Genomic DNA, 55933 nt, shown 5'->3' with positions numbered 1-55933 from the left:
ACTCCAAGGAAGTGCTTCTCAATCTCGGCCCGCAGCACCCCAGCACCCATGGGGTTCTTCGGCTCGTGCTCGAACTCGACGGCGAGTATGTCGAGCGCGTGGACCCACATATCGGCTATCTCCACCGCGGCACCGAGAAGCTTGCGGAGAGCTTCACCTACACCCAAATCTTCCCGCTGACGGACCGCCTCGACTATCTCTGCCCGCCCTCGAACAACCTGGCCTTCGCGATCGCGGTGGAGAAGCTCCTCGGCATAGAAGCGCCGATCCGGGCGCAATACATTCGCGTGATGATGGCGGAGCTCGCGCGGATCTCCGGCCATCTCCTGATCACCGGCGCGCTGCCGATGGATCTGGGCGCCATGACTGCGCTGCTTTACGCGATGCGCGAGCGCGAAATGATCATGGACCTCTTGGAAATGATCACCGGCGCGCGCATGCACACCTCCTACTGCCGGGTCGGCGGGGTGCGCGAGGACCTGCCCGAGGGTTTCCTGCCGAAGATCAGGGAATTCTGCGACATCTTCCCGAACCGCATCCGCGACTATGAACGCCTGATCGACAACAATCGGGTGTTTCTCAGCCGTACGCGGGGGGTTGGCGTGATCTCCGGCAAGGACGCCATCGATTGGGGCCTGAGCGGCCCCAACCTGCGCGCCTCCGGCGTTGACTGGGACATCCGGCGCGACGAACCCTACGAGATCTACGACCGAGTGGATTTCAGGGTCATCACCCGGGACGAGGGCGATTGCTTTGCGCGCTGGCAGTGCCGGGTCGACGAGATGCGCGAGAGCATCCGCATCATCGAACAATGCATTGATGAAATCCCCGAAGGACCCTTCCAGATCGACATGCCGACGATCGCCTTCCCGGTGGACAAGGAGCGCGTACATTGCTCGATGGAGGCTTTGATCCAGCATTTCGACCTGTCGGCCTATGGCTTCGACGTGCCAGCGGGCGAGGTTTACTCGGCGATCGAGGCGCCGAAGGGGGAACTGGGCTTCTACATCATCAGCGACGGATCGCCGAAGCCGTTTCGCATGAAGGTGCGTGCCCCCTCCTTCGTCAATCTCCAGGCGTTGTTCGGGGTGAGCAATGCGCGCTATCTAGCCGACATGATCGCCGTCCTCGGCAGTCTCGACCCGGTGATGGCCGAGGTGGACAAGTAGCGGGGAGGATTGGACGCGATGACGATGCGCGAAATGATCGAGGCGGCGGCGGCCCGGTATCCAAACCGGCGCTCGGCGATCATGCCCGCGCTCCTGATCGCGCAGAAGGAGCACGGCCATCTGCCCGGCCCGGTGCTGGAAGAGGTCGCCGACATTCTCGGGGTAGAGCGGATCTGGGTCTATGAGCTAGCGACGTTCTACACGCTCTTCCACACGGAGCCGGTGGGCAGGTTCCATCTTCAACTTTGCGATAATGTCTCCTGCATGTTGTGCGGGGCCGAGGACCTGCTGAGGCATCTGGAAGGGGTGCTTGGAATCAAGAAGGACGAGACCACTTCGGACGGGCTGTTCACACTTTCGACCGTCGAGTGCCTTGGCGCCTGCGAAATGGCTCCGGTGATGCAGGTCGGCGACGATTATCACGGCAATCTCGACGTGGCGCGGCTGGAGGAACTGCTTGAAAGCCTTCGGGCTTCGCTCGGGAAGGCAGCAAGCGCTGAGCACGCGTCACATCCGGCACCGGGAGAGTAGCGTGATGTTCGAGCCGGTCTTGCTCAGGAATGTCGATTTGCTGGACGGTCACTTGCTGTCGAGCTATGAGGCCGGCGGCGGCTATCAGGCGCTCGTAAAGGCGCTTCGGGACTTTACGCCGGACGAGGTCGTCGACCTCGTCAAACAGTCCAACCTGCGTGGCCGCGGTGGGGCCGGGTTCCCGACGGGCATGAAATGGGGTTTCGTCCCGAAGCGCGCCGACAAGCTGAAATATCTCTGCTGCAATGCCGATGAGGGCGAGCCCGGCACCTTCAAGGACCGGATCATCATGGAGCGCGACCCGCACCAGCTCATCGAGGGGCTGGCGGTCAGCGCCTACGCGATCGGGGCCGAGACCGCCTATGTCTACGTCCGCGGCGAATATGTGACGGCGATCCGTCGCCTGGAGCAGGCGATCGCCGAGGCCACCGACAAGGGCTATCTGGGCAGACACGTCCTCGGCTCGGAGTTCAATTTTGCGGTCCATATCCACTGCGGCGCCGGCGCCTATATCTGCGGCGAGGAAACGGCGATGCTCGAGTCGCTCGAGGGCAGGCGGGCGCAGCCGCGGTTGAAGCCGCCTTTCCCGGCCGTGGCCGGGCTCTATGCCAGCCCAACGGTGATCAACAATGTCGAAACGCTCGCCTGCGTGCCGCATATCGTGATGCGGGGGGCCGACTGGTTTCGGGGCATCGGCCCGGACAAGAGCCCCGGCCCGAAGCTCTATTGCGTCAGCGGCCAGGTGCGCAAACCCGGTCTTTATGAACTGCCGATGGGCATACCTCTTAGGGAACTGGTCGAGGAGCATGCCGGCGGACCGCTGCCCGGGCGAAGGATAAAGGCGGTGATCCCGGGCGGGGTGTCGGCGCCGGTCATCCCGGAGACCGGGCTGGAGGTGGGGATGGATTTCGACTCGCTTGCCGCCGCCGGCTCCATGCTCGGTTCGGCCGGCGTCATCGTGGTCGACGACACGGCCTGCATGGTCAAGGTCGCCACCCGGATCGTCGAATTCTTCCACCACGAGTCCTGTGGCAAGTGCACGCCCTGCCGGGAAGGGTTGAACTGGGCGGTGAAGGTGCTGCGCCGGATCGAGGCCGGCGACGGCGCAGCCGATGATCTGGAGCAATTGGAGATGCTTTGCAAGGGCATCTTCGGCAACACCTTTTGCGCCCTGGGCGATGGCGCAGCGATGGGGTTGCGGGCGGCGCTCAAGCATTTCCGCGATGAATTCGTCGCCCATATCGAGCAGCGGAGGTGCCCGTTTCACTGAACGGACGCAGTAGTGAGGAACCATGGCCAGCATCACGATCGACGGACATAAGCTTGAAGTCGAACCCGGTTCCACCGTGCTCGCCGCCGCCGAGCGTTTGGGCATCGAAATTCCGACTTTCTGCTATTGGAAACGCTTGCCGCCGCTCGCCTCCTGCCGCATGTGCCTCGTCGAGATCGAGGGGCAGCGGCGGCTGCAGCCGGCCTGCGCCACGGCAATCATGGACGGCATGGTGGTGCGCACGAATACGCCGCTGATCGAGGAGACGCGCTCGTCCATGCTCGACATGCTGCTTGCCAATCATCCGCTCGATTGCCCGATCTGCGACAAGGGGGGCGAGTGCGAGCTGCAGGACATGGTGATGGCCTACGGTCCGCGTGAAAGCAGTTTCCGCGACGCCAAACGGGTGTTCCATTCGAAGGACATCCGCCTGAGTCCGGTCGTCATCATGAATGTCAACCGGTGCATCCAGTGTCAGCGTTGCGTGCGGATGTGCGAGGAGGTCGTCGGCGCGGTCGCCTTGGGAACTGTCGAGAAGGGGATGGATACCGCCGTCACCGGTTTCGAAGGCAGCCTTGCAAGCTGCGACCAGTGCGGCAACTGCATCGAGGTCTGCCCCGTCGGGGCGCTGATGAGCTTTCCCTATCGTTACAAGGCGCGGCCCTGGGATCTCGATGAGACGGACACGATCTGCCCCCATTGCGGTACTGGCTGCCAATTGACGGTCGGAGCCCGAAAGGGCGAGTTCATGCGGGTGCGCTCGGACTGGGAACACGGAGTCAACCGCGAAACGCTCTGCGTGCGCGGCCGCTTCGGTCTCGACTTCATCGAGGGTAGGGGCCGGATCAAGCGGCCGATGATCCGTCGGGAGGGTGAGCTGACGCCGGTATCCTGGGAGGAGGCGGGCGACTATCTGCGCCGGCGCTTGACGGAGGTGAAGGCCAAGGCAGCGGGCGGGCTGATATCGCCGCGCCTCCCGAACGAGGTGATTTACCAGTTTCAGAAGCTGATGCGGACGGTGTTCCGCACGAACAATATCGACTGCTCGTCGCGTTGGTCGACGCCGGTCAACATCCTGGCGCCGCTTGTCGAGGCCTTCTACAGCCGTGCACCGCTCCAGCACGTGATCGGCAGCGACCGTGTGCTCGTCATCGGCGGTAACGTGACCGAGGAAAATCCGGTCACCGAGTACCTGCTTCGCGACGCCGCGCGGCGACGGCACGCTGGTTTGCTGATGCTCTCGGCAAGGCCGTCCCGGTTGGACGCCGATGCCTTGGTGGCGGTCCGCGTGCCGCCCGGGGCTGAGCCTCAGAGCCTGGCCACGATGGTAGCCAGTCTCGCGGTGGCGGCCTCTGATGCCTTGCCGGGTGATGCGCTGGCGGTGTTGACATCCGGCAGGCCGGCGGCCGAGGCCGGCGACAGCGCGCAGCGCCTTGCTTCCGCGCTCATGGAAGGGCGGAGTGTCACCGTGCTCCTCAGCGTCGACTGCCTGAGATCACCCGAAGCGCGCGCGATCCTCGAGCAGCTTAGCAACCTCCTGCAGGTTCTCCGCCTTCTCGGCAAGGAGCCTGTGATGCAGCTTCTGTTCGACCGCGCCAATCAGATGGGCGCCTGGGACATGGGCGCTCTCGCAACGGCGCTGCCCGGGCTTGTCCCAGTGACCGATGATCGGGCACGCGCAGCGCTCGAACGTGCCTGGGGCGCCGAGATACCGGCGGAGCCGGGCGCCGATTTCGCTGACATGCTGGACCTCTGTGCTGATGGGCGGATGGGCGCGCTCTATATCGTCGGAACCGACCCCGTCATGTCCTATCCCGACCGGGATTTCATTGAGCGGTCGCTCGGCGCCGCCGGTCTCGTGATCGTCCAGGACGCTTTCCTCACGGAAACGGCAGGGTTTGCCGACGTGGTGCTGCCCGCGACGGGTTACGGCGAGGAACCGGGCACCTTCACCAACAACGAAGGCCGGGTGCAAGAGGTGCGGAAATTCCGCGAGCCCGGCTTCGAGGTACGGAGCAACCTGGAGGTCTTCGATCTCGTCGCGACGCTTCAGAATCGGGCCCTGCAGCCCTCCGGTGCAGACGATATCTTCGAAGAGATTACCCGGCTGGTTCCAGCTTACGAAGGGTTGGCGCAGGGCGCGCTCGGCGCCGACGGCGCGTTCACCAGGGGAGGCGCGATGCCACCGGCTGCCCCGTTCTTCGCGCCGCCGTCGGATCATGTTGCAGGCGACCCGTTCGTGCTGGTCACCGGCAACTGCCTGTTTCACAATGGGTATGTGTCAGAACGATCCGAGGTATTGAATTCGGTTGCCGACGACCCCTATGTCGAGATGAGTGAACAGGACGCGGTGGAACTCGGCCTTTCAGATGGCGATCAGGTGGTCGTGCGATCCGCGCGGGGGGAACTCACCGCGAAGCTCAGGGCCAACAGGCGCTTTCCGCGCGGCCTCGTCTTCGTCCCCGAGAACTACAGAGCGCTGCGGCTCAACAGCCTGATGCGGCGGGGTGAATATCCATGTCCGGTGGAGGTTCAACCAGCCACTGCATCTCTCCTTCAATCGATCTCGATTTAAGAATACAGCGGCCTTTGCACGTCTGACCACCCGCAGCGCTGTAGTGTCGGCTTGCCCCCCCAGTGGCGAACCAGTTATCCGCCCGCGTGTCTTGTCAGTGATAGTGGGTCCCGCAAATGTAGTCGTGCAGGTCCTGCTCAGTGCGCTGGGCCTCTTCGAGCCTGTGTTTGACGACGTCGCCGACACTGACCACCCCGACCACGTCCTCGCCATCCATCACCAGAACATGTCGTGTGCGTCTCTCCGTCATGATCCCCATCGCAACTTGCAGCAGGTCCTTCGTCGAGCAGGTCGCAAAACCGCGGTTCATGATGTCGACAGCCCGCATCATCACGGCCTCGGCCCCATATTCGGACACAGCGTTGCAGCAGTCCCGCTCCGACAGCGTACCCAGATATTTTCCGTCCGAGCTGCCCACGACCACGAAGCCGATATTATTCGCGCGAAACATCCTGAGGATCTCCACCATCGTCTGATCAGGCGTGACCGCAATGACTCCGACACCCTTGTTCTTCACGATTTCGCCGACAAACATCTGAGGCTCCTCTCCTGTCGTAGGGCTCGGTTTGACAGCTGGGGCGTTCACGTTCGCCGGATATTCCGCCACCAGTTGTATCCCCGTGGCTCCTTCGTCTCTACCAGAACAATCTTTTCCGTATTCAACTGCGCGGCGACGACGCTGCCTCCGGTTGCCGCCTTGCCCGGTTTGGCGAGCAAATCGTCGCGCCCGATCACCAGATCGCGAGAGGAAAAACTCGAGAATTCGTACTGCTGGCCAAGTGCGATCGCGTCTGCCGGACAGGCGTCCTCGCAGAGCCCGCAGAACAGGCATCGGGCGGTGTCGATCTCGAATTTTGACGGGTGACGCTTGCCGTTCTCGTCCTCATAGGGGACGACTTCGATGCAATCGCAGGGACAGATCCTCGCGCAGAGTTCGCAGGCGACGCATTTGATCTCGCCCGCTTCATCGCGCTTCAGGAAGTGATGCCCGCGATAACGCGAATAGGGCACCCACTTTTCCTTATCCGGATATTGCATGGTCACGGGTCTGGAAAACATGTAGCCGAAGGTCAGGGCCAAGGCGCTCCCGAGATCGGCGAAGAACGCCCAGCCGACCCATGTTCCAGCTCTTTCAAGTGCGCGCGACATCGTCGCCTCGCTGCGGCCTCAAGATAACACAATGCCTGTTATGATTATGTTCGCCAGTGACAAAGGAAGCAAGACTTTCCAGCCGATCGCCATCAGTTGGTCATAGCGGTAGCGCGGGAAAGTGAAGCGGAACCACATGAACACATAGACGAAGAAGGCGACCTTGAGCGCGAACCAAAGGAGCGGCGGCAAGGGGAGGAGTATGCCGTTCCAGCCGCCGAAGAACAGGATCACCACCAGCACCGACACCAGCACCATGATGACGTATTCGCTGACCATGAAGAAGGCGAAGCGGATACCGCTATATTCGGTGTGGAATCCCGCTCCGAGATCGCCCTCCGCTTCCGCGAGGTCGAAGGGAATGCGTTGCGCCTCGGCCAGCCCCGCGACGAAGAACACGAAGAAGCCGACCGGCTGGTACACGACGTTCCAGACATCGGCCTGCGCCCGCACGATGTCGATCAGGCTCATGGACTGCGCCAGCATCACGACGCCGATGACCGCAAAGCCCATGGGGATCTCGTAGCTGATCATCTGCGCGCAGGTCCTGAGGCTACCGAGCACCGCATATTTACTGTTGGCGGCCCAGCCGCCGAAAATGACGCCATAGACCTCGATCCCGATCACCGCGAAAATGAAGAGGAGCGCCACGTTCATGTTGGAGACGTAGAGCGTGATCTCGTTGCCGAGAACCGAAACGGACTCGCCGAACGGGATGGCGACGAACACCACGAAAGGGGGGGCGAGGGCCAGGATCGGCGCCAGCTTGAAGAGGAAGCGATCCGCCTCTGCTGGAATGTGATCTTCCTTCGTGAGCAGCTTTATGCCGTCCGCCACCGGCTGGAGGAGCCCGTGCCAGCCAACGCGCATCGGCCCCATCCGCTGCTGCATGTGTCCGGCGATCTTTCGCTCCAGCCAGGTCAGCGGCAAAGGCAGTAGCAGCAGGATCGCAATAAGGAGTGCGACCTTGAGAACGATCAGTCCGAGGGCGACAATGAGTTCCATGTTCCGTGCCACTTGTGGGTACGGTGAACGCGCGACCTGATCTTGGCTCCGGCTGTCGACCAACTACGTGAGCGTGTCAGGCTCGGACAACGGTACAGCGGCGTGCCGCCGCTGGCAATGCCGGTCGCGCAGCAGTGGCGCGTTATGAGCCCGTCGAAGCCGACGCAGCATGCGATAGCGACGCGGAACATCTCCCGTTCCGCTTTAGTTTCAGACTGACCGGCCGGGCGAAAGTTTCGAAAGTCGCAGGCCCATCCCATGCGCGTGAGGATCGAAAATGAGGGTTCTTGTAATCGGCGCTTCCGGCCTGATCGGCTCCGCCATCTGCGCAAAGCTGATTGAACGCGGCGACGAGGTGGTGCGCGTGGTCCGGCCGGGCTCGGCGCCGGCGGTGATAGCGAGCGGCAAGATTGCCGAACTCGATCTTGCGCAGGCTGCCCCTGACGATTGGCTGCCGCATCTCTCGGGCGTGGATGCCGTCGTAAACTGTGCGGGCACGCTTCAGGACGGACCGGGCGAAGATACCTCCGCAGTCCACTTCCACGGCCCTTCTGCCCTGTTCAAGGCCTGCGAACGGGCAGGCGTTCGCCGGGTCATTCATTTCTCGGCAATGGGCGTCGAAAAAGAGCAGCCCTCGGCATTTTCCCGCACCAAGCTAGAGGGCGACAAGGCACTGATGGCCAGCGACCTCGACTGGATAATTCTGCGTCCCTCGGTCGTCCTCGGCCCTGGCGCCTTCGGGGCCAGTGCGCTTTTCCGCGGACTTGCGGCGCTCCCATGGCTCCCGCTCATGCCCGGTACCGGACGACTGCAGGTCGTGCGTCTCGAGGACGTCGTGCGCACTGTCGAGGTCTTCCTCGACCCGGCCTCTGCATCGCGGCTCGTGATCGAGGTCGCGGGCCCGGACGCGCTGTCCTTTGAGGAGGTTGTAAACTCCTATCGACATTGGTTTGGCTGGCCGGCGGCCCGCGCCGTGAACATGCCTGCGGCGCTCGCTGGAGCCGTCTACCGGCTTAGCGATTTTGCGGGTGCGTTGGGATGGCGCCCGCCGACGCGCAGCACGGCACAAAAGGAAATCGTTCGCGGTGCCGTCGGCGACAATCGGCCCTGGATCGTTGAGACTGGCATCAAACCAGCTGCGCTCGGCGAAGCCCTCGCCAGGACGCCGGTTTCCGTCCAGGAAAGATGGTTTGCGAAGCTCTATCTCCTGAAGCCCGTCATCTTCATCGTTCTGTCGCTGTTCTGGGTCTTGACCGGGATCATTTCGCTGACGATCGGCTATGAGCTCGGCATCGATCTGATGCAGCGCACGGGCGCGGGAGCCCTCTCCGGCCCAAGTGTCGTTGCCGGTGCGCTGGCGGACATGGTCATCGGCGTGGCGATCGCCTTTCGTCGGACGAGTCGCATCGGACTTTATGGCGCCGCAGGCCTTTCCCTGTTCTACGCGGTGGCTGGAACGATCCTCCTTCCCGAACTCTGGAGAGAGCCTCTCGGGCCGCTCATGAAAATCTGGCCCATTCTGGTGCTGCACCTCGTCGCGCTGGCGATCCTGAAGGATCGATGATGCTCTATTTCAGCCTCAAGTTTCTCCACATCATCGGCGCTTCCGTCCTGCTCGGCACTGGCGCCGGCATCGCCTTCTTCATGCTTCTGGCGCATCGGACCGGTCGCGCGGACGTGATTGCAGCGGTCGCCCGGATCGTCGTCGTCGCGGATTTCCTGTTTACGGCGACTGCGGTGGTGCTGCAGCCGATCACCGGCGTCGCTCTCGCCTGGCATGTCGGCTATTCGCTGAGCGAAGGATGGATCGTGGTTTCGCTACTTCTCTACGCCGTCACGGGGGCGTTCTGGCTTCCGGTCGTCTGGATGCAGATGCGGATGCACAAGCTTGCCGAGGCGGCGAGCAAGAGCCAACAGCCGCTGCCTAAGGCCTACCACCGGCTCTTTCACCTGTGGTTCGCTTTCGGCTTTCCGGCTTTCGGTGCGGTCCTGGCGATCTTTTGGCTGATGATCACGCGGCCATCTATCGGGGGGGCAGGCGGCGCCCTCCTGTGAACATCCGCCGAAGCCCCGCCGAGACGCTGATTCAAAAACAGGAGTTGCGAGGCAACATCATGAAGGAGGCGGTACGGACGCCGTTGTCTTCTTGCCTTTTCGAAGGTTGTCGTTCCGGCAGCTCAAGAAAAGTCGGGAACAGCGGTCGGTTATGCTGGTTTTAGATGGCAGACGAGGCAGGCATGAATGTCTGTCTCCGAAGCCAATGGAGGATGCGAGAATGACGGACGACAGATACCGACGCGAAGGGCAACGGAGATACCGCCGCGACTACGATGAAAGCCGAAACCGGTCCTATGGCCGGAACTTCGAGGGCGACGAGGGGCGCTACCAGCGCGGCGGGTGGGAAAGCATCGACGACGACTATCCGTTGGGCGGTCAAGGTTATGGTAACGAACGCTACGGCGGTGGACGTTCTCGCTGGGAATACGGCGGGCGAATGAGTGGACAAGGCGGCTACGGCCGCAGGTCGGGGTCTCGCTGGGGCGCTAGTGAAGACCGCTTCGGTCCCAGTTACGGGGGCGAATACGGCGGCTTTGAAGATCAGGACTATGGCCGTGGCCCAAGTGGATACGGCAGCGATTACGGTTATGGCGGGTGGTCCCAGCGTGAGGGCCGCTGGGGTGGTCCGGGCCGCGGCAGCTACGGCCGGCAGGGCCGCGAGTTCGAAGGGCAGCGTTCCGGCGGAGGCCAGGGCATGTCTCGCGAAGCTTACAGGCAAGGCGCCCAAGGGGGCGGCGGATATGGCGAACAAATGTCGAGCGGCGGCTACGGCCAGTGGTACGGTGAGCGTGCCGGGCAACACCGTGGTCGCGGGCCGAAGGGTTACAGGCGGTCCGACGAGCGCATTCGCGAGGACGTCTGCGACCGCCTGAGTGATGACGCTTCCGTTGATGCTTCCGAGATCGAGGTCCGTGTCAACAGCTGCGAGGTAACGCTGAGCGGCACCGTGGAAAGTCGCGATCAGAAGCGTCGCGCGGAAGACTGCGCCGAAGCGGTCTCCGGAGTGAAGAACGTCCAGAACAATTTGCGAGTGAGTGAAGGGTCCGGCGCGGGCACGGCAACCAGGAGTAGCTGGACCGGCTCGAGCTCGGCAGCGAGTGGGACGGCCGGAACCCAGAGTTCGGGATCGAGCGGCACGTCCGGCACCCAAGGTTCGGGAACGAGCGCCTTCGGCTCGGACGCGAAACGCGAAACCTGAGCCGTCGAATCCGCCGGCACCTCCAGGAAGCGCACCTTGAGTGAGCAGGTGCGCTTCCTTGATTTCGACTGGGCGAACCGGCTGAAGCGCGGCTGCGGCCGCAGCTGTTTAAGACAGCGCCCATCACAGATTTGCATCGCCTCATAAAATGGTTTCATGGCCGGCGGCTGCTCTGCCCTTGACTTCGAGGCTTCCATCTTCTCTAAACTATGTTGTCAGACATCTTACATAGATTGAGATTGATCGCTGACCGGAGGAGGACTGCGTGAAGAAACTGCTTGCACAGCTTGCCATCGGCGTCGCCGCCCTGGCATTCGTGACCGCCGCCCAGGCCGGTGAGACGCTCGACCGGGTTCTGGGCAAGAAGGCGATGGTCATTGCGACGAATAGCGGCTGGCCACCACAGAGCTATCTTGACGACAACAATGAAATGGTGGGCTTTGACATCGATGTATCCAAAGAAATCGCCAAGCGGCTTGGTGTCGAAGTCAGTTTCGAGACACCGGACTGGGCGACGCTAACGGGCGGTCGCTGGCAGGGGCGTTATGATCTCGGAGTTGGCTCCGTCACGCCGACGAAAGCCCGAGCGCAGGTCATCGATTTCGCCGGCATCTATTATTACAGCCCCTATGTGTATGTGCTCCACAAGGACAGCAAGGCGAAGTCCCTCGATGACTTGAACGGTAAGATCATCGGCGTTGAAACTGCCACTACGTCGGAGGATTTCATTCGCCGACAGTTGGAAATCGATGCGCCCGGGCTGCCTCCCATCGAATACAAGCTGGAGCCGGGCGAAGTCCGTACATTCGCCGACTCCATGCTGCCGTTCGACGACCTGCGCCTTGGCGACGGTGTGCGGCTTGACGCAGTGATCGCGCCGGAACAGACGGCGCTGAACGCGATCAAGAACGGCTATCCACTGCGCATACTCGAGGGCGAATATGCTTTCAGGGAGCCGCTGGTCGTAATCGCTGAAAAGGCGGATCCTGACTGGACGAAGAAGGTCGGCGGCATCATCGACGAGATGAAGAAGGACGGAACGCTGTCGGCGCTGACCACGAAGTGGTACGGCAAGGACTACAGCGCGGATTGACAGACACACGGGCGGCAGCCGCCGCCCGTTACCCCACCCCTTCGTCTGCGCGTGAGGAAAATGTCCTATCCCGACACCTACTACACACAAACCATGGCCGAACGGAAGGTCAGACCAGTTCTGTCCGAGACGGTCGAATGTGACACCGTAATCATCGGCGGCGGACTTGCTGGTCTGACAACTGCGCTGCAGTTGGCGCGCGCCGGCCAAGCGGTCGCGGTACTCGAAGCAGAGAGCGTGGGCTTCGGTGCCTCGGGCCGCAATGGCGGCTTCGTCAGCCCCGGCTTTGCCACTGGAGACGACAAGATCGCGCGCATCGCGGGAAGAGAGGCGGCCCGGCAGATGCACCGGCTGTCGATCGAAGGTGTCAATTTTGTTCGCGAAACGATCGAGACCCTGAAGATCGAGGGTGCGAAGCCGCAGCACGGACTGATCAGCGTCCTGCGCTATGACGATGGTGAAAGCCTCAAGGCGCATTCAAGGGCGATGGAGCACGCTTACGGCTACCAGCTCGAATATCTCGATTCACATCAGGTGCGGTCGGTCCTTAAGTCAAACCGCTATTTCCAGGGGCTGCGCGACCCCGATGCCTTTCACATGCATCCGTTGAACTACCTTCGAGGCCTCGCATCCGAGATCGAGCGTCTGGGCGGCCGGATCTACGAGAGGTCGGCCGCGGCCGGGTGCGAGCTCAGCGGCGCAGAAAAGATTGTTTCCACGGCAAAGGGGCGCGTCAGGGCGCGCACGGTCGTCTTCACCACCGGGGGGTACACCGGTTCGCTGAACGGCCGGCTGAAGCGTTCGTTTCTGCCGATTGCCACCTATGTCATGCTCAGCGAAGAGGCGCCGGACCTCATCGGCACTGCGATCGCCACCAGCGACGCGGTGGGCGACAATCGCCGGGCCGGCGACTACTACCGGCTGGTCGAAGGCGGCAAGCGGCTGCTCTGGGGCGGGCGCATCACGACGCGCGCGGCGTCGCCAGCGGCGCTCGCGGCGGAACTCAGGCGCGAGATGATCGGCACCTATCCGCAACTCAGGGAACTCAAGACCGAACTCGCCTGGTCCGGGCTCATGTCCTATGCCCGCCACCTGATGCCGCAAGTCGGAGAGATGCAGCCCGGGGTGTGGCATTGCACGGCCTTTGGCGGGCATGGGCTGAACACGACCGCGATCGGCGGCAAGCTGGTGGCCGAGGGCATACTTGGCCAATCCGATCGCTACAAGCTGTTCAAGCCCTTTGGTCTGGTCTGGGCCGGCGGCTTCGCCGGGCTGGCGGTGGCACAACTCACCTACTGGAAACTACAGGCACAGGACTGGTGGCGCGAGCGCGCGGCCTGATCCGCCGGAGAGAATAGAAATGATCGGTCGACTGATATTGGCTTATCCGGAGACGGCGCGACGCTCCGGAGCGTTACTAATGCTCGCGCTCGTCACGATCGCAATCTACGGGTTGGGGATCAGCCCGGCCTGGATCGGACATGTGCTGCCGACGTCATCGGAATGGCTGGCCGCAAATCCTGCGGCGGGGCAACTGCTGAGCGCAAGCATGATCGCACTGATCGCCGCCTTGAACTGGAAGGCGCTGCGACAGCTGCCGCGCCGTCTTCAGGTTGCCGGCGTCTGGGCCGAACTCTTCGCGCTCCTGATGCTGTTCTTCTATTCTTTCGACCTGTCCTTCGCCTTCATAGGCAAGAAGATCGGCTTCCTGATATCCCAAGGGGTGGTCACGACCCTCTACATCTCGGTGATCTCGATCGCCATCGCCACTCTCATCGCGCTTGCCGGCGCCATTGCCAAGCTTTCCAAGAACGGCGTTATCTACGGGCTTGCGACCTTTTACACCTCGCTGTTCCGCGGTCTGCCGCTGCTGATGCAGATCTACATCATCTATCTTGGGCTGCCGCAGGTAGGCTATGTCATCAGCGCGGTGCCGGCGGGAATCCTGGCGCTTTCGCTTTGCTACGGCGCCTATATGACGGAAATCTTCCGGGCGGGCATCGAGAGCATCCCGCGCGGCCAGACTGAAGGGGCGATCGCGCTCGGGCTTAGTCCGAGCCAGACGATGGGCCTGGTGATCCTGCCGCAGGCGATGCGCGTGATCATCCCGCCGACCGGCAACCAGTTCATCGCCATGCTGAAGGACTCCTCTCTCGTGTCGGTCGTAGGTGTCTGGGAGCTGATGTATCTCGCACGCACTCAGGGGCAGACGGAGTTCCGCCATATCGAGATGCTGATCACCGCCTCGATGATCTACTGGATCCTCTCGATCGGGCTGGAATACCTGCAGTCGCGCGTCGAAGAACGGTTCGGACGCTTCAATGTCCGTTGATGCACATGTTGTCCCCGACGTGGCCGGCGTGCGTCGCAATCTCCGCGCCGCCGGACTCGGTCTGGCGGCATTCGCCGTCTTCTCGGGCGCCGACGCGCTGGTCAAGCTCCTGACCGAGCGGTTGGCCGTTCCGCAAGTCACCTTCCTGGTGACGCTTGCCGCGTTGATGTTGCTCTGCGCCCATGCTGGCCTCACCGGTGCTGGCGGGTCGCTGCTGCCGCGCTATCCCGGACTTGCGGTGCTCAGGGCTTTGCTGATCGCTATCGATACCTTGCTCATCTACTACGCTTTTTCACTGCTGCCTCTGTCGGAGGCCTACCTGCTCGCATTTCTGACCCCGATCCTGGTAGCGGTTCTGGCCTTCGTTCTGCTCCGTGAGCGCCTTTCGCCGCTCGCCTGGGGCGGGGTCGTCCTCGGCTTTGTCGGCGTGGCGATAGCGCTTCGGCCAGGCATCGCGCCTCTCAATCTCGGCCATGCCGCAGCAGCCGCCTCGGCGCTGGTCTTCGCGCTTTCGCTCCTATTGTTGCGGAAAGCCAAGGCGACGGAATCGGACCATGCGCTTGTATTCTCGTTGCTGATCGTGCTTGCCGTCGTCGCGCTAAGCGTCGCAGTCGCCAGCGGCGATCTGGCGCCCGTTGGGTCCACGGAGATTTTCTTCGCCTCTGCGGCAGGCTTATTCCTCCTTGCCGGGCACCTGTTGCTCGTGCGGGCGTTCCGCATGGGAGACGCTTCGGTAGTCGCACCCTTCCAATATAGCCAAATCATCTGGGGCTGCCTCTATGGGGCACTGTTCTTTGCCGCCCCGGTCGAGTTACACACATTGGCGGGCGCCGCAGTGATCGTGATTTCCGGCTGGCTCGTTCTGAAATGAAAGGCCCGAGAGAATATGCCCAGACCGATCGGCTTGGCATCCGCCGAGATCGCCATCAGCGGTGTGCACAAGTGGTACGGCCACTATCAAGCGTGGACTTTTTGATGCCCGTGCGGCCTCAGAATGGATCCTGCGGGAAGCCGCCCACATGCGTGCAAGTGCGCGCTGCGCAATCGCGTCCGGCTTCCAGGCGTTCCCGCAATGGCCGGGCTTCGAGATGTGCGATGATGAATCCGGCGATGAAGCTGTCACCGGCCCCGGTGGTATCGACCACATCCACCGAGCGAATGCCGGCTGACGCGTGCTCGAGGCCATTGCTGGCGCAGGATCCGCGGACCCCCCGTGTGACGACGGCGAGCTCCGCCCCACGCGACAGAAGATCGATGATCAGCCGATCGGCCGCGAACTCGTCCTCACCGGCGGAGCCGAAGGCGATCGACAGACCGTCGACGCCAAGGCTGCCTGCCTCGGCATTGACCGAGACATCCTGAGAGACGCTGACGCCGGCAGCAACGAGGGCCTGGCGCAATGCGCCGCCGTCATCGAGCCATCCGATGTGCACGTGATCCATCGTCTTCAGGACCTTGAGGTCGCCGGCTTCCGCTCGGTAGCCGGCGCAGGCTCCGAAGTCCTCATGGACAAAGACCCTCTCTCCCTCCGCGGTTACGTCGATTTCCGTGTAGGCTGTGTTGATCGGGCGCTCGTTGAGGTAACGCACGTCAACCCGGTATTGCTCAAGGGACTGGCGGACTTTGGTGCCGTCACCGTCGCGGCCAACTGCCCCGAAATAGAAAGATTGGTGTCCCATGAGCGCGAGCTGCACGGCGACGTTAACCGCGTTACCGCCGACATAGGACCGAGCCAGCGGCGGGCGGAAGCGGTCGATGCAATTGTCGCCCACGGTGGCGATCCGAAAGAATGTCATCACGTTCCCGTCAACTTATGTGGCAAAGTCGCGGATGCCTCTACATCCGCGACTTGTCGGAAATTCGAACGAGGCGCTAATAGGCGACGCGCTTGTAATAGCGGCGCGTTGCCAATGGATGATTGCGGATCACTTCCAAATGGGCGCTGATGCGTTCCAAAACGGTTGCAAGGACGATCGGCGATACGAGGCCGCGCACCTCAGGCGAAATTCCGGGCAGCGGAAAATCGGCCGTGTCCAGCACCGCAAGTTTGTCCGTATAGGACGAGGCGAAATTCTGCACGCGGTCCGCAAGCGGGCGCAGCTGATCCTCGCCTTTGAAGAGGATGATGCTGACGTCTTTTTCGATCAGCTCCAGCGTGCCGTGGAAGAAATCGGAGGCATGGACGGGACGGGTGCGAATCCATTGCATTTCTTCCAAGATGCACATGCCGTAGTAAAAAGCCTCGGGCCAGACGTTACCCGCGCCGGTGATGATGTGATAGTGCGAACCGGCGAGAATCCTCGCGAATGCTTCCGCCTTCTGCTCATAGCTGTGCTTGACGGCGAGAAGGAGCTGGGGCAAGCCCTCGAGCTCGCCGATGATCTGCTCGTAGTTGGCGATTTCGCTTCGGTGGCGCATGATCGATAGCGCAATGAAAAGCGACTGGAGATAGAAGGATTCGCAAGAGGTGTCGTCCTCGGCGAAGTTGATGAAAACGTGGTCGCCGCCTTTCCCGAGCGGGGTTTCTTCGTGTCCGACCAGCGTCAGAACGGTGGCGCCGATCTCCTTCACCTTCGCAAGAAGTGCGACGCTCTCCTTGGTGGTGCCGGAGAGCGAGGGGATGACGACGATCGATTTCTTCGTCAGGTTCGCCGAGCCGGTGATGACGATTTCCGCCGGCATGTCGATAAAGGTGGGAAAGCCCGATAGCCGTTGAAGCAGTTGGGCTGCCGGCTGCATGAGGATCGCTGCGCCGCCAGTGCCAAGAAAGAAGATGTTTTCTGCGCCATCGGCGAGGCAAGCCGCGATGACGTCATCCAACCGATGGCGCAGCGCAACGGCACCCGATTGAATGCGGAGGAATCTCTGTTCGTCAAAATTCAGCATGTTTCACTTCCATAGTTGAGCCGCAACCGCCGCCTTGGCAATGTTGTAAGACAACTGACAACAATGCGGCCCCTCCTGTCAAGCCGGCGATCTTTCCGAATCCGCATGAGATAATGCTTACAAGCCGGCAAGTCAGGAGCTATTGTGCCACGGGCTGCCGCCCACTTGACCTGGCGGTATTTGTCAGACAAGAAGCCCGAACGCTTGGTTTATGGAGTGATGGAAAATTGGACGAGCCCCTTCGCGACACGCGCACTCTGGTCATCCAGCTTCGCGACCGCATCGCCGACCTGATTCGTGGCGAGGGGCTCAATCCGGGCGACAAGCTGCCGACTGAGGCGCAACTGACGCAGCGTTTCAGGATTTCCCGCCCCGCCTTGCGCGAAGCGCTGAAGCTGCTCGAGCAGGATGGCGTCATCTATGTGGAGCACGGCCGGGGCCGGTTCGTATCTGCCATGTCGGCGGTTCACGTGGATAGGCCGCTTACAGTGTTCGAGAGCGTGACGGATATGGCCCGACACTACGGCTATTCGACCGTCAACAAGGTCTTGTCGATTGCAGAGGACGCACCGGACACGATTGTGGCCGAGCAACTGAAACTTAAGCCGGGAGAACGCATTGTCCGGCTGGAGCGACTACGGCTGAACAAGGACGAGCCGATCCTCTATTGTGTCGACTACATGCCCCGCAGCGTCATTCCTGCGCGCCTTTATGACATCGACTGGGGCGGCTCGCTGCTGGATCTGCTTGAAGAATTCAAGAATCGGCCCCGAATGTCCGCCGCGACCGTGTCCGCCGTAATGCTGCCGGATGACGTGGTTCAGCGCAATGATCTCAGCGACTTCGGCCCTGCACTGCTCATCCGCGAGACCTGCTTCAATGCGGCAGGCCAGCCGGTAGTCTACGCCCTCGACTATCACCGCGGCAGCCATTTCTCCTTCAGCCTGGTGCGCAAGTAGTCCGCCGCCCGTTGATCCGAGCGACAGCGGGAAGTATTTCTCCTGTCGACAAGGAGATTACGGATGAGCGACAGCGACACCAGCAATTCGATGCCAGAACGCAAGCGCGGTTCCGGCGTGAAGGTGGTTTACGATCTGCTGCGCGACGAAATCCTCGACCTCGTACTGCCGCCCGGCAGCCCGATCGACGAGGTACAACTCGCCGAGCGTTTCAAGATGTCGCGCACGCCGATCCGCGAGGCGCTCGTGCGGCTCGCGGGGGAGGGGCTGATCGATACACTGCCCAACCGCTCGACCATGGTCGCGAACATTAATTTCCTGAACCTGCACACGTTCTTCGATGCACTGGTGCTGATGTATCGCGTTACGACGCGGCTCGCCGCCCAGCACCACCGCCCGGAGGACCTGGAGGTGATCCGGGCGCGCCAGGCCGAGTTCGCCGCCGCAGTCAGGGCACAGGACGCGCTGGCGATGATCGCCACCAATGCTGCTTTCCACTCGGCGATCGCCGAGGCCGGCCGCAACCCCTATTTCACCGGTCTCTTCAATAGGCTTCTCGATGAGGGGCGGCGCATCCTGCGGCTTTACTACCAGTCCTACGACGATCGCCTCCCGCAGCGCTTTGTCGACGAGCATGAGGAGATGATCGCCGTGATTGCGGCCCGGGACGCGGAGGCTGCCGACCGATTGGCCCGTGCCCATGCGGAGCAGATCGTCGCGCAGATCCAGAAGCTTTTTGCCCGCACCGGTCGGCTGGATCTCGCGCTTTAAGGCGATTTTTGTCGACAAATAAAATACAAGTGGTATTTGTTCTCGACGCATAGACCGGCCCGGTCGCCGCATGGTGTCACTGCGAGACCGCGGGCCAATGAGGAGTTGGAGATGAAGGCTACGATTTTCTCAGGTGTAATCCCCGCGCTGATGACCCCGTGCAAGGAGGACCGCAGCCCGGATTTCGATGCACTTGTCCGCAAGGGGAAGGAGTTGATCGCCGAGGGAATGTCGGCCGTCGTCTATTGCGGCTCCATGGGCGATTGGCCGCTTCTGACCGACGCTCAGCGCATGGAAGGCGTGGAGCGTCTGGTGAAGGCGGGCGTGCCGGTGATCGTCGGCACGGGGGCAATCAACAGCGCCTCGGCCGTCGCACACGCCGCGCACGCGCAGAAGGTCGGTGCTCAAGGGCTGATGGTCATTCCGCGGGTGCTCTCGCGCGGTCCCTCGCTCGTTGCCCAGAGGGCGCATTTCAAGGCGATTCTCTCGGCCGCCCCGGAGCTTCCGGCAGTAATCTACAACAGCCCCTATTACGGCTTCGCCACGCGCGCCGACCTGTTCTTCGCACTGCGCGCGGAGCATCCGAACCTGGTGGGGTTCAAGGAATTCGGCGGTCCTGCCGACCTGCGCTATGCCGCTGAGCACATCACTAGCCGTGACGACGACGTTTCGCTGATGATCGGCGTCGATACCGCCGTCTTCCACGGCTTCGTGAACTGCGGGGCGACCGGAGCCATTACCGGCATCGGCAACGTGCTGCCGAAGGAGGTCATTCACCTTTGTAATCTGTGCCGGGCCGCCGCCCGCGGCGATGTGGAAGCGCGGCAGCGTGCCCAGGAACTGGAGCAGGCGCTCGCTGTGCTCTCGTCTTTCGATGAAGGCCCAGACCTTGTTCTCTATTTCAAGCACATGATGGTGCTGAAGGGGGACGAGGAATACAGGCTGCATTTCAACGAAACCGACACACTCACCGAAAGCCAACGCGGCTATGTCGAGGCCCAATTCAAGCTCTTCAACGCCTGGTATGCCGAATGGAGCAGGCTTCCCGGCGCCGTTTAGAGTTATAAGCCCTGATCCGGTCGTGGAGCGGGAGGACCTGCGTTGAAGCAATCGATCCTGTCGGCGACAGCGAGATGCCGTCGGTCTCGCCGGCATCCGGTGGACGAGCGATGACGGCCGAACCCGACGTCATCGTTATCGGCGCAGGGGTCATAGGGCTCTCCGCCGCAATCGCTGCGCAGGCCCGCGGCCTGTCAGTCGTGGTGCTCGATCGCGAGGGGCCTGCCGCCGGGGCCTCTGCTGGCAATGCCGGGGCTTTTGCCTTCACCGACATCCTGCCGCTCGCATCGCCCGGCATCCTCCGGAAGGCGCCGAAATGGCTCATCGACCCGCTCGGGCCGCTGACGGTGGCGCCCGCCTATGCCCTAAAGATAGCGCCGTGGATGTTCCGCTTCTGGCGCGCCTGCGCGCCGAGCCGCGTCGCGCATTCCGTCGCCGCGCAGACGGCCTTGATGGATCTTTCGAAGGCCGAGCTGGAGCCCTTTCTGGAGCGCACCGGCACGAAGCCCATGATGCGCAAGGACGGAAACCTTCAGGTTTATGAGGGTGAGGCGGAATTCAAGACCTCGCTTGCCGGCTGGCGCGCGCGGGAGGAGCACGGGATCGAATTCCGTCACCTCGAAGCTGCCGGCATTGCCGAAATCCAGCCGGGGCTTGCGCCGCGCTTCACTCATGGCACCTTCACGCCCGGCTGGTATTCCATTGCCGACCCGAAGCTCTATACGCTGGCACTGGCGGATCACTTTCGCGCCAAGGGCGGGACGATCGAGCGGGCGGAGGTAACTGCGCTTAAGCCGATCGAGCCTGGGGTTGCGGTCTATTCCGCAGACGGCAGGATGCAGCGGGCGGGGCAGGTTGTGCTTGCCGCAGGCGCCTTCTCGCACCGGATAGCGCGGACCATCGGCGAGCGCATCCCGCTTGAAACCGAGCGCGGCTACAACACGACACTACCCTCCGATGCTTTCAATCTGCGCACTCAGATCACGTTCGGTGGCCATGGCTTTGTCGTCACGCGGCTCTCGACCGGAATTCGCGTGGGCGGGGCCGTGGAGCTCGGAGGTTTAGATCTGCCGCCGAACTTCCGCCGCTCGGAGGCGATGCTCCGGAAGGCACAATCATTCCTGCCCGGGCTGAAACCCGAGGGCGGCGTGCAATGGATGGGCTTCCGTCCCTCGCTGCCCGACAGCCTGCCGGCGATCGGCCGTGCCCGTGCCACGCCGCGGGTGATCTATGCTTTCGGTCATGGCCATCTGGGCCTTACGCAATCGGCCGGCACCGCGCGGCTCGTTGGCGATCTTCTCACCGGCAGCGCGCTTGCTATCGACATCGCATCCTTTTCACCGCAAAGATTCTGATAGAGGTTTCGATCATGGCCACCCATACCTTTTCCTGTATCGACGGGCATACCTGCGGAAACCCCGTTCGCCTCGTCTCCGGCGGAGGGCCGCGGCTCGAAGGCGCGAACATGCTGGAAAAGCGTGCGCATTTCCTTAAGGAATTCGATTGGATCCGCACGGGGTTGATGTTCGAGCCACGTGGCCACGACATGATGTCGGGCTCGATCCTCTATCCGCCGACCCGGCCGGACTGCGACGTGGCCGTGCTTTTCATCGAGACCTCCGGCTGCCTGCCGATGTGCGGGCACGGCACCATCGGCACCATCACCATGGCCATCGAGAACGGCCTCATTACGCCGCGCGAGCCCGGGAAATTGTCGATCGACGCACCGGCGGGAAAGGTCGATATCACCTATCGCCAGGAGGGCCGCTTCGTCGAGGAGGTGCGGCTCACCAATGTCCCAAGCTTCCTTTATGCGGAAGGTCTGACGGCCGAGGTCGAGGGCCTTGGCGAGATCGTCGTTGACGTCGCCTATGGCGGCAATTTCTACGCTATCGTCGAGCCTCAGAAGAACTTCCGCGACATGGCCGACCATACGGCGGGCGAACTCGTCGGCTGGAGCCCGAAACTGCGCGCCGCTCTGAACGCCAAATACGAGTTCGTGCACCCGCTGCATCCCGAAATCCGTGGCCTCAGCCATATTCAGTGGACGGGCAAGCCGTCGCGGGAGGGCGCTGATGCGCGCAACGCCGTGTTCTACGGCGAGAAGGCGATCGACCGCTCGCCTTGCGGCACCGGCACCTCGGCTCGGATGGCGCAACTCTGCGCCAAGGGCAAGCTCAAGGTTGGTGCTGAATTCGTGCACGAGTCGATCATCGGTTCCCTGTTCAAGGGGCGGGTAGAGGCAGCAGCGAAGGTCGCGGATCGCGACGCTATCATTCCCTCCATCGCCGGCTGGGCGCGGATGACCGGCTACAACACCATCTTCATCGACGACCGCGACCCCTTCGCCCACGGCTTCGTCGTAAAATGAGCGGCCTGGGACCGGGGCTAAGCGTTCTCGGGGGCTCGGCCGAGGGGCCTGTCGTTGCCACGTGGGAAGCGCTGAGCTTTTGGGGCGGGGTCGATTCGGCCACCGGCCAGGTGATCGACGTTCACCATCCGCTGCATGGGGTTTCGCTTGCCGGCTCCATCCTCATGCTGCCTTCGAGCAGGGGCTCGTGCTCGGGATCGGGCGTGCTGCTGAACCTCGCGCTCTCGGGATGCGCGCCGGCCGCCCTCGTCTTTTCGGAGCCCGAGGACGTGCTGACGCTCGGTGCGCTGGTCGCGTCCGAGATGTTTGGCAAGCGGCTGCCGGTGCTGCGTTTGAGCCCGCAAGCTTTTGCGGCCTTGGCGGGCGCGAAGACGGCTCGGATTGGCGACGGCGCGGTTGAAGCTGACGGGCTCAGCATCCCCTTGATACCGCAGGCGAGGGCTGCGCTCGACCTAACCGCGGTCGACCGCGCCATGCTCGAGGGAGAGGAAGGCGCCGCCGTTCAGCAGGCGATGCGCATCATCTGCGCCATGGCGGTCGAGCAGGGGGCGCGTGGTCTCGTTGATGTGGTGCAGGCCCATATCGACGGTTGCATCTATGCCAGCCCCGCGAACCTCTCCTTTGCCGAGAAAATCGCCGAACTCGGCGCGCGCGTGCGCGTGCCGACGACAATGAACGCCATTTCGGTCGATTACGCCCATTGGCGACGGCAGGGCGTGCCGGCCTCATTTGGCGCCCCGGCGGCGCGGCTCGCCGATGCCTATGTCCGCATGGGTTGCCAACCGACATTCACTTGCTCTCCCTATTTGCTCGATGGCGCACCGAGGCCGGGCGAGGCGATCGCCTGGGCGGAATCCAATGCCGTTATCTTTGCCAATAGCGTGCTCGGCGCGCGGACGGCGAAGCACCCCGACTTCCTCGATCTTTGCATCGCGCTTACCGGACGGGCGCCGCTCACCGGCGTCTATCTCGACGAGCATCGTAACGCCCGGCGTGTCATCGATGTGGAACTGCCGGATCACGTGGACGACGCCTTCTGGCCTCTGACCGGCTATCTCGCCGGCCGCGCGGCTACCGATCGAGTCCCGCTGCTGCGAGGATTAGCGCCCGCCCGCCCGTCGCGCGATGATCTCAAGGCGCTTTGCGCAGCCTTCGGGACCACGTCGGCCGCGCCGATGCTGCATGTCGAGGGCGTCACGCCCGAGGCGGACGGCACACTGGCAGAACATACCGACTATGTGAAGATCACCCGCGCCGACATGGTTGCCGCCTGGTCGCAGTTGAACGATGGTCCGGAGGAGGTGAACCTCGTTGCCATCGGCAGTCCTCACGCCTCGCTGGCGGAATGTCGCGCGCTGGCCGAGGCGTTCGCCGGTCGCAGGCGGGATGCGGACGTCGCGGTGATCGTCACCACCGGGCATCAGGTCATAGCGGAGGCGAGAACGGAGGGAATCCTTCAGCGGCTGGAAGAAAGCGGCGTTCAGGTTCTGCCGGATATCTGCTGGTGTTCGATCTCGGAACCGGTGTTCCCGCCGGGGACCCGCGCAGTGATGACGAACTCGGGAAAATACGCCCATTACGGTCCCGGCCTCTCCGGGCGCGCGGTACGCTTCGGCGGCCTGGTCGATTGCGTCTCGGCCGCCTTGACCGGCCGCGCCGCCGCACGGCTGCCGGATTGGCTCGCCTGAGGGTCTGTCAAGGAGCATAACGATGCGTAGCGTGAAGGCCATTCATGTGATCTCCGCCCATGCCGAAGGAGAGGTCGGCGACGTGATCATTGGCGGCGTAGCAGCCCCGCCGGGCGAGACGATCTGGGAGCAGAGCCGTTGGATCGCCCGCGACCAGAGCTTGCGCAACTTCGTCCTGAACGAGCCGCGCGGCGGGGTTTTCCGCCATGTCAATCTGCTGGTGCCGCCAAAGCACCCGGAGGCCGACGCCGCCTTCATCATCATGGAGCCGGAAGATACGCCGCCGATGTCCGGCTCGAACTCGATCTGCGTCGCGACCGTGCTGCTCGACAGCGGCATCCTGCCGATGAAGGAGCCGGTGACCGAGATCACGCTCGAAGCACCCGGCGGTCTCGTGCGCGTGCGGGCAGAATGCCGCAATGGCAAGGCCGAGCGCATCTTTGTTGAGAATCTGCCCAGCTTTGCGGAGCGGCTTGACGCAAAAGTCGAGGTCGACGGACTAGGCACGCTCACCGTCGACACCGCCTATGGCGGCGACAGTTTCGTGATCGTCGATGCCGCCGCGATGGGCTTCGGGCTCACGCCGGACGAGGCGCACGATATTGCCCGCTTGGGCGTCAGGATCACCAATGCGGCCAATGCGCAACTCGGCTTCCATCATCCCGAAAATGGAGATTGGCGGCATTTCTCCTTCTGCCTCTTCGCCGGTCCCGTGCAGCGGACAGCAGACGGGCTGCGCGCCGGGGCCGCCGTTGCCATCCAACCCGGCAAGGTCGACCGCTCGCCGACGGGCACGGCCCTATCGGCACGGATGGCTGTGCTCAAGGCGCGCGGGGAGATGGAGGCGGGCGAGCAGCTGACGGCGGTCTCGATGATCGGTTCGACCTTCACCGGCCGCATTCTCGGTGCCACGAAGGTCGGCGGTCGCCCCGCGATCCTGCCGGAGATCTCTGGTCGCGCCTGGATAACCGGAATCCACCAGCACCTGCTCGATCCCTCCGATCCCTGGCCGGAAGGCTATCGTCTGACTGATACTTGGGGCGCGCGCTGAGCCGAGCGAGGAGGCTGCTGCCGCGAACGCCGATTGTGCAGCTATTTGAGAAAAGCGAGATGCCCGGCAGCGCGAGGGGGTGAACAAGCGTACCGAAGGAGCAACGCGCCGGCTGCGGACAATTGAAGGAAATGTGAAGCTCGAAAATTGGTCCGGAACTACCAAATGTGGTTAAATACCGGCAAAGGCACGCAATTGTGCCTGGCGAGGCAGGGAGGAACCAAGATGAGCAAAGAACATGCATCATCCCGGCGAGTTTTTCTGAAAACGAGCGGACTTGTCGCAGGTTCGGCTGCCGCCCTTCTGGCGGCACCATGGGTGCGCAAGGCCGGTGCGGCCGATACCATCATCTGGAAGGTACAGACCTCGTGGCCGGCCGGCGTCGGGTTGGAAACATTCCAGAACTGGTGTGGCAGCATCAAGGAGAAGACTGGCGGGCAGCTCGAATTTCAAGCGTTCAAGGCCAAGGACATCGTCGGTGATTTCGAACTATTCGACGGGGTCAAGAACGGCGTCCTGGAGGCGATGAACTCGTTCTCCCTGTACTGGGCCGGCAGGCTGCCGGCGACGGCCTTCCTGAGTTCCTACACGATGGGGCTGCGTTATCCGCACGAGTGGGACATCTTCTTCTATTCGAAGGGCGGCTTGCAGGTGGCGCGCGATGTTTACGCGGCGCAGGGCCTTTATTACGTCGACCGCATCCACCATGGTGCCAACATCATCCATTCGAAGACGCCGATCCGTTCGATCGAGGATTTCAGGGATCTTAAACTGCGCGTTCCGGGCGGCATGATCGCCGAAACCTTCGCGAAAGCCGGAGCGAAGACGACCCTGCTTCCGGGCGGAGAGGTCTTTTCGGCGCTGGAGAAGGGCACCATCGACGCGGCCGACTACACCGGTCCGGCCGTCAATTGGGCGCTCGGCTTCCAGCAGGTGACGAAGTACATCTCGATGGGACCGCCGGGCCTGATGGCGCTGCACCAGCCGGTCGACCTCATGGATTTCGCCGTCAACATGAATGTCTGGAACAACTTGCCCGACAATCTGAAGCGATTCGTCGAGGACGAAATCCAAGTTTATTCCAACATCCATTTCGGCGCGATCCAGAAAGCCGACATGGAAGCCTGGCAGAAATTCACCGATGCAGGCATCGAGATCAATCGGCTCGGCCAGGAGGATGTGGAGCGGTTCCAGGAAATCGCCGTGCCGATCTGGTTCGAATGGGCAAACAAGGACAAGGACGCGGCTCGCATCTTCAAGCTGCAGCTCGAGATGATGGAAAACCCGACCCTCGGTTACGTCACGCCCGACATGTATCAAGGTCTATCGGTCGATCTTTAGACAGCATGATCTGAGGTCCAGCCGACCTCAAAACGCAAGACGTGGTCGATGCTGAAGAATTGAAGCGGAAAGCGGGAAGAAAGTCGCAGGCATTCCCGCGTTCCGCTCCGAGGCTGATCTGACCGCGCTTCGGGGCGGGGGCTTCCGTCACTGTGTAGGGGCGTTTCAATGCCGTCGCTCACGTTTGTCATGCCACATTGGCTTTATTGGGCAAGCCTCGGGGTCTTCCCGCTTGTCGCTGCTTTTCTGGTTTATCGCGAAGGGGTCCGGCGAGAGGCCGGGCGCGCTAATCTGTTTCTCGCTTACCTCTTCCTCATCTCGGCGGGCTTCATCGGCATGCACCGTTTCTATCTGAGGAGCAGCTGGGGGCTTCTGTTCATTCCTTTCTTTCTGGCGGTGCTCTGGACAAGTGCCGACGTGCGAGAGGGTCGCGAAGCACTGTCGCTCGCCCGCTCCGAAGTCCAGAGTGCCGAGCGGATCGTCACGCGCGCAACGGCGGACGTGGCAAGGAACAGGGAGGGGGCGGGCGATCGGCTTGCCGAAGCCAATGCGGCTGCGGAGACGGCACAGGCCAAGATGGCCGCGGCTGTCGCAGGGCTCGGTCGTTCCAACCGCAACGCCCGCATTTCGGGAATTCTGCTCGGCGTGTTGCTTCTTGGCGATGCACTTCTCATGCCCGGGCTCGTCCGGCGGAGACGCGAGCGCGAGACTGCCGCTCCCGCCACCCTCCCTGAACCTCTCATGGAGACCGCCATGCCCAGTTCCCCGGTCAGGGAGCCGCTGCCGCTGCTTCGGCCAATCGACCGGCTGGTGCAGGCCACGGGCGAACTCGTCGCATACTGGTCGGTGCTCGCCGTCTTCGCCTACTATTACGAAGTGGTCGGCCGCTACGTGTTCAATTCGCCGACCAATTGGGTGCACGAGAGCATGTTTCTCATGTTCGGGATGCAATACATGCTAGCCGGCGCGTACGCTTACCGGGACGAGTCCCATGTTCGGGTGGACATCGTCTACAGCCGCCTTTCGGATCGCGGCCGGGCGATCTGCGACGTCATCACCTCGGTCTTTTTCTTTCTGTTTGTGGGCACCATGCTCGTAACCGGTTGGCGTTTCGCAAACGACGCGATTGCGGTCGGCGAGCGATCCTTCACCGAATGGGGCATTCAATATTGGCCGGTCAAGCTTGCCATCCCGCTCGGCGCGGCACTGCTTCTGCTGCAGGGGTTCTCGCGCCTCGCGCGCGATATCGCCACGCTCGTGGCGGGAAGGGCGGCCGCCAATGGGATTTGATCTTCCGATCGAGTGGCTAAGCCTATTGATGTTTGGCGGTCTTGGCGTGCTTCTGCTGCTCGGACTCCCGATGGCTTTCTGCACCGGCAGCCTGGCCGTGCTCTTCCTCTGGCTGTTCGGCAATGCGGCAATGCTCAACATGCTGCCGTCGCGCGTGTTTCCGTTCATGACGGACTACCAGCTTTCCGCCGTGCCGCTCTTCATCTTCATGGCGGCGATCCTTGAGAAGGCCGGTATCATCGAGGAACTGTTCGAGGTCATCTACAAATGGCTGGGCGGGCTGAAGGGCGGGCTTGCCTCGGCGACGGTCATCTCATGCACGCTGCTTGCCGCCATGGTCGGCGTCGTCGGGGCAACCGAGGTGACGATGGGCATGATCGCGCTGCCAGCGATGCTGCGTCGAAACTACGATCCGAAACTCGCCTGCGGTGCGTTGCTCGCCGGCGGCACGCTCGGCATTCTCATCCCGCCCTCGGTCATGGCGATCGTCTATGCCGTCGTCGCCCAGCAATCGCTGGGAGAATTGCTGATCGGGTCGGTCTTTCCGGGTTTGCTGCTGTCGGGCATGTATGTCGCCTATGTGACACTACGGTGTTACATCAATCCGGCGCTGGGCCCGCCCGTGCCTCCGGGCGAGCGCGTCGGTTTCGTGGAGAAGCTCCGCCTGCTTCGGGGCATGGTCATGCCGATCCTGCTCATCATCACCGTGCTTGGCGTCATTTTCTTGGGCATCGCTACGCCGGTCGAGGCTGCCGGCATCGGCACGTTCGGGGCCTTTGTCGTCTGCGCGACGCACCGCCGGCTCACCTGGAATACGATCCGCGACGCGGGGATCGCCACGCTCAAGGCGACCGCAATGGTCATGTGGATCTTCTTCGGTGCCACGATGTTCGTTGGCTTCTTTATCCTCAAGGGCGGGCAAACCTTCGTCACCGACACGATTCTCGGCACCGGCCTGCCGCCTTACGGCGTGCTGGTGCTGATGATGGCCATTCTCTTCGTACTCGGCATGTTCCTCGACTGGGTCGGCATCCTGCTGCTGACGGTGCCGATTTTCCTGCCGATCCTGAGATCGCTACAGTTCGATGGCCTTTTCGGTCTCCCGGGGATCGACCCCGCGGATGTGCCGCTCTGGTACGGCGTCATATTCATGGTCAATATGCAGATGGCTTTCCTCAGTCCGCCGTTCGGCTATTCGCTGTTTTACCTCAAGAGCGTCGCGCCGCCGCAGATTTCAATGGCTACGATCTTCCGGGCAGCGGTGCCCTTCATTGTTCTGCAGGCGATCGGCGTCACCCTCTGTATCGCGTTTCCCTCAATCATCCTTTGGCTGCCGAAGGTCGTTTACGGAGGTGTCTGATGGATGCCGTCAGCGCTCGCCCTCTGTAAAGAACGAGCCGTGGCTCTCGCGGATGCGGCCGATGATCGACTTGATGCGCGACAGGTGGACGCGCATCGCGTCGGCCGCCTTGGCGCCATCGTGCTCGCGCAGCGCTGCCATGATCACCTTGTGGTCGTCGAAGGCGCTCTGCGCGCCGAAGGAAAGGCTGAGATAGCGCACGCGGTCCATGTGCGCCTTGCTGTCCCGGATCAAGGCCCAGGCGAATTCATGGCCTGACAATTCGCAGATCAGCTTATGGAAGCTGTCGTCCAGCGCATGAAACAGCACCTTGTCTTCAGCGGCAATGGCTTTCTCCTGTTCAACGAGCAATGCGTCAAGCCGGTCGAGCTGCGCCTCCGTCAGGCAATCGGCTGCCGCGCGTACGGTTTCCATCTCGAGCGCCGTCCTGATGAAGCGGGCCTGCATGACCTCCTTCTCGGAGATATGCGTGACGACCGTTGCCCGCTGGGGCCGGATCAGCAGAAATCCGAGCTGCGAGAGGCGGTAAAAGGCATCCCGCACCGGTTGGCGTGAAACGCCGAGTATTTTGGCGACCTCCACCTCCGAAAGCTTGGTACCGGGCGGCAGGTCCAGCTCGACCACCTGGTGATAAAGGTGCTCGAAGACCTGCTCCGTCACCGATGGAGCGCGGCTCAGTTCAACTGCCCGGATCTGAACCTGGTCGGCCATGTAACCTCTCCATTGACTCGTTCTGCATACTAACATATTAGATGACTAGCCGAATGCAATATGTCGTCGCCGGATCGTAGCCGGCAAGTGGTTGGGAGGCCATCGCATTGCTGGATGAAGATAGGCTCTTTCCACTCGAATCACGCGCTCGCGACATCGCTCGCACGCTCTACGCCACGGTTCGCAGCCTCCCGATCGTCAGCCCGCACGGTCATACCGATCCGAGATGGTACGCGGAAAACGAACCGTTCCCCGATCCGGCTCAACTCTTCGTCACTCCAGATCACTATGTCTTCCGCATGCTCTGCTCGCAGGGGATCGCGCTGACGGATCTCGGCGTTCCTCGCGTCGATGGCGAGTCGACGGAGCAAGATGGCCGCAGGATCTGGCGCCTGTTTGCCGAGAACTATCATCTCTTCCGAGGCACGCCGTGCCGGCTATGGCTCGACCATTCCTTCGAAGCCGTGTTCGGCCTCAAGGAGCGGCTTTCGGCGAAGACGGCCGACTATTACTACGACCACATTTCGGATTGCCTCGCGCGGCCGGAGTTCAGGCCGCGCGCCCTGTACGATCGCTTCAACATCGAGGTGATCGCCACCACCGAAAGCCCACTGGACGATCTTCGCTGGCACGAGATGATCCGCCAGTCGGGCTGGGGCGGGCGCGTCGTGACAGCCTATCGGCCGGACAGCGTCGTCGACCCGGAATTCGGAAATTTCCGCGGGAATGTCGAGCGCTTCGGCGAACTCGCCGGAACGGACGCGACCACCTGGAAGGGCTACCTCGAGGCTCACCGGACCCGGCGCGCCTTCTTCAAGTGCTACGGTGCTACGAGCTCCGACCACGGTCACGCGACGGCGCGCACCGAAAATCTGAGCCAGGCTGAAGCGGCAGCCTTGTTTGCCAAGGCGCTTGCGGGCCGCATGAGCCCGGAGGAGGCCGATGCCTTCCGGGGCCATATGTTGACCGAAATGGCGCGCATGAGCCTGGAAGACGGCCTCGTGCTGCAGATCCATCCCGGTTCATGGCGGAACCACTCCGCCGAGGTGATGGGCCGACACGGGCGCGACAAGGGCTTCGACATCCCGACCCGGACGGACTATGTCCGGGCGCTGAAGCCGCTGCTCGACGCCGTCGGAATGCGGCCGGAGCTGACGGTCATCGTCTTCACGCTCGACGAGACCAGCTATGCGCGCGAACTCGCGCCGCTCGCGGGCGCCTATCCGGCGCTGAAGCTCGGGCCGGCCTGGTGGTTCTTCGACAGCGCCGAAGGCATGCGCCGTTATCGGGAACTCACGACCGAAACCGCCGGGTTCTACAACACGGTCGGCTTCAATGACGATACCCGCGCCTTCTGCTCGATTCCGGCGAGACACGACGTCGCCCGCCGAATCGATTGCGCCTATCTCGCAACCCTCGTCGCCGATGGTCGGCTCGACGAGGACGAGGCCGGCGAGGTCGCCATAGATCTCGCCTATCGGCTTGCGAAGCAAGCATACCGGCTGTGAGGACAGCCCATTTCAAAGGGAGGAATTGAAATGACATTTCTGAAGAAAATGAGCCTGGCACTGCTCGCGTCCGCGGCAGTAGCTCTTGCATCGGTCTCGGCCGAGGCGGCGGACCGGGTCCTGCGCTCGTCCGATACGCATCCGGACGGCTATCCGACCGTCGAAGCGGTCAAGCACATGGGCAAATTGCTAGAGGAGAAGACAGGCGGCCGTCTTGGCATCGAAGTCTTCCATTCCGCCCAGCTCGGTGAGGAGAAGGACACGATCGAGCAGACCCAGTTCGGGGTCATCGACATGAACCGCGTCTCGCTCGGGCCGTTCAACAACATCATCGAGGAAACCCAGGTTGCCTCGTTGCCTTACATCTTCCGTTCGGTCGAGCACATGCACAAGGTGATGGACGGGCCGATCGGGCAGGAAATCCTCGCAGCTTTCGAAGCGCATGATCTGGTGGGTCTCGCCTTTTACGACGGCGGTTCGCGCAGCTTCTACAATTCGCAGAAGCCGATCAAATCCGTCGAAGACCTCAAGGGCATGAAGTTCCGCGTCATGCAGTCGGACATGTTCGTCGACATGGTCGGGGCGCTGGGCGCCAACGCTACGCCGATGCCCTATGGCGAGGTATATTCGTCGATCCAGACGGGCGTCATCGACGGCGCGGAAAACAACTGGCCGTCCTATGACAGCTCGGGCCATTTCGAGGTCGCCAAGCACTACACGCTGGACCAGCACCTGATCGTGCCGGAAGTGCTCGTCATGTCCAAGAAAACCTGGGACAGCCTGTCGCCGGAAGACCAGGCAGCAGTCCGAGAGGCGGCCAAGGCCTCCGTTCCCTATATGCGCGATCTCTGGGCCCAGCAGGAGAAGAAGTCGGAGGAGAAGATCCGCGCTGCCGGTGTCGAGGTCGTCTCCGACATCGACAAGGGGCCGTTCATCGAGGCGATGAAGCCGGTCTACGACAAATACGTGAAGTCCGAGAAGCTCAAGGACCTGGTGAAGCGCATCCAGGCAACGCAGTGAACTGAGATCGGATAATTGATCGCCTCCCTCTATCCTTTCTAGGCCGGATATTGCCCTTCATCCCGCTGCCGCGACCTTCTCGCCGCAGCGGGGAGAGGCACCAGCCGCGCGCTCCCGGTCCCCTCTCTCCCCGCTCGCGGGGAGAGAGCTGGTCCTCGGGTTAAACCCGAGGAGAGGAGCAATGGCAGGCCCGAGTGGTAGAGGCGGTCGCCATCCGATGGAGATATTATCTTGCAGAACACTATGAAGAGCGTCGCGCGTCTGATGGGAAACCTCTCCCAAGGTGCACTCTGGATCGCCGGCATCGGCCTCGTGCTGATGACGATGTTCATCGCCGCGCAGGTCATCTGGCGCTATGTCTTCAATGACAGCCTGACATGGAGCGAGCCCGCCTCAGTGATGATCATGGGCTGGTTCATCTTTCTGGGAGCCGCGGTCGGCATCCGCGAGGGCTACCACCTCTCTTTCGACGTGCTTTTGTATCTGCTGCCGCAGCGAGGCAAGGAGCTGCTCCACACGCTCTCCGACGTGTTCGTGGGCGCCTTTGGCGGCGGCATGATCTTCTACGGCGCGCAGCTGGCGATCAAGACGGCGGGGAACCAGATGCCGAGCCTCGCATTTCCGGCGCCTTCGACTTCCTACCCATCGTGGCCGGCGGCGTGCTGGTCGTCCTCTTTTCTCTCGAGCGCATTGCCCGTCGCGCCGCCGGCCTCCATACCGCGCGTTTCGGCGAGGCGGAGCCGGAGCACTGACCTTATGGAACTCTGGATCCTTTTTGGCACCTTCACCTTCCTCTTGCTCATCGGCACGCCCGTCGCGTTCTGTCTCGGTGTGTCGAGCTTCGCGACCATTCTCTATCTTGGCCTGCCGCCGGTCGTCATCTTCCAGCGCCTGAATTCCGGCGTGTCGGTTTTTGCGCTGATGGCGATCCCGTTCTTCATCTTCGCTGGCGACCTGATGGTGCGCGGCGACATCGCCCGCCGCCTGGTGGCATTGGCGGGTTCGATGGTCGGGCATCTCCGTGGCGGTCTCGGGCAGGTGAACATCCTGGCATCGGTGATGTTCGGCGGCGTCTCCGGCTCCGCCGCGGCCGATGCATCGGCCGTCGGCGGCCTGATGGTGCCGCAGATGAAGGCGCGCGGCTATGATGTCGATTATGCCGTCAACATCACGGTGGTAGGCTCGATCATCGCGCTGATGATTCCACCGTCGCACAATATGATCATCTACTCGATCTCGGCTGGCGGCAGGATCTCCATCGCCGACCTTTTCACGGCAGGCATCATTCCCGGTCTCCTGCTGGCGCTCTGCCTCATGCTTGCCGCCTGGATCGTCGCAAGACAGCGCGGCTATCCGACCGAAGCTTTTCCCGGCCTCAGGGCGATGGGGCGATTGTTCGTCTCGGCCGTGCCGGGACTGATCCTGATCGCCATCATTTTCGGCGGCGTCCGTTCCGGCGTCTTTACCGCATCGGAATCCTCGAATATCGCGGTCGTCTATGCGCTTCTCGTCACTTTGCTCGTCTACCGCACCCTGAGCTGGGAAGACTTCAAGGAGGCGACTTTTGCCGCCGTGCGTACGACGGCCATGGTTTTGATGGTGATCGGCTGCGCCGCCTCCTTCGGCTGGCTGCTTGCCTATCTCAAGGTGCCGACGGCTATGGTGTCGCTCTTGCAGGGCGTCTCCGAAAACCCGCTGATCATTCTGCTGCTGTTGAACGTCGTCCTGCTGATCCTCGGCACATTCATGGACATGTCGCCGCTGATCGTCATCACCACGCCCATCTTTCTGCCGGTGGCGACGGCCTTCGGAGTCGATCCGGTCCACTTCGGCGTCATCCTGATCCTCAATCTTGGCATAGGCCTCTGCACGCCTCCGGTAGGAGCAGTTCTTTTCGTCGGTTGCGCGGTTGGAAGGATACCGATCTGGCAGGCACTGCAGACCATCTGGCCGTTCTATGGCGCCGCGGTCGCAGCGCTTCTGCTCGTCACCTACGTACCGGCGCTCTCGCTGTGGCTGCCCTCGCTGTTCCGCTAGAGCGGCATCATGGGCCATTGAATGTGAGGAAGCATGTCATGACGAAATCACTCGTCCGCACTTTTCCTTCGGTGGAGGCTGGTAACGGTGTCACCCGCCGCGTCCTCTCCGACAGCCCGGACCTGATGGTGGTCGAATTCCGCTTTGCAAAGGACGGAATCGGCACGCTCCACAGTCATCCGCACATCCAGGCCACTTATGTGCTGTCGGGCCGTTTCGAGTTCACCATTGGGGACGAGGTCGTGCTGGTCAGCCCCGGGGAGAGTTTCGTCATACCGTCGCTGGCGACCCACGGCTGTCGCGCGTTGGAGGACGGCGTCTTGATCGACACGTTCACGCCGCGCCGTGACGACTTTCTTTGAATAGAGGAGACAGATGATGCTGAATGTCGACATCCGCCATGCGATCGATCCGAAAACCGCCAAGACCTTCGACACGAAAGCACTGCGCGAGAATTTTCACGTCGGCCATATATTCCGGGAAGGCGAGATCAATCTCATCTACACTCATTACGACCGCATGATCGTCGGCGGCGCCGTGCCCGCCGGCAAAAGCCTCGAGCTCGACCATGTCAAACCATCCGGCACGGCCTCTATCCTCGACAGGCGCGAATTGGTCGTGGTCAATATCGGTGCCGAGGGCAGCGTCGAGGCGGGCGCAGAGTACAAGATGGCCAAAGGCGACATGCTCTATCTTGGCATGGGAGCCGGGACGATCACGTTTTCGGGTATGGGCCGCTTCTATATCCTTTCCGCCCCGGCGCACCAGACCTATCCGTCGCGGCTCATCAGGATAGACGAGGCCGCAAGCATGTCGATCGGCGCGCAGGACACCTCGAACGAGCGCACCATCTATCAGTTCGTCCATCCCGAAGTGATGCAGTCCTGCCAGCTCGTCGTTGGCATGACCAAGCTGAAGAGCGGCTCCGTCTGGAACACCATGCCCGCCCATGTGCACGACCGGCGCATGGAGGCCTATCTCTATTTCGATCTCGCCGACAACCAGCGCGTCTTCCACATGATGGGCGAGCCGGACGAAACCCGCCATATCGTGCTCAAGAACGAAGAGGGCGCGATCTCGCCACCCTGGTCGATCCATTCGGGGGCGGGTACCGGCTCCTATACCTTCATCTGGGCGATGGCCGGCGACAACGTCGACTACAAGGACGTCGAGATGGTTTCCATGGAGACGCTGAAGTGAGCGCCATCTTTTCCTTGGCTGGCAAACGGGCGCTGGTCACCGGCGCCAATACCGGCATCGGCCAGGCAATCGCCCTGTCGCTCGCCAAGGCCGGGGCGGAAGTGATCTGCGCCGCGCGTTCCTCCGCCGCCGAAACGTTGGAATTGATAGCCAAGACAGGCGGCAAGGGCCAGGCGATTTCGCTCGACCTCTCGGATCCGATGTCCGGGCAATCCGCCTTCGCCGAAGTCGCAGCGGTCGACATTCTCGTCAACAATGCAGGCATTATCCGGCGCGCGGATTCGATCGATTTCACCGAGGCCGACTGGGATGACGTCATGGACGTCAATCTGAAGGCCGTCTTCTTTCTCAGCCAAGGCTTCGCACGTGCCGTCCTTCAGCGCGGCGGCGAAGGCAAGGTCATCAACATTGCTTCCATGCTGTCGTTCCAAGGCGGCATCCGCGTCCCTTCCTACACGGCTTCGAAGAGCGGCGTCGCGGGGCTGACGAAGCTGCTCGCCAATGAATGGGCAGCCAAGGGCATCAACGTCAACGCCATCGCTCCCGGCTATATCGCCACCAACAACACCGAGGCTCTGCGCGCCGACGCGGCACGCAACCAGGCCATCCTGGACCGCATTCCGGCCGGCCGCTGGGGCGACCCCGAGGACATTGGCGGCGCTGCCGTCTTCCTGGCCTCGCCGGCCGCAAAATACATTCATGGAGCAATTCTCAATGTCGATGGAGGCTGGCTTGCCCGCTGATCGTCCCCGTCTTCGCCGTCCGGACGTGCCGCGCGCCGGCCCGGGCATCGTTCATCTCGGACTTGGCGCCTTCTATCGCGCCCATGGCGCCATCTATTTCGCGGAAGCCATGCAGAAGTCCGGCGGCGATTGGGGGATCGTCGGTGTCAGCCTGGTCCGGCCGGACCAGCGTGACCTGCTCAAGCCCCAGGACTTCGCCTATACGGCGGTGGAACTCGGCCCCGATGGCGAGAGACCGCAGGTGATATCCATCATAAATGATGTCCTGGTGGCGCCGGAAGACCCCCGGGCGGTGCTGGAGGTCATGTCGGCGCGGACCACGCGGATCGTCACCTTGACCGTCACCGAAAAAGGCTATTGCCACGAACCATCGTCAGGACGGCTGAACCGGGATCATCCCGACATCCGGCACGATCTTGCCAACCCGGCCGCGCCGAAGTCGACGATTGGCTTCCTGGTCAGGGCGCTCGAGCGTCGCCGCGCCGAGGCAACGAGGCCGTTTACCGTGCTCTGCTGCGACAATCTCCCGGAAAACGGCCGGGTCGTGCGGGGCATCGTCCTCGAATTCGCGCGCCTCATCAATGAGGGGCTTGCCACCTGGATTGCCGCAGAGGTTTTCTTCCCCTCGACAATGGTCGACCGCATCGTCCCCGCGACCAAGCCGGAGGACATCGAGCGGCTGGCCGAACGGACCGGCATGCTCGACCTTTCACCGGTCATGCATGAACCGTTCCGCCAGTGGGTGGTCGAGGACGATTTCGTCGATGGCATTCGCCCCGACCTCGGCGCAGTCGGCGTCGAGCTCGTCGAGGACGTGACCCCTTTCGAGCACATGAAGCTGCGCTGCCTTAACGGCACGCACTCGTCTCTCGCCTATCTCGGCTATCTCGCCGGTCACGAGACGATCAGCGACACGGTCGCCGATCCGGTCTTCGCCGCCTTCGTCCGGCATCTCTGGAGCCACGAAATTGTGCCGGTGCTCCACGCGCCGCCGGGGGTCGACCTCGCTGCCTACTGCAACTCGCTTTTCGAGCGGTATGCCAACCCGGCCATCCGGCATCGCACCTGGCAGATCGCCATGGACGGCTCGCAAAAGCTGCCGCAGCGCATCCTGGGAACGGTCGCGGAAAACCTTGCCGTCGGTCGCATTCCGAAAGGCCTTGTGCTCGCGATCGCTGCATGGATGCGCTATGTCGGCGGCCGCGATGAAAGGGGCGAGCCGATTGACGTGCGGGATCCGTTAGCAGCTGAGCTCAAGGCGCTGAGCGACGGCGCGGACGGTCCCGTCAGGAAGGTCGAAGCGCTGCTCGGCGTCGGAACTATTTTTCCCCCCGACGTTGCGCAGCACGCCGGCTTACGCAAGGCGCTCACCGATTGTTACGAGGGCCTTGTCGAAAGGGGCGCCCGCGAAATGACGAAGGATGTCACGAATGCTTGAAAGCTGGCGGTGGTACGGCCCCTTCGACAAGATCAAGCTGACCGAGATCGCCCAGACCGGCGCTTCGGGCATCGTCACCGCCTTGCACGAAATTGCCTATGGCGAAGTCTGGCCGATCGAGTTGATCCGCTCCAGGCAGTCGGAAATTGCCGACAGCGGCCTCGGGCTCCATTGGGCGGTGGTCGAAAGCCTGCCGATTCATGAGAATATCAAGCGTGGCGAAGGTGACCTCGCGCCACTCTTTGCCAATTACCGTCAGTCGCTCGCCAATCTTGCCGCCTGCGGCATCCATACGGTCTGCTACAACTTCATGCCGCTCATCGACTGGACGCGCACCCGGCTCGATGCGCCGGTATCGCGCGGCGGCACCTGCCTGCGCTTCGAAGCCCATGAGATGGCCGCCTTCGAGGTCCACATGCTGAAGCGCGAAGGCGCGGAGGCGGATTATTCGCCGGAAGTGCTGGAAAAGGCGCGGGCCTGGCACGAGCTATCGGACGAGAACGCCCGGCAAGCACTGCTCGCCAGCATCATGGCCGGCTTGCCTGGAGCCTATGACCGCTACGATGTCGAGGGGCTCAGAAGGGCGCTCGAGCGCTACGCCGGCATCGGTCGCGCAGAACTGCGCGCCAACTACGCCCGCTTCCTGGCCGAGGTCGTTCCCGCTGCCGAAGAGCTCGGTATGCGGCTTTGCGTCCATCCGGACGATCCGCCGCGCGATATTCTCGGTCTGCCGCGCATCGTCTCCAACGAAGAAGACATTGCCTGGCTCTTATCTCAGCAACGGAGCCGGGCGAATGGCTTGACCCTCTGCTCAGGCTCGCTCGGTGCCAATCCGGCAAACGACGTTCCGGCGATTGGCCGCCGCTTCGCCGATCGCATCCACTTCGCGCATCTGCGCAACGTCCGGAAGGACCCGGACGGCTCGTTCGAGGAGGCAGCTCACCTCGAAGGCGATACCGACATGGTGGCGTTGATCGCAGAACTCGTCGGGGAAGAGCGCCGGCGTCGCGCAGAAGGCCGGCGCGATTGGGACATCCCGTTCCGGCCGGACCATGGCCATGAACTCTTGAGCGATGTCGGCCGGGGCACCCATCCGGGCTACCCGCTGATCGGCCGCATGCGCGGCCTTGCCGAACTACGCGGCATCCTGCGCGCGCTCACGCACGAACGGGCACGCTTCACCTAAGCGCGCTCGCAGCGTGTCGACGAGCAACGGGGAATGGCATAACCAAATAGTTATGAGATTCCCGGATATTCTCATTTTACCTAAGCGGTCCCGTGCCGTATCTCCTCTTCAAGAGGAGATTTCGAATGCAGTTTGCCCGCATTGACGACGTGGCGATCCACTACAGGCTTATCGGCGCGCCGGCCGAAAAGCCGGTCATCGTCTTCGTGAACTCGCTCGGCACCGATTTCCGCATCTGGGATGGCGTGGCCCAGCATCTTGCCGATGATTTGGCAATCCTTATTTATGACAAGCGTGGCCACGGCCTCTCCGACATCGGCCGCGTTCCCTATTCGATCGAGGATCACGCAGGTGATCTCGCCCGTCTGCTGGACCAGCTTTCCATAGAGCGCGCGATTGTCTGCGGCCTTTCCGTTGGCGGGCTGATCGCGCTGGCGCTTCACCAGCGCCGGCCGGAACTTGTCTCCGCCCTCGTCCTCTGCGACACCGCGCATAAGATCGGAACGTCCGAAACCTGGAACGCCCGTATCGCCGCGGTTGAGCGGGACGGACTTGAAAGCATCCTCGACGCCGTCATGGAGCGCTGGTTTACCCCCGGTTTCCGCCGGGCGGAGAATGCCGCCTATGCCGGTTATCGCCACATGCTTAGCCGTCAGCCGGTTGAAGGCTATGTCGCGACCTGCGCGGCGATCCGTGACGCCGACTACACCGCGGCGGCCCGCGCGGTCGGCGTGCCGGCCCTCTGCGTCGTCGGCGACCAGGATGGGTCGACCCCACCGGAGGTCGTTCGGGGCATGGCGCAGTTGATCCCGAGCGCGCGCTACGCGGTTATCAGCGATTGCGCGCACATCCCCTGCGTCGAGCAGCCGGAAACACTGACTGCGCTCATCCGCTCGTTCCTTTCCACTCTTTAATGCGGAGAACAGAACCATGAATGAGACCGGCTCCCATAGATTAAGAGAGGGCATGACGACGCGCCGTTCTGTTCTTGGCGACGTCCACGTCGACCGTGCAGGGGCGGCGACAACGGAATTCGACCGGCCTTTCCAGGAACTCATTACTGAAGCGGCCTGGGGCCATGTCTGGTCGCGCCCGGCGCTGACGAAACGCGAACGCTCGATGATCACGATTGCCCTGCTTGCCGCACTCGGCCAGGATGACGAGGTCGCTATGCATGTGCGCGCCACCGTCAATACGGGTGCGACTCGCGAGGATATCCGCGAGGCGCTGCTGCATGTCGCCATCTATGCCGGCGTGCCCGCTGCAAATCACGCGATCAAGATTGCCAAGAAGGTTTTCGCCGAGTTGGACGCCGAAAAGGCAGGCTGAGGAGGAAAGCGATGTCCGAAATGCCGAACCGCAAACCGGAGACCGGGGCTTTCTTCCCCCGGGACCGCAACTGGCATCCACCGGCCTTCGCGCCGGGCTACAAGACCTCGGTGTTGCGCTCGCCGCAGCGGGCGCTGCTTTCGCTCGACGGCACGATATCCGAGATCACTGGCCCGATCTTCGGCCATTCAGTGCTCGGGGAACTCGACAACGACCTGATCCACAATTTCGCCAAGCCCGGCGAAAGCGCGATCGGCGAGCGCATCATCGTGCATGGCCGGGTGCTGGACGAGCGCGGCCGACCCGTTTCCGGGGCGTTGCTCGAATTCTGGCAGGCCAATGCCGGCGGGCGCTATCGCCACAAGAAGGAGAGCTACCTTGCGCCGCTCGACCCGAATTTCGGCGGCTGCGGTCGCACGATCACCGACGAGAACGGCTATTATGCCTTTCGGACGATCAAACCCGGCCCCTATCCCTGGCCGAACGGCGTCAACGACTGGCGGCCGGCGCATATCCACTTCTCGGTATTCGGCCACGGCTTCGCCCAGCGGCTGATCACGCAGATGTATTTCGAGGGCGATCCGATGATTTGGAAATGTCCGATCGTCAATACGATCCCCGACCGACAGGCAATCGAGCAACTGGTAGCGCCGCTCGACTGGGCGAACACGATTCCGATGGATGCACGCGCCTACAGGTTCGACATCGTGCTTCGGGGTCGGAGATCGACCCTTTTCGAAAACCGGCTGGAGGGCAATTGATGGCACAGGAACTCGGCTATCTCAAAGAGACGCCTTCCCAGACCGCCGGACCCTATGTCCATATCGGACTGACGCCGAATTTCTGCGGGATTGCAGGCGTCTACGACGCCGACCTCGGCTCATCTATGGTCAACGACAGGACGCTCGGCGAGCGCATCACCATTAAGGGCCGCGTGTTCGACGGCGCGGGAGCGCCGCTCAAGGATGCGCTCGTCGAAATCTGGCAGGCGGACGCCGCCGGGTTCTACAATTCGCCATCCGAAATTCGGGGCGCCGCCGACCCGAGCTTCACCGGCTGGGGCCGCTGCCCGACCAGTGCGGAGGACGGCGTCTTTGCCTTCGAAACGGTGAAACCCGGCCGTGTGCCGTTCAAGGACGGCCGCCTCATGGCGCCGCACATCACCTTCTGGATCGTTGCGCGCGGCATCAATATCGGCCTGCATACCCGCATGTATTTCCCCGATGAAGGGGCGGCCAATGACGAGGACCCATTGCTCGCCCGCATCGAGCATCGCGAGCGCGTGGCCACGTTGATCGCGGCAAGGGAGGGTTCGACCTACTTGTTCGACATTCACCTGCAGGGGCCGGAGGAAACCGTGTTCCTGGATATTTGACTCATGGATAATGTCTGAAGATGGGTGTCTTGCCTTTCGACCATCCGTTCCTGTCGGGCTTGCTCGGAGACGAGGAAACGGCACGACATCTCTCGGCCGAAGCCGATCTCCGGGCGATGCTTGCCTTCGAAGCGGCGTTGGCACGGGCCGAGGCAACAAACGGCATTATTCCGGTTGCCGCGGCGAGCCGGATCGCGGAGATATGCGCTGCCTTTTTGCCTGATCTTGCCGCACTCAATTCGGCAACCGCCAGGGACGGCGTCGTCGTGCCGGAACTCGTCCGGCAGTTACGCGCGGCCGTCGGCGAGGACGCCGCGGCTTACGTGCATTTCGGCGCGACCAGCCAGGATGTCATCGACACCAGCCTGATATTACGGCTAAAGCCGATCGTCCGCATCTTTGTGCACCGGCTGTCCGGCATCGTCGCCAGGCTCGAGGATCTCGACGCACGGTTCGGTCTGCGGCGGATGATGGCCCATACGCGTATGCAGGCGGCTCTGCCGATCGCCGTCTCCGACCGGCTCAGTGCCTGGCGTATGCCGCTCATGGCCTATTGCGACAGGCTCGAGGGTCTGGCGTTTCCGCTGCAGTTCGGCGGTGCGGCCGGAACATTGGAGAGTTTCGGCGAGAAGGCGCAAGCTCTGCGTGCGTCGCTGGCGCGGGAGCTTGGGCTGGCCGATGCGCCGCAATGGCAAAGCCAGCGATTGCCGATCACTGAGGTTGCGGGGCTCCTTTCATCGATCACCGGCAGCCTCGGCAAGTTCGGTCAGGACGTTGCGCTCATGGCGCAGGGCGGCAGCGACATTGCCCTTGCAGGCGGGGGCAACTCATCCGCCATGGCCCACAAGCAGAACCCGGTCGCGGCCGAGACGCTGGTGGCGCTCGCCCGCTTCAATGCCACTCAACTCTCGGCCATTCATCAGGCAGTCGTGCACGAGCAGGAACGCTCGGGCGCTGCCTGGACCCTCGAATGGCTCGTACTGCCGCAGATGATGCTGGCGGCCGCCGCATCATTGCGGCTTGCAGGCGTGATGAGCGCAAGGATCGAGCGGCTGGGCCGCGAATAACGCAAGCGCCGGCGCAGCCTGCTACTCTGAAACCGCTTTCACCGGCAGAGGTTTTGACGCATGTTCGCGAAGGAGGAAAAGGCTGCAGTTCGCTGCCGGGTTGAGGATAGAACATGCAGCATTTCAAAGTGCTACAGCGACTGTTGCGCGCCTGAACGGACTTGCGCGCTCCGGGGAGGGTTGTTCGCATGACGCTCACATTGCGGCAGATCGAAGTGATCCGGTCTGTCATGGTCGCGGGGACGATCGCCGGCGCCGCGAGACTGATGAACGTGACCCAGCCCGGCGTCAGCCGCACGATGAAGCACATCGAGAGCTCGCTCGGCATCAAGCTCTTTGTCAAGAAGGCCGGTCGTTACGTTCCGACGAGCGAGGCGCGCGACATCTTCACGCAGTTGCAGGAGGTCCACCGCAAGGTCGAGGACCTGCAGGTCTCGATCGGGCAGCTCGAGCGCGGCCGCGGGGTCGAACTTGCGCTTGGATCGGTGCCGAGCATCGCCAACGTCATGGTGCCGCATGCGGTGGCGGTTCTCAGGCGCCACTATCCGGACATCCTGGTGAATTTCGAGATACTGAAGATCGAGGAGGCGATCGACTATCTCATGCTCGCGCGGGGAGAGGTGGTCGTGATGAGCTACTTTTTCGACCATCCTTCCATCACCTTCGAGCCACTGGCGAAGGGCAGGCTGGTATGCATCGCCTCAAAAGACCATCCGATCGCTTCGCGAACCGCGATCTCGCCGCGGGAGATCGCCGAGCATGCTCTGATCGGCATCGATCCGAAGGATCCGTACGGGGCGATCATGGCCGGCATCTTCGAGCGGGAGAAGCTGGAGTACCGCATCTCAATCCGCGCCCGATTCGGCACGACCGTCTGCGCGCTGGTGAGGCAGAACCTCGGCATCGCGGTGATCGATGCCTTCACGGTCGCCGACATGACCGACCATGGTCTCGCCATCATCCCGATCAGCGAAAAGACCGATTTCCAGACCTATGTGGCCTATCGTTCCGACGCGGCGCTCTCGAGCTACGCGGAGAGCTTCGTCACCATGCTGCGTCGGGTGATGGAGGATTACATCCGCAAAGAGTACGGCCATGCGCACACATAACAAAACAATATGGAACGCAAAAATATTGGTATTTGCGTTATAGCGGCAAAATAGACATTCATTAATTGACCTTGTCGTAACAGCATCCGCCCATCCGAGGAATGGGCGGCGTGTCCGGTCACCGGCATCAGCCAAATGGGAGGAAAAACATGCTTGGTAAATTGATGGGGGCGGTCGCCGCCCTTGCGCTTTTCGTCGGCTCGGCTTCGGCCGCCGACTATCCCGAACAGGACATCCAGGGCATCATCCAATGGGGTGCGGGCGGTAGCACCGATCTCGTGATGCGCTCCGTCTCGCCGCATGCAGAGAAGGTGCTCGGCCGCAGCATCGTGATGACCAACAAGACCGGCGGCGTCGGAGCGATCGCCACCCAGTTCGTCGCGAGCCAGCCATCCGATGGCTACACGCTTCTGATGAGCGCGGAAAACCCGCAGCTTTACAAGGTGATGGGCTTGTCCAATCTGGATTATGCCGATTTCTATCCGGTGAACGTGCTCGCGCGTGGCGTCCCGGTGCTCGTCGCCAACAACGACGCACCCTTCAACACGATCAAGGAACTGGTCGAGTACGTTCAAGCCAACCCCGGCAAGGTGAAGATGGGCTCGACCGGCCCCGGCGGCCTTCCGTCTGTCGTTGGTGGCATGCTGTCGACCCAGCTCGACTTTAAAGTCACGGCGGTCCCCTTTGACGGAGATGGTCCGGCATTGACCGCCATGCAGGGCGGCGCGGTCGACTTCATGCCCGCCGTTCTCGGGGCTGCCGCCGAACATGTGAAAGCCGGTCGCATCAAGATCCTCGGCATTTTCGACCTAGAGGCAAGCCCGGTCCTGCCTGATGCCAAGCCGATCGTTGCCGACTATCCGGAGTTCAAGAAGCTCCTGCCCTGGGGACCGTTTTTTGGGGTCTTCGTCAAGCGCGACACGCCGGACGAGGTCAAGGCGAAGTTGGTGGAAGCCTTCAAGGCCGGCGCGGAGGCTCCGGAGTTCCAAAAGCTTCTCGATGACCGCGGCTATATCCCTCTCAACATCTCGGGTGACGAGGCGGATGCGTTCCTGAAGAAATGGCAATCGACCACAGCATGGGTGGTTTATGATGCCGGCATCGCGAAGAAATCGCCGGAGGAGTTCGGCATCGCAAAGCCCTGATTATCACACGGCCCGGCCTGACCGGGCCGTTTTCCAAGGTCGGCGGGAATTTTGCGCCGGCAGGGGAGGAGAATTGTCATGGAAACGCACAACACCAGGCGCCCGGGCGAAATCGTCTTCAACGCCGCCTTGTTCGGCTTCAGCCTGTTCATGTTCTGGCAGGCCTATCAGATATCCGGCTTTTCGGCCTTAAGTTCCGCCGGAGCCTTTCCGATGGCGATGAGCGCCATCATGGTCATTACCTCGGCCGTCGTTCTCATCCGCTCGGCAGGGCTTGCATCGCCCGGCGGTGGGTTCGCCGCCTTCCGCAAGGAGGTCTTACCGCCGGCGGTGCTCGTCTTCAGCCTGTTCATTTTGGCGTACTCCGTCACGCTGAAGTCGCTTGGCTTCCTGCTAGCCTCCTTCCTCTTCCTGCTCTTTTCAATCTGGTATTTGGAACGGGGCCGGATTGGCAGGACGCTGCTGTTGGCGGTTGTGTCGATCGTCGGTGTCTATGTGATCTTCCGCCTCGTCTTCCAGGTCGTCCTGCCGGAGGGCATCATCCCCGAGCGAGCGATCCTCGCGGCGATCGGCGACTTCTTCGGAGGGAGCAACTGAGCCATGATGGACGCACTCTCCTATCTCTTTGCTTCCTGGCTGCAGCCGGAATTGCTTGCGCTGACGGCCGTAGGCACATTTGCAGGTATCTATATCGGTGCCATTCCGGGCCTTTCTGTCACCATGGCGGTGTCGATCCTGATCTCCTTCACCTTCGGATGGGAGGTCAACCACGCGCTTGCGCTGATGAACGGCATCTTCATGGGCGGCGTCTATGGAGGCTCCCGCACCGCCATCCTGCTCAACATTCCCGGTGCGCCGGCGGCGATTGCCACCGCGCTCGACGGCTACCCGATGGCGAAGAAGGGCGAAGCTGGCAACGCTATCGGCCTTTCCACGGTCATGTCCTTCTTCGGCGGTTTCGTCGGCATCATCGTGCTGGCGGTGGCAGCCCCGGTTGTCAGTGAATTCGCAATCCTCTTCCAGCCGCGCGACTACATGCTGCTTGCGGTCATGGGCATCCTCCTCGTCGGCTCGTTGTCCGGCGAAAGCCTCGCCAAGGGCGTTTTCGCCGGTGCGCTGGGCATGCTGCTCGGCACCGTTGGCCTCGACCCTATGACCGCGGAGCAGCGTTTCACCTTCGGTTCGGTCGATATGATGAACGGCATCTCCCCGGTCGCGCTGATGATCGGCCTCTTCGGCGTGTCCGAGGCACTGCTGCAACTGCACAATCTGCACCTCGCTGCGGTCAAGCAGAAGGTCGACAAGATCGTGCCGTCCTTCTCCGACCTAAAGAAGTACCTGCCGCTGAGCCTGCAGACCTCGACGATCGGCGTCATCATTGGCGCCCTGCCGGGAACCGGCGGCGACATCGCCGCGCTGATGGCCTATGATCACGCCAAGCGCGTGACCAAGGATCCTGAAGTGCCCTTCGGCCAAGGTGCCAAGGAGGGTCTCGTCGGTCCAGAGTCGGCCAACAACGCGGCTGTCGGCGGCGCCTATATCCCGATGCTGACGCTCGGCATCCCGGGCGATGCGGTCACTGCGGTGATCATCGGCGCGCTCTTCATCCACGGTCTCAATCCCGGTCCGCTGTTGCTCGTCGAAAAGCCGGACATGTTCTGGTTCACGGTCGGCAATCTGACGCTCGCCAACATCTTCATGCTGATCTTCGGCCTGACCGGCATCAAGATCTTCACCAAGATCATCGAGTGCCCGAAGGGCGTGCTCTTCCCGCTCATTCTGCTCCTGAGCGTGGTCGGGGCCTATTCGATCAACAACTCTTTGTCGGATGTCTGGTGGATGCTTGGTTTCGGCGTTCTCGGCTACTTCATGAAGCTCTACGGCTACCAGGTCGGTCCGGTCGTGCTGGGCATCATCCTCAGCCGCCTCATGGATGACAATTGGCGTCGTGCCATCATCTCGGAACAGGAGAATCTGCCGGCGTTCTTCTACGGCATGATCACCAGCCCGCTTTCGGCCGTGCTGTTCTTTACCATCCTCCTGATCCTCCTCAGCCAGACGCCGGTGTGGAAGGCGATCAAAATGCATGCTCATCCCCGACTCGGTCGGGGATGAGCATGCCAAGACAAAGGAAGAAGCCATGTCGGACGCCACCACTCGCCTGGGGCTCATCGGCGACAACATCTCCCGCTCGCAATCGCCGCGGCTGCATGTCCTGGCGGGCCGGCTCTGCGGCCTTGACGTGACTTATGAGCGACTGATCCCCGCCGACCGCGGCGAGGATTTCGAAACGGTCTTCGATCGCTGCCTCGTCGAGGGCTTTCGCGGGATCAACGTCACCTATCCTTACAAGGAACGCGTGGTTCCGCGGCTCACAGTGCGCGATTCGGCGATCGCCGCGATCGGCGCCTGCAACACCGTAGTCTTCGATAAGACGCCGCCTGCCGGCTACAACACCGACTATACGGGCTTCGTCAGTGCCTTCAGGGAGAGCTTTCCGGGGGCGGCGCCCGGCACGGTCGCCATGGCTGGCGCCGGCGGAGTTGGCAAGGCGGTTGCCTTTGGCCTTGCGGCACTCGGCTGCGAACGTCTGCTGATCTTCGATCCCGACACGGCGAAGGCCGACGCGCTACTTTCTTCCCTCAAGGCTGCTCGTGTCGAAATGCCCGTCGAGATTGCCCCTTCGATCGAGGAGGCTGCCGCGGAGGCCGATGGGCTCATCAATTGCACGCCGCTCGGAATGGTCGGCTATGGGGGAAGTGCCTTTCCGACGTCTGCGATCGGACGCCAGCGCTGGGCATTCGATGCTGTCTATACGCCGGTCGAGACGAAGTTTCTCGCTGACGCCCGGCGAAACGGCCTTTCACTCTTAAGCGGCTATGAACTGTTCTTTCACCAGGGCGTCGACGCTTTCCGCTACTTCACTGGAGCGGACGTCGACGCGGCGGCGCTGCGCGCGCTTCTGGCGCAGCCGAAAGCGGAAGCGAGGATACCGGCATGAAGACCTCGATCGCCACCGTCTCCATCAGCGGTACCCTTCAGGAGAAGCTGGCGGCGGTCGCCGCGGCGGGCTTCGACGGTGTCGAGATCTTCGAGAATGATTTTCTGACCCATGACGGATCACCGGCAGAGGTTGGCCGCATGGTGCGCGACCATGGACTGGAGGTCACGTTGTTCCAGCCCTTCCGCGATTTCGAGGGAATGCCGGAGCCGCATCGGTCCCGCGCCTTCGATCGGGCCGAACGCAAGTTCGACGTGATGCAGGAGCTCGGCACCGACCTGATGCTCGTGTGCTCCAATGTCTCGCCGCTGGCGATCGGCGGCATCGATCGCGCGGCAGACGACCTGCGCGAACTTGGCGAGCGAGCAGCGCGGCGCGGCCTGCGCGTCGGCTATGAAGCGCTGGCATGGGGCCGCCACGTTAGCGACCACCGCGATGCCTGGGAAATCGTGCGCCGTGCGAACCACCCGAAAATCGGGCTGATCCTCGACAGCTTCCATAGCTTTGCTCGCAAGATCGATGTCAACTCGATCCGCTCCATACCCGGTGACCGCATCTTCATCGTCCAGCTTGCCGATGCACCGCTGATCGATATGGACCTGCTCTATTGGAGCCGCCATTTCCGCAATATGCCGGGCGAGGGCGATCTTCCCGTCACCGACTTCATGCGGGCAGTGAGCGCGACCGGCTATGCCGGCGTCATTTCGCTGGAAATCTTCAACGATCAGTTCCGCGGCGGCTCGGCCAAGGCGATCGCCGAGGACGGGCACCGGTCACTCATCTACCTCATGGACCAAGTGAAGCGGGCGGAGCCGGAATCCAAGGTGGCGCTACCGGACATGCCGGACCGTGCGAATGTCCTCGGCGTCGAGTTCATCGAGTTCGCAACCGACGAGGACGAGGCGGAGGAACTCGGCGCTGTGCTTGGCACGATGGGCTTTTCCCCGGTCGCCCGACACCGGAGCAAGGCCGTGACGCTCTGGCGGCAGGTGCCCGGCAAGGGCGGCATCAACATCGTGGTCAATGCGGAGCAGGAGGGTTTCGCACATTCCGCCTATCTCGTCCACGGTACCTGCGCTTATGCGATGGGCCTGAAAGTGGATGATGCCGCTGCAGCGGTCAAGCGCGCCAGGGCGCTCGGGGCGGAGCCCTTCGAGCAGCGGCGGTCGCCGGCGGACATTGCCATGCCCGCCATTCGCGGCGTCGGCGGAAGTCTCATCTATTTCGTCGACGATATCGGCGAAACCGCCCGCATCTGGGAGGCGGAGTTCGAGCGGCTTGCACATTCCGCGCCGCAGGCGGAAACCGGGCTCGAGGCGATCGACCACGTGGCCCAGACGATGAAAGCCGAGGAGATGCTGTCCTGGCTGCTGTTCTATACCGCCATCTTCAAGGCATCGAAGTCGCCGATGATCGATATTGTCGATCCGTCAGGGCTGGTCCGCAGCCAGGTCATCGAAAATGAGGAGGGATCGCTGCGGCTGACGATTAATGGCGCGGAGAACCGCAACACGTTTGCAGGCCATTTCGTCGCTGAGAGCTTCGGCCCCGGCATACAGCATCTTGCTTTCGCCACTAAGGACATTTTCGCAACGGCAACGGCACTCAAGAAGACGGGCTTCCAGCCGCTGGCGATCTCGCGCAACTATTACGACGACATCGAGGCGCGTCTCGGACTCGAGCCCGAGTTCACCGACAAGCTTCGCGCTCACAACATCCTCTATGACCGCGACGATACGGGCGAATTCTTCCAACTCTATGGACCGACCTTCGGGGAAGGGCTCTTCTTCGAGATCGTCGAGCGTCGTGGCGGCTATCGCGGCTACGGAGCCGGTAATGCGCCCTTTCGCATTGCCGCGCAAAAGCGCTCCATCCGCCCTGCGGGAATGCCGCTGATCGGTTGACGCCCGTCGGTCTTGTGCTTACGGATCCTCCTGCATGTCTTTGTCCTTAAATCGACCCCGATTTAAGGACAAAGACATGCAGCAGTTCAAAGTGCTACAGCGACCTTTGCGCGTCTGGTAAGACGCGGCGCTGTAATCCCGGCGGTGACTGCTTTCGCCAGTTCGGCGAAATGCGTGCACAGCCGTGCAATGTTCCAGATTCCTGCGTTTAGGTGATTTCGATGAAAGCACGCGTCAAATGGGTTGAAGGGCGGACTTTCGTCGGCCAATCGGAAAGTGGGCACAATATCGTGCTTGGCACCGCCCATGGTCCCGATGGACAGAAGCCAGGGCCAAGCCCGATGGAGTTGGTCCTGATCGGCACCGGTGGCTGCTCGGCTTTCGACGTCGTGCACATCCTCGAAAAAGGCCGCGAGGCGGTCGAGGATTGCGTCGTCGAGATCGACGCCGATCGCGCGGATCAGGACCCTAAAGTGTTTACCCGCATCCACATGCATTTTGTGGTCAAGGGGCGCGGTCTCTCCGCGAAGAAGGTCGAGCTCGCCGTTGCGTTGTCCATCGAGAAATATTGCTCGGCCTCGGCAATGCTCGCCAAGACGGCTGCAATCACCCATGACTTCGAAGTCGTCGATAGCGCGGGGACGCCGGCGCCCTGAAGCGCAAGGATTTATCATCCGAGAGTCTGCAGGACCGTGAGTTGGGGCCGACGGTTGAGCTACTTGCCACAGGCCATCCAACCCCCGCGCAAAGGTAGAATGGGTCTTACCACGACCGTGCTAAACAAAGTGGGCGGGGCCCCGCGGCCCCGCGACTTGTGTCACGGTAGCGGTCTCGGCTCAATCGGCTCCCAAATGCTGATCCGGCGGGTCTCGGGCATCAGCAATAGGGCAAGCACGAAACAAACAGCAGGAACCACTATCGGATAAATAAGCGCGTAGCCGATACTGCCGGTGGCTGCGAAAGCCGCCGAGGTTACGAAGGGCACCAGCCCGCCGCCCCAACCGTTGCCGATGTGATACGGAACCGAAACCGAGGTGTAGCGAATCCTGCCGGGGAAGAATTCCGCCAGGAACGCCCCGACCGGCCCATAGACCATCCCGACGTAGCAAACCAGGATGAAGATGATGAAGATCGCGGCTGGATAATTGATGTTGTCAGGCTGCGTGACTGTTCCCAGCCACAAATACAGCGGATAGTACGTGAGCGAGGCGAGCAACATGCCGCCGAGGATCACCGGCTTGCGGCCTATGATATCGGACAGCCAGCCAAAGAAGATCAAGCTTGGGGTTGCGAGAAGAAGCGCTGCTCCCACGATGTATGCCGAGTTCAGCGGGTCCACTTTGGACACCTGCTGCAGGAAGTACAAGGCCCAGAACTGGCCGCTATACCAGACCACGCCTTGCCCGATCAGCACTATAGTGGCGATCCCGACATATTTGATGTTGGAACTGAGGAAAGCTTCCCTCCAGGGATTCCGGGTCATCTGCCCCCTCGCCTTGATCTCCTCGAAAATCGGTGTCTCCTGGAGCTGAAGGCGGATGTAGATTGCGATAGCGACCAGCAGGAAGGACAGCAGGAACGGCACGCGCCATGCCCATGCATCGAAGACCTCATTGCCGAAATAAGTGCGTGTAGCGATGATCACGGCCAGCGACACCACGATCCCGAGAGTGGGAGAGGTCTGAAGCCAGCCGGTATAGTAGCCCCGGCGCTCGTCGGGGACATGCTCGGCGACGTAGGTGATGGCACCGCCATATTCTCCGCCCAGGCACAAACCCTGGACCATCCGTAAGCCGAAGAGAATGAATGCAGCGGCCAGGCCAATCGCCTCGTAGGTTGGAATCAGCCCGATCGCGCCGGTGCCGATGCCCATTCCGGTGAGCGTCATGAGGAAGGTGTATTTCCGACCGACGCGATCGCCCATCCAGCCAAAGAGGAACGCCCCCAGTGGACGAATCAGGAAACCTGCGGTGAACAGCGCGATCGTGCTCAGAAGAGCTGCGACCGGGTGTGTCGGTTCGAAGAACTTGACCGACAGGACCGCGGCCAGGCTCCCGAAGATATAGAAGTCATACCATTCGATAATGTTTCCCACCGACGCGGCAAGGATCACGCGGCGGAAATCCCTCGGGACTTGAACTGCCATGTCCGTTCCTCCCGTTCCGGGGCGTGGCGCCCGACTTTCTTTTAACACAGAAACGGCTTGCTCAAAACTAGGCCGTTCCTCAAAACGCTGCAGGCTGAAGTAAAAATTTATTGGAGGTTTTTAATTTCTGCGGCTTTTCGTCGCCATCGGAAGCTAATGCTTGTACAATAGGCGAATTCCACCGTTTCCTGTCCGCTACAACATTGAGCCGTGAAAGCATAGCGGCGGCGCACTCTCATTTATTGCGTATTTCTGGCGACCCGGAATGCCGGGGCGCCCTGGTGTTTCGCGAAGAAAGGCGACGATCGATTGATTTTCGAGGTCGCCGCACAAGGATACATCGCTGGAGGTGCTGCGCGGCGGCGCATTGTAGCGTCGCCGCGCAGCAAGGATTGCTAGTATTCATCGTGGCGGCGCCACCAGATGCCAGCCTCGTTTCTGCCCTTGGGGGCACGGTCGAGCCACTGATACATGCCCCAGAGTCCGTCCAGCCCGCGCGCATAGGTGGAATAGGTGTGGTAGACTACGCCATCCACCAGTGAGAAAGCACTCATGCCCGGCCTCTCGCGCGTGTAGGTCGCCACGTCGGTTCCCGTAGTGGCGGCGATCTCCGCAACGGGTCCCTGATTGCTTTGAGACTGCCATTCTCGAATGGTCTTGCCGGCGAGTGCGTCGACTAGCGGCGGCTCGCGCCGATAATTGTATTCGATACCGCCCTCGCTCTGCTGCTCCTCGGTGAACCAGACGTTGAAATCGAAGTTGAAATCGCTCCCGAAGGCGGACGCCCAGGGAAACGACCAGCCCATCCGACGCTTGTATTCTTGCAGTTTTGCCAGCGGCGCCCGTGACACGGCCGATAGCGTGACGTCATGGTTCGCAAGGTGGACGGCAAAGCCGTTGAAACCGTCCGCGATCGCAGAGCAGGATGGACACCCCGCCTTGTAGTCGGGACCGAACATGAAATGGTAGACAAGGAGCTGAGACCGCCCCCGGAAGAGGTCGGCCAACGAGGCGATGCCCTCGTCCGTCTCGAACCGATATTCCTTGTCGATGCGGACCCAAGGCAGTTCCTGCCGTCGTTGCGCCAACCGATCACTCTGTCGCGTCAACTCCTTCTCGGCCTCAAGCAGCTCGCGCCGCGCCGTGAGCCATTCCCCGCGGGTTCCGGTCTTGTGGTTGCCCATGATCTTTCTCCCTTGCCGGTGCTCGTGCGGTCAGGCCGGCAGACGCCGATCGTACTCACTGTGCAGTCGGACCCAGCCGTCCCAGAACGGCCCGGGTTCGGTGCCGGCAGTGCGCGCAACCAGAATGTCGAGATGCGCGTGCCAACCGGCGCTGACCTTGAGCATGATCCCGCGATCGGGCAGGCGGTGATGGACGAGCGTGAGCAGGACGCCGTTGCCCTTGGGCTCGAGTTCGAAAGAGACTTCGCCGTCACCATTGGCGCCCCAGGCGATGACGAGCTTGCGGGGCGGATCAATTTCGATGATCCGGCTCTGCATCCGGTGCTCCTCGGAAAAGCCCGCCGGGCGCTCGCCGGGCGGATCAGTGAGGTCGTCGTTTCGCCAGGTAAGCTCGAAGGGCGCGCCGACCTTCGTCTCCATCTGGCCTGCCGCGAGCCATTGGCGGCGCAGATCGCTGTCCGTGAGATAGGCCCACACACGCTCCATCGTAGCAGGCAGGAAGCGCTGGATCTTCAGCGTCGCGGGTTCGATCAGCGAGCCATAGGCATCCAGGGTCACAAGTTCGGTCATTTCTTTTCTCCTTTTGTGGGATTGGGGGATACGCCTGTTTTTTCCTTGCGGAGGAGTTCTTCCAGAGCATCCAGGCGACCGGTCCAGAAGCGTTCATAGAAGCTCAGCCATTCATGGGCACTTGCGAGCGGGCCGGGTTCGAGGCGGCAAAGATGTGTGCGACCGCGCACCTCACGGCGGATCAGTCCCGCATTCTCCAACACCTTGATGTGCTTCGAGGCGGCTGCAAGCGACATTTCGAAGGGTTCAGCAAGCTCACTGACGGTCCGTTCGCCACGGCTCAAGTCGCGGAGCATCCGGCGGCGCGTGGCGTCGCCGAGGGCGTGGAAGACGGAACTCATCCGATGTGCTTCTTGTTCAACCATGTGGTTGAATATAGACGCGCGGATTTTAATAGTCAACCGCCTGGTTGAATATAAGCTGAGGTAAACGCGCTAGTCGGACCAGTCCTCAAGCGCCCGCACGAAATGCGTGAGCCATGCGTTCGTCTGGTGCGCATCGAGCGAACGGTGATCGATCGTCAGCGAGACATAGGCCATGGGCCGGATTTGAATGGTGTCGATGCCGTCGACCTCGCGCACGACGACGCGTTTCTCCAGTCGCCCGACGCCGAGGATTGCCGATTGCGGCTGGTTGATGATGATCGGCGCGGCGAGCAGCGACCCGGAAACGCCGTGATTGGAGATGGTGAAGGTGCCGCCTTTCACGTCTTCGGGCTCGAGCGCGTTCGTGCGAGCTCGTGCCGTCAAATCCTGGAGCTTCGCCGCGATTTCGGCGAGTGAAAGCTTTTGCGCCTGGTGGATCACCGGCACGATCACGCCCCTGCCGCCGAGGGCGGTGCCGATGCCGACATTGAGGTCGTCGAAAACCTCCAGCGCATCCTCATGCCAACGGCTGTTGACCTCGGGGACCGCCCGCATCGCGGCGGCGCTCGCCGACACGAGATAGGCTGTGTAGGAGAGATTGATGCCATCTGCCGCAAGCTTCGCCTTGTGCTCGTCGCGGTGGCGCATGATGGCCGAAAAGTCCGCTTCGAACACGGCGGTCACATGCGGGGCAGTCGTGACGGACTGCAGCATGTGGCTGGCGATCGCCAAGCGCATGTCACTGTGCGGTACCTTGCGCGAGGGTCGCGCCGCGGTCCTGGCCGCTTTTTTCGCGGAACGCTCCGCCATTGCCGCAAAAGCCCTGTCCATGTCCGCTCTGGTCACACGGCCATCCCGGCCGGTCCCCGTTATGGTGCCCGGATCGATGCCGTATTCCTTCGCCGCATGGCGCACCGCGGGCGAGTAGTGCGGGCTCTCTTCCGCCACGGTCGGCGCCTCGGCGGCGGTCGGCGCAAGCGCGGCAGAGCGAGCGTCCCCCCCAGCGGCGCTGCCGATCCGTCCGAGGACAGCACCTGGCGCGGCGTTGTCGCCGTTTTGCATAAGGATTTCCGCGAGTACGCCATCGGCCGGGGCGGCGACTTCCTGGGTCACCTTGTCGGTTTCGAGTTCGACTAGGGCGTCTCCCTCCCTTACGCTCTCACCGACTTTCTTGAGCCAATTGCGCACCACCGCCTTCGTCCCCTCCTGCTCGAGAGGGGCGTTGATCTCGATGAAGCCGCTCATGCTCAATACTCCACGAGGTCGGTGATTTTCTGGCGGATCCGTTCCGTCGAGGGGACCGCCCAATCGAGCAGGACCGGATTATGCGGGCTTGGAATGTCGGGCATGGTCAGGCGCGAGACCGGCGCATCGAGATCGGCGAAGGCCTCATCCGCGACGGTGGCGGCGATTTCCGCGCCGAAACCTGCCGTTCCCAGATCCTCGTGTACGATCAGGCAGCGGCGGGTGCGGCGGACCGACGCGAGAACCGCATCCCTGTCCCAGGGCGCAAGTGTGCGCAGATCGATGACGTCGGCGGAAACACCCTCGGCCGCCTCTTCGCATCGGGGTACCATGGCGCCCCAGGTCACGATCGTTATGTCCTGGCCTTGTCTTGTGAACTTCGCCTTGCCGAAGGGAAGCGCGAAGGTGTCGCCTGGATAGGGCCTCCTCGCCCAGGGATGGTCGAGCATGGCGCGGTGCTCGAAGAAGATCACCGGATCATTGCCGCGCAGCGC

The 55933-nt window shown here is 62.2% G+C and carries 53 protein-coding genes and 1 pseudogene (2 of these 54 running past the window's edge); 42 read left to right on the top strand and 12 right to left on the bottom strand.

Annotated features, from left to right (window positions below; translation table 11 throughout):
- The 4 genes in view from nuoD to nuoG are tightly spaced (at most 22 nt apart) and all read left to right on the top strand, a layout consistent with a single transcriptional unit that may run on beyond the window.
- Window positions 1–1169, top strand: partial view of an NADH dehydrogenase (quinone) subunit D gene (nuoD, locus tag J2Z31_RS00745; protein WP_209599966.1) — the 3' portion only. The gene continues 46 nt to the left of window position 1, outside the view; 1169 of the gene's 1215 nt are visible here — the last part of the coding sequence; its start codon lies beyond the left edge, outside the window; its stop codon occupies window positions 1167–1169.
- Between the two features lie 18 nt (window positions 1170–1187).
- Window positions 1188–1700, top strand: a complete 513-nt coding sequence (gene nuoE, locus J2Z31_RS00740; protein WP_209599965.1) for an NADH-quinone oxidoreductase subunit NuoE — start codon at window positions 1188–1190, stop codon at window positions 1698–1700.
- Between the two features lie 4 nt (window positions 1701–1704).
- Window positions 1705–2970: an NADH-quinone oxidoreductase subunit NuoF gene (gene nuoF, locus J2Z31_RS00735; RefSeq protein ID WP_209599964.1), complete on the top strand. Its 1266-nt coding sequence runs from the start codon at window positions 1705–1707 to the stop codon at window positions 2968–2970.
- Between the two features lie 22 nt (window positions 2971–2992).
- A complete protein-coding gene (gene nuoG / locus J2Z31_RS00730; protein ID WP_209599963.1) occupies window positions 2993–5545 on the top strand; it encodes an NADH-quinone oxidoreductase subunit NuoG in 2553 nt (850 codons plus the stop codon).
- A gap of 94 nt (window positions 5546–5639) precedes the next feature.
- Here the strand turns inward: nuoG and J2Z31_RS00725 are convergent, their stop codons facing one another.
- Genes J2Z31_RS00725 through nuoH form a run of 3 tightly spaced genes read right to left on the bottom strand, consistent with a single transcriptional unit; the run spans window position 5640 to window position 7699 of the window.
- Window positions 5640–6080 carry a CBS domain-containing protein gene (locus tag J2Z31_RS00725; protein WP_209599962.1) on the bottom strand — a complete coding sequence of 147 codons (441 nt, stop codon included), beginning with the start codon at window positions 6078–6080 and terminating at the stop codon, window positions 5640–5642.
- 47 nt (window positions 6081–6127) lie between these two features.
- Window positions 6128–6694: an NADH-quinone oxidoreductase subunit I gene (locus tag J2Z31_RS00720; RefSeq protein WP_209599961.1), complete on the bottom strand. Its 567-nt coding sequence runs from the start codon at window positions 6692–6694 to the stop codon at window positions 6128–6130.
- An 18-nt stretch (window positions 6695–6712) separates the two neighbouring features.
- Window positions 6713–7699, bottom strand: a complete 987-nt coding sequence (nuoH, locus tag J2Z31_RS00715; protein WP_209599960.1) for an NADH-quinone oxidoreductase subunit NuoH — start codon at window positions 7697–7699, stop codon at window positions 6713–6715.
- A gap of 277 nt (window positions 7700–7976) precedes the next feature.
- Between nuoH and J2Z31_RS00710 the strand changes: the two genes are divergently transcribed.
- From J2Z31_RS00710 to J2Z31_RS00680, 7 genes are all read left to right on the top strand, one after another.
- Complete coding sequence (locus J2Z31_RS00710) at window positions 7977–9263, top strand: SDR family oxidoreductase (RefSeq protein WP_209599959.1); 1287 nt, start codon at window positions 7977–7979, stop codon at window positions 9261–9263.
- Window positions 9263–9754, top strand: coding sequence for a DUF2269 family protein (locus J2Z31_RS00705; RefSeq protein WP_209601028.1), 492 nt, complete (start codon window positions 9263–9265; stop codon window positions 9752–9754). Before J2Z31_RS00710 ends, J2Z31_RS00705 begins: the two co-directional genes overlap by 1 nt.
- A 220-nt stretch (window positions 9755–9974) precedes the next feature.
- Window positions 9975–10955, top strand: a complete 981-nt coding sequence (locus J2Z31_RS00700) for a BON domain-containing protein (RefSeq protein WP_234939216.1) — start codon at window positions 9975–9977, stop codon at window positions 10953–10955.
- Between the two features lie 265 nt (window positions 10956–11220).
- Window positions 11221–12048 carry a transporter substrate-binding domain-containing protein gene (locus tag J2Z31_RS00695; RefSeq protein ID WP_209599958.1) on the top strand — a complete coding sequence of 276 codons (828 nt, stop codon included), beginning with the start codon at window positions 11221–11223 and terminating at the stop codon, window positions 12046–12048.
- A 60-nt stretch (window positions 12049–12108) separates the two neighbouring features.
- On the top strand, window positions 12109–13389 hold the full coding sequence (locus J2Z31_RS00690; protein ID WP_209599957.1) for an NAD(P)/FAD-dependent oxidoreductase: 1281 nt from the start codon (window positions 12109–12111) through the stop codon (window positions 13387–13389).
- Between the two features lie 19 nt (window positions 13390–13408).
- On the top strand, window positions 13409–14380 hold the full coding sequence (locus J2Z31_RS00685; RefSeq protein WP_209599956.1) for an amino acid ABC transporter permease: 972 nt from the start codon (window positions 13409–13411) through the stop codon (window positions 14378–14380).
- The gene (locus J2Z31_RS00680; RefSeq protein ID WP_209599955.1) at window positions 14370–15251 is read left to right on the top strand and encodes a DMT family transporter; all 882 of its coding nucleotides are present in this window, start codon (window positions 14370–14372) and stop codon (window positions 15249–15251) included. Before J2Z31_RS00685 ends, J2Z31_RS00680 begins: the two co-directional genes overlap by 11 nt.
- Before the next feature lie 118 nt (window positions 15252–15369).
- Here the strand turns inward: J2Z31_RS00680 and J2Z31_RS00675 are convergent, their stop codons facing one another.
- Together J2Z31_RS00675 and J2Z31_RS00670 are read right to left on the bottom strand one after the other, a co-directional pair.
- Window positions 15370–16176, bottom strand: coding sequence for a PfkB family carbohydrate kinase (locus J2Z31_RS00675; protein WP_209599954.1), 807 nt, complete (start codon window positions 16174–16176; stop codon window positions 15370–15372).
- A gap of 76 nt (window positions 16177–16252) precedes the next feature.
- Window positions 16253–17266 (bottom strand): SIS domain-containing protein, encoded by a 1014-nt coding sequence (locus J2Z31_RS00670; RefSeq protein ID WP_209599953.1) that lies wholly within the window; start codon window positions 17264–17266, stop codon window positions 16253–16255.
- Between the two features lie 227 nt (window positions 17267–17493).
- Between J2Z31_RS00670 and J2Z31_RS00665 the strand changes: the two genes are divergently transcribed.
- The 10 genes from J2Z31_RS00665 (at window position 17494) to J2Z31_RS00620 (ending at window position 29156) form a co-directional block, all read left to right on the top strand.
- On the top strand, window positions 17494–18225 hold the full coding sequence (locus tag J2Z31_RS00665; protein WP_209599952.1) for a GntR family transcriptional regulator: 732 nt from the start codon (window positions 17494–17496) through the stop codon (window positions 18223–18225).
- Between the two features lie 63 nt (window positions 18226–18288).
- Complete coding sequence (locus J2Z31_RS00660; RefSeq protein ID WP_209599951.1) at window positions 18289–18996, top strand: GntR family transcriptional regulator; 708 nt, start codon at window positions 18289–18291, stop codon at window positions 18994–18996.
- Window positions 18997–19107: 111 nt separating this feature from the next.
- A complete protein-coding gene (locus J2Z31_RS00655) occupies window positions 19108–20055 on the top strand; it encodes a dihydrodipicolinate synthase family protein (protein ID WP_209599950.1) in 948 nt (315 codons plus the stop codon).
- Window positions 20056–20165: 110 nt separating this feature from the next.
- Window positions 20166–21410, top strand: coding sequence for an NAD(P)/FAD-dependent oxidoreductase (locus J2Z31_RS00650; RefSeq protein ID WP_209599949.1), 1245 nt, complete (start codon window positions 20166–20168; stop codon window positions 21408–21410).
- A 14-nt stretch (window positions 21411–21424) separates the two neighbouring features.
- Window positions 21425–22426, top strand: a complete 1002-nt coding sequence (locus J2Z31_RS00645) for a 4-hydroxyproline epimerase (RefSeq protein ID WP_209599948.1) — start codon at window positions 21425–21427, stop codon at window positions 22424–22426.
- Window positions 22423–24114 (top strand): cis-3-hydroxy-L-proline dehydratase, encoded by a 1692-nt coding sequence (gene lhpI, locus J2Z31_RS00640; RefSeq protein ID WP_209599947.1) that lies wholly within the window; start codon window positions 22423–22425, stop codon window positions 24112–24114. Before J2Z31_RS00645 ends, lhpI begins: the two co-directional genes overlap by 4 nt.
- A gap of 22 nt (window positions 24115–24136) precedes the next feature.
- The gene (locus J2Z31_RS00635; RefSeq protein ID WP_209599946.1) at window positions 24137–25165 is read left to right on the top strand and encodes a trans-3-hydroxy-L-proline dehydratase; all 1029 of its coding nucleotides are present in this window, start codon (window positions 24137–24139) and stop codon (window positions 25163–25165) included.
- Window positions 25166–25390: 225 nt separating this feature from the next.
- Complete coding sequence (gene dctP, locus J2Z31_RS00630; protein ID WP_209599945.1) at window positions 25391–26506, top strand: TRAP transporter substrate-binding protein DctP; 1116 nt, start codon at window positions 25391–25393, stop codon at window positions 26504–26506.
- Between the two features lie 168 nt (window positions 26507–26674).
- Window positions 26675–27796, top strand: a complete 1122-nt coding sequence (locus J2Z31_RS00625) for a TRAP transporter small permease subunit (protein WP_209599944.1) — start codon at window positions 26675–26677, stop codon at window positions 27794–27796.
- A complete protein-coding gene (locus J2Z31_RS00620) occupies window positions 27786–29156 on the top strand; it encodes a TRAP transporter large permease (protein WP_209599943.1) in 1371 nt (456 codons plus the stop codon). The genes J2Z31_RS00625 and J2Z31_RS00620 overlap by 11 nt, the downstream gene beginning before the upstream one ends.
- 9 nt (window positions 29157–29165) lie before the next feature.
- Here the strand turns inward: J2Z31_RS00620 and J2Z31_RS00615 are convergent, their stop codons facing one another.
- Window positions 29166–29867, bottom strand: a complete 702-nt coding sequence (locus J2Z31_RS00615; RefSeq protein ID WP_209599942.1) for a GntR family transcriptional regulator — start codon at window positions 29865–29867, stop codon at window positions 29166–29168.
- Window positions 29868–29968: 101 nt separating this feature from the next.
- Between J2Z31_RS00615 and uxaC the strand changes: the two genes are divergently transcribed.
- The 21 genes and pseudogenes from uxaC to J2Z31_RS00510 all read left to right on the top strand — a co-directional run bounded on the left by uxaC (window position 29969) and on the right by J2Z31_RS00510 (window position 50585).
- Window positions 29969–31375, top strand: coding sequence for a glucuronate isomerase (uxaC, locus tag J2Z31_RS00610; RefSeq protein ID WP_328243209.1), 1407 nt, complete (start codon window positions 29969–29971; stop codon window positions 31373–31375).
- Window positions 31376–31405: 30 nt separating this feature from the next.
- Window positions 31406–32395, top strand: coding sequence for a TRAP transporter substrate-binding protein (locus J2Z31_RS00605; RefSeq protein ID WP_209599940.1), 990 nt, complete (start codon window positions 31406–31408; stop codon window positions 32393–32395).
- Window positions 32396–32638: 243 nt separating this feature from the next.
- Window positions 32639–32962: pseudogene (locus J2Z31_RS29085) on the top strand (TRAP transporter small permease); the annotation flags it as partial.
- Between the two features lie 189 nt (window positions 32963–33151).
- Window positions 33152–34432: a TRAP transporter large permease gene (locus tag J2Z31_RS00595; protein ID WP_209599939.1), complete on the top strand. Its 1281-nt coding sequence runs from the start codon at window positions 33152–33154 to the stop codon at window positions 34430–34432.
- A 38-nt stretch (window positions 34433–34470) separates the two neighbouring features.
- Window positions 34471–34794 carry a cupin domain-containing protein gene (locus J2Z31_RS00590; RefSeq protein WP_209599938.1) on the top strand — a complete coding sequence of 108 codons (324 nt, stop codon included), beginning with the start codon at window positions 34471–34473 and terminating at the stop codon, window positions 34792–34794.
- Between the two features lie 16 nt (window positions 34795–34810).
- Complete coding sequence (kduI, locus tag J2Z31_RS00585) at window positions 34811–35632, top strand: 5-dehydro-4-deoxy-D-glucuronate isomerase (RefSeq protein WP_209599937.1); 822 nt, start codon at window positions 34811–34813, stop codon at window positions 35630–35632.
- Window positions 35629–36375: a 2-dehydro-3-deoxy-D-gluconate 5-dehydrogenase KduD gene (kduD, locus tag J2Z31_RS00580; RefSeq protein ID WP_209599936.1), complete on the top strand. Its 747-nt coding sequence runs from the start codon at window positions 35629–35631 to the stop codon at window positions 36373–36375. The genes kduI and kduD overlap by 4 nt, the downstream gene beginning before the upstream one ends.
- Window positions 36347–37813 (top strand): mannitol dehydrogenase family protein, encoded by a 1467-nt coding sequence (locus J2Z31_RS00575; RefSeq protein ID WP_234939215.1) that lies wholly within the window; start codon window positions 36347–36349, stop codon window positions 37811–37813. Before kduD ends, J2Z31_RS00575 begins: the two co-directional genes overlap by 29 nt.
- Entirely contained in the window at window positions 37806–38999 is a 1194-nt protein-coding gene (gene uxuA, locus J2Z31_RS00570) for a mannonate dehydratase (protein ID WP_209599935.1), read from the top strand. Before J2Z31_RS00575 ends, uxuA begins: the two co-directional genes overlap by 8 nt.
- 125 nt (window positions 39000–39124) lie before the next feature.
- The gene (gene pcaD / locus J2Z31_RS00565; RefSeq protein WP_209599934.1) at window positions 39125–39913 is read left to right on the top strand and encodes a 3-oxoadipate enol-lactonase; all 789 of its coding nucleotides are present in this window, start codon (window positions 39125–39127) and stop codon (window positions 39911–39913) included.
- 16 nt (window positions 39914–39929) lie between these two features.
- Complete coding sequence (gene pcaC / locus J2Z31_RS00560) at window positions 39930–40328, top strand: 4-carboxymuconolactone decarboxylase (RefSeq protein ID WP_209599933.1); 399 nt, start codon at window positions 39930–39932, stop codon at window positions 40326–40328.
- Between the two features lie 11 nt (window positions 40329–40339).
- On the top strand, window positions 40340–41089 hold the full coding sequence (gene pcaH / locus J2Z31_RS00555; RefSeq protein WP_209599932.1) for a protocatechuate 3,4-dioxygenase subunit beta: 750 nt from the start codon (window positions 40340–40342) through the stop codon (window positions 41087–41089).
- Entirely contained in the window at window positions 41089–41703 is a 615-nt protein-coding gene (pcaG, locus tag J2Z31_RS00550) for a protocatechuate 3,4-dioxygenase subunit alpha (protein ID WP_209599931.1), read from the top strand. Before pcaH ends, pcaG begins: the two co-directional genes overlap by 1 nt.
- 20 nt (window positions 41704–41723) lie before the next feature.
- A complete protein-coding gene (locus tag J2Z31_RS00545; protein ID WP_209599930.1) occupies window positions 41724–42770 on the top strand; it encodes a 3-carboxy-cis,cis-muconate cycloisomerase in 1047 nt (348 codons plus the stop codon).
- Window positions 42771–42958: 188 nt separating this feature from the next.
- Window positions 42959–43879 (top strand): LysR family transcriptional regulator, encoded by a 921-nt coding sequence (locus J2Z31_RS00540; RefSeq protein ID WP_209599929.1) that lies wholly within the window; start codon window positions 42959–42961, stop codon window positions 43877–43879.
- Between the two features lie 149 nt (window positions 43880–44028).
- Window positions 44029–45024, top strand: a complete 996-nt coding sequence (locus J2Z31_RS00535) for a Bug family tripartite tricarboxylate transporter substrate binding protein (RefSeq protein ID WP_209599928.1) — start codon at window positions 44029–44031, stop codon at window positions 45022–45024.
- A gap of 78 nt (window positions 45025–45102) precedes the next feature.
- The gene (locus tag J2Z31_RS00530; protein WP_209599927.1) at window positions 45103–45621 is read left to right on the top strand and encodes a tripartite tricarboxylate transporter TctB family protein; all 519 of its coding nucleotides are present in this window, start codon (window positions 45103–45105) and stop codon (window positions 45619–45621) included.
- Between the two features lie 3 nt (window positions 45622–45624).
- Complete coding sequence (locus J2Z31_RS00525) at window positions 45625–47139, top strand: tripartite tricarboxylate transporter permease (protein ID WP_234939214.1); 1515 nt, start codon at window positions 45625–45627, stop codon at window positions 47137–47139.
- 25 nt (window positions 47140–47164) lie between these two features.
- Window positions 47165–48025 carry a shikimate dehydrogenase family protein gene (locus tag J2Z31_RS00520; RefSeq protein ID WP_209599926.1) on the top strand — a complete coding sequence of 287 codons (861 nt, stop codon included), beginning with the start codon at window positions 47165–47167 and terminating at the stop codon, window positions 48023–48025.
- Entirely contained in the window at window positions 48022–49929 is a 1908-nt protein-coding gene (locus J2Z31_RS00515; protein ID WP_209599925.1) for a bifunctional sugar phosphate isomerase/epimerase/4-hydroxyphenylpyruvate dioxygenase family protein, read from the top strand. Before J2Z31_RS00520 ends, J2Z31_RS00515 begins: the two co-directional genes overlap by 4 nt.
- Before the next feature lie 221 nt (window positions 49930–50150).
- On the top strand, window positions 50151–50585 hold the full coding sequence (locus J2Z31_RS00510) for an OsmC family protein (protein ID WP_209599924.1): 435 nt from the start codon (window positions 50151–50153) through the stop codon (window positions 50583–50585).
- Window positions 50586–50746: 161 nt separating this feature from the next.
- Here the strand turns inward: J2Z31_RS00510 and J2Z31_RS00505 are convergent, their stop codons facing one another.
- The 6 genes from J2Z31_RS00505 to J2Z31_RS00480 form a co-directional block, all read right to left on the bottom strand.
- The gene (locus J2Z31_RS00505) at window positions 50747–52075 is read right to left on the bottom strand and encodes an MFS transporter (RefSeq protein WP_209599923.1); all 1329 of its coding nucleotides are present in this window, start codon (window positions 52073–52075) and stop codon (window positions 50747–50749) included.
- Between the two features lie 395 nt (window positions 52076–52470).
- A complete protein-coding gene (locus J2Z31_RS00500; protein ID WP_209599922.1) occupies window positions 52471–53259 on the bottom strand; it encodes a DUF899 domain-containing protein in 789 nt (262 codons plus the stop codon).
- 30 nt (window positions 53260–53289) lie between these two features.
- The gene (locus J2Z31_RS00495; RefSeq protein ID WP_209599921.1) at window positions 53290–53829 is read right to left on the bottom strand and encodes an SRPBCC family protein; all 540 of its coding nucleotides are present in this window, start codon (window positions 53827–53829) and stop codon (window positions 53290–53292) included.
- Window positions 53826–54194 carry an ArsR/SmtB family transcription factor gene (locus tag J2Z31_RS00490; protein ID WP_209599920.1) on the bottom strand — a complete coding sequence of 123 codons (369 nt, stop codon included), beginning with the start codon at window positions 54192–54194 and terminating at the stop codon, window positions 53826–53828. Before J2Z31_RS00490 ends, J2Z31_RS00495 begins: the two co-directional genes overlap by 4 nt.
- Window positions 54195–54263: 69 nt before the next feature.
- Entirely contained in the window at window positions 54264–55439 is a 1176-nt protein-coding gene (locus J2Z31_RS00485) for a dihydrolipoamide acetyltransferase family protein (RefSeq protein ID WP_209599919.1), read from the bottom strand.
- A gap of 2 nt (window positions 55440–55441) precedes the next feature.
- Window positions 55442–55933, bottom strand: partial view of a transketolase C-terminal domain-containing protein gene (locus J2Z31_RS00480; protein WP_209599918.1) — the end only. Its footprint extends 1587 nt past the window's final position; the window shows 492 of its 2079 coding nt (coding positions 1588–2079); the start codon falls outside the window, past its right edge — the gene reads right to left on this strand; it ends in the stop codon at window positions 55442–55444.

This window comes from Sinorhizobium kostiense, from assembly GCF_017874595.1.
Classification (GTDB): Bacteria; Pseudomonadota; Alphaproteobacteria; order Rhizobiales; family Rhizobiaceae; genus Sinorhizobium; species Sinorhizobium kostiense.
This window is presented reverse-complemented; position numbering and strand designations above follow the sequence as displayed.

What these genes read in the sequence shown, in the direction of transcription:
- J2Z31_RS00505 (WP_209599923.1), bottom strand. Translation starts at nt 52,075, where the DNA reads ATGGCAGTTCAAGTCCCGAGGGATTTCCGCCGCGTGATCCTTGCCGCG.
- J2Z31_RS00485 (WP_209599919.1), bottom strand. Translation starts at nt 55,439, where the DNA reads ATGAGCGGCTTCATCGAGATCAACGCCCCTCTCGAGCAGGAGGGGACG.
- J2Z31_RS00525 (WP_234939214.1), top strand. Translation starts at nt 45,625, where the DNA reads ATGATGGACGCACTCTCCTATCTCTTTGCTTCCTGGCTGCAGCCGGAA.
- J2Z31_RS00495 (WP_209599921.1), bottom strand. Translation starts at nt 53,829, where the DNA reads ATGACCGAACTTGTGACCCTGGATGCCTATGGCTCGCTGATCGAACCC.
- J2Z31_RS00605 (WP_209599940.1), top strand. Translation starts at nt 31,406, where the DNA reads ATGACATTTCTGAAGAAAATGAGCCTGGCACTGCTCGCGTCCGCGGCA.
- J2Z31_RS00635 (WP_209599946.1), top strand. Translation starts at nt 24,137, where the DNA reads ATGCGTAGCGTGAAGGCCATTCATGTGATCTCCGCCCATGCCGAAGGA.
- J2Z31_RS00590 (WP_209599938.1), top strand. Translation starts at nt 34,471, where the DNA reads ATGACGAAATCACTCGTCCGCACTTTTCCTTCGGTGGAGGCTGGTAAC.
- J2Z31_RS00500 (WP_209599922.1), bottom strand. Translation starts at nt 53,259, where the DNA reads ATGGGCAACCACAAGACCGGAACCCGCGGGGAATGGCTCACGGCGCGG.
- J2Z31_RS00530 (WP_209599927.1), top strand. Translation starts at nt 45,103, where the DNA reads ATGGAAACGCACAACACCAGGCGCCCGGGCGAAATCGTCTTCAACGCC.
- pcaC (WP_209599933.1), top strand. Translation starts at nt 39,930, where the DNA reads ATGAATGAGACCGGCTCCCATAGATTAAGAGAGGGCATGACGACGCGC.
- J2Z31_RS00700 (WP_234939216.1), top strand. Translation starts at nt 9,975, where the DNA reads ATGACGGACGACAGATACCGACGCGAAGGGCAACGGAGATACCGCCGC.
- J2Z31_RS00575 (WP_234939215.1), top strand. Translation starts at nt 36,347, where the DNA reads ATGTCGATGGAGGCTGGCTTGCCCGCTGATCGTCCCCGTCTTCGCCGT.
- J2Z31_RS00540 (WP_209599929.1), top strand. Translation starts at nt 42,959, where the DNA reads ATGACGCTCACATTGCGGCAGATCGAAGTGATCCGGTCTGTCATGGTC.
- J2Z31_RS00660 (WP_209599951.1), top strand. Translation starts at nt 18,289, where the DNA reads ATGAGCGACAGCGACACCAGCAATTCGATGCCAGAACGCAAGCGCGGT.
- uxuA (WP_209599935.1), top strand. Translation starts at nt 37,806, where the DNA reads ATGCTTGAAAGCTGGCGGTGGTACGGCCCCTTCGACAAGATCAAGCTG.
- J2Z31_RS00655 (WP_209599950.1), top strand. Translation starts at nt 19,108, where the DNA reads ATGAAGGCTACGATTTTCTCAGGTGTAATCCCCGCGCTGATGACCCCG.
- kduI (WP_209599937.1), top strand. Translation starts at nt 34,811, where the DNA reads ATGCTGAATGTCGACATCCGCCATGCGATCGATCCGAAAACCGCCAAG.
- J2Z31_RS00675 (WP_209599954.1), bottom strand. Translation starts at nt 16,176, where the DNA reads ATGACATTCTTTCGGATCGCCACCGTGGGCGACAATTGCATCGACCGC.
- J2Z31_RS00725 (WP_209599962.1), bottom strand. Translation starts at nt 6,080, where the DNA reads ATGTTTGTCGGCGAAATCGTGAAGAACAAGGGTGTCGGAGTCATTGCG.
- J2Z31_RS00615 (WP_209599942.1), bottom strand. Translation starts at nt 29,867, where the DNA reads ATGGCCGACCAGGTTCAGATCCGGGCAGTTGAACTGAGCCGCGCTCCA.
- J2Z31_RS00720 (WP_209599961.1), bottom strand. Translation starts at nt 6,694, where the DNA reads ATGTCGCGCGCACTTGAAAGAGCTGGAACATGGGTCGGCTGGGCGTTC.
- J2Z31_RS00705 (WP_209601028.1), top strand. Translation starts at nt 9,263, where the DNA reads ATGCTCTATTTCAGCCTCAAGTTTCTCCACATCATCGGCGCTTCCGTC.
- J2Z31_RS00545 (WP_209599930.1), top strand. Translation starts at nt 41,724, where the DNA reads ATGGGTGTCTTGCCTTTCGACCATCCGTTCCTGTCGGGCTTGCTCGGA.
- J2Z31_RS00650 (WP_209599949.1), top strand. Translation starts at nt 20,166, where the DNA reads ATGACGGCCGAACCCGACGTCATCGTTATCGGCGCAGGGGTCATAGGG.
- J2Z31_RS00710 (WP_209599959.1), top strand. Translation starts at nt 7,977, where the DNA reads ATGAGGGTTCTTGTAATCGGCGCTTCCGGCCTGATCGGCTCCGCCATC.
- J2Z31_RS00645 (WP_209599948.1), top strand. Translation starts at nt 21,425, where the DNA reads ATGGCCACCCATACCTTTTCCTGTATCGACGGGCATACCTGCGGAAAC.
- dctP (WP_209599945.1), top strand. Translation starts at nt 25,391, where the DNA reads ATGAGCAAAGAACATGCATCATCCCGGCGAGTTTTTCTGAAAACGAGC.
- nuoF (WP_209599964.1), top strand. Translation starts at nt 1,705, where the DNA reads ATGTTCGAGCCGGTCTTGCTCAGGAATGTCGATTTGCTGGACGGTCAC.
- nuoH (WP_209599960.1), bottom strand. Translation starts at nt 7,699, where the DNA reads ATGGAACTCATTGTCGCCCTCGGACTGATCGTTCTCAAGGTCGCACTC.
- pcaD (WP_209599934.1), top strand. Translation starts at nt 39,125, where the DNA reads ATGCAGTTTGCCCGCATTGACGACGTGGCGATCCACTACAGGCTTATC.
- J2Z31_RS00670 (WP_209599953.1), bottom strand. Translation starts at nt 17,266, where the DNA reads ATGCTGAATTTTGACGAACAGAGATTCCTCCGCATTCAATCGGGTGCC.
- J2Z31_RS00620 (WP_209599943.1), top strand. Translation starts at nt 27,786, where the DNA reads ATGGGATTTGATCTTCCGATCGAGTGGCTAAGCCTATTGATGTTTGGC.
- pcaH (WP_209599932.1), top strand. Translation starts at nt 40,340, where the DNA reads ATGTCCGAAATGCCGAACCGCAAACCGGAGACCGGGGCTTTCTTCCCC.
- J2Z31_RS00625 (WP_209599944.1), top strand. Translation starts at nt 26,675, where the DNA reads ATGCCGTCGCTCACGTTTGTCATGCCACATTGGCTTTATTGGGCAAGC.
- nuoE (WP_209599965.1), top strand. Translation starts at nt 1,188, where the DNA reads ATGACGATGCGCGAAATGATCGAGGCGGCGGCGGCCCGGTATCCAAAC.
- J2Z31_RS00490 (WP_209599920.1), bottom strand. Translation starts at nt 54,194, where the DNA reads ATGGTTGAACAAGAAGCACATCGGATGAGTTCCGTCTTCCACGCCCTC.
- pcaG (WP_209599931.1), top strand. Translation starts at nt 41,089, where the DNA reads ATGGCACAGGAACTCGGCTATCTCAAAGAGACGCCTTCCCAGACCGCC.
- nuoG (WP_209599963.1), top strand. Translation starts at nt 2,993, where the DNA reads ATGGCCAGCATCACGATCGACGGACATAAGCTTGAAGTCGAACCCGGT.
- J2Z31_RS00515 (WP_209599925.1), top strand. Translation starts at nt 48,022, where the DNA reads ATGAAGACCTCGATCGCCACCGTCTCCATCAGCGGTACCCTTCAGGAG.
- J2Z31_RS00535 (WP_209599928.1), top strand. Translation starts at nt 44,029, where the DNA reads ATGCTTGGTAAATTGATGGGGGCGGTCGCCGCCCTTGCGCTTTTCGTC.
- J2Z31_RS00595 (WP_209599939.1), top strand. Translation starts at nt 33,152, where the DNA reads ATGGAACTCTGGATCCTTTTTGGCACCTTCACCTTCCTCTTGCTCATC.
- J2Z31_RS00510 (WP_209599924.1), top strand. Translation starts at nt 50,151, where the DNA reads ATGAAAGCACGCGTCAAATGGGTTGAAGGGCGGACTTTCGTCGGCCAA.
- J2Z31_RS00685 (WP_209599956.1), top strand. Translation starts at nt 13,409, where the DNA reads ATGATCGGTCGACTGATATTGGCTTATCCGGAGACGGCGCGACGCTCC.
- J2Z31_RS00680 (WP_209599955.1), top strand. Translation starts at nt 14,370, where the DNA reads ATGTCCGTTGATGCACATGTTGTCCCCGACGTGGCCGGCGTGCGTCGC.
- J2Z31_RS00690 (WP_209599957.1), top strand. Translation starts at nt 12,109, where the DNA reads ATGTCCTATCCCGACACCTACTACACACAAACCATGGCCGAACGGAAG.
- J2Z31_RS00520 (WP_209599926.1), top strand. Translation starts at nt 47,165, where the DNA reads ATGTCGGACGCCACCACTCGCCTGGGGCTCATCGGCGACAACATCTCC.
- lhpI (WP_209599947.1), top strand. Translation starts at nt 22,423, where the DNA reads ATGAGCGGCCTGGGACCGGGGCTAAGCGTTCTCGGGGGCTCGGCCGAG.